Annotated in this window: 65 protein-coding genes and 1 tRNA gene (2 of these 66 running past the window's edge); 36 read left to right on the top strand and 30 right to left on the bottom strand. The window is 60.5% G+C overall.

From position 1 onward, the window contains the following. Positions 1–51: the 5' portion of an excisionase family DNA-binding protein gene (locus tag ABX74_RS27995; protein ID WP_047890192.1), read on the bottom strand. Its footprint begins 153 nt before the window's first position; only the first 51 of its 204 coding nucleotides appear in the window; its start codon is at positions 49–51; the stop codon falls past the left edge of the window. Between the two features lie 131 nt (positions 52–182). Here ABX74_RS27995 and ABX74_RS29750 point away from each other — a divergent pair, with 131 nt between their 5' ends. Continuing rightward, the gene (locus ABX74_RS29750; RefSeq protein ID WP_053062091.1) at positions 183–776 is read left to right on the top strand and encodes a hypothetical protein; all 594 of its coding nucleotides are present in this window, start codon (positions 183–185) and stop codon (positions 774–776) included. Beyond that, on the top strand, positions 769–1,944 hold the full coding sequence (locus ABX74_RS27985; protein WP_047890191.1) for a tyrosine-type recombinase/integrase: 1,176 nt from the start codon (positions 769–771) through the stop codon (positions 1,942–1,944). Before ABX74_RS29750 ends, ABX74_RS27985 begins: the two co-directional genes overlap by 8 nt. 72 nt (positions 1,945–2,016) lie before the next feature. Here ABX74_RS27985 and ABX74_RS27980 read toward each other — a convergent pair. Next, positions 2,017–2,090, bottom strand: a tRNA-Gly gene (locus tag ABX74_RS27980). Positions 2,091–2,396: 306 nt separating this feature from the next. Between ABX74_RS27980 and dcd the strand changes: the two genes are divergently transcribed. The 4 genes from dcd to ABX74_RS27960 all read left to right on the top strand — a co-directional run bounded on the left by dcd (position 2,397) and on the right by ABX74_RS27960 (position 5,128). Further along, complete coding sequence (dcd, locus tag ABX74_RS27975) at positions 2,397–2,966, top strand: dCTP deaminase (RefSeq protein WP_019747488.1); 570 nt, start codon at positions 2,397–2,399, stop codon at positions 2,964–2,966. 25 nt (positions 2,967–2,991) lie between these two features. Then, on the top strand, positions 2,992–3,276 hold the full coding sequence (locus ABX74_RS27970; protein WP_019747487.1) for a hypothetical protein: 285 nt from the start codon (positions 2,992–2,994) through the stop codon (positions 3,274–3,276). Positions 3,277–3,367: 91 nt separating this feature from the next. Next, a complete protein-coding gene (locus ABX74_RS27965; protein ID WP_019747486.1) occupies positions 3,368–3,574 on the top strand; it encodes a hypothetical protein in 207 nt (68 codons plus the stop codon). A gap of 30 nt (positions 3,575–3,604) precedes the next feature. Next, entirely contained in the window at positions 3,605–5,128 is a 1,524-nt protein-coding gene (locus ABX74_RS27960; protein WP_047890206.1) for a hypothetical protein, read from the top strand. A gap of 3 nt (positions 5,129–5,131) precedes the next feature. On the opposite strand, the gene ABX74_RS27955 is transcribed toward ABX74_RS27960, so the two are convergent. After that, positions 5,132–5,884: an IclR family transcriptional regulator gene (locus ABX74_RS27955; RefSeq protein ID WP_029254678.1), complete on the bottom strand. Its 753-nt coding sequence runs from the start codon at positions 5,882–5,884 to the stop codon at positions 5,132–5,134. Continuing rightward, positions 5,884–7,395 (bottom strand): APC family permease, encoded by a 1,512-nt coding sequence (locus ABX74_RS27950; RefSeq protein WP_047890190.1) that lies wholly within the window; start codon positions 7,393–7,395, stop codon positions 5,884–5,886. Before ABX74_RS27950 ends, ABX74_RS27955 begins: the two co-directional genes overlap by 1 nt. A 238-nt stretch (positions 7,396–7,633) precedes the next feature. Between ABX74_RS27950 and ABX74_RS27945 the strand changes: the two genes are divergently transcribed. The 3 genes from ABX74_RS27945 to tatA are packed head-to-tail and all read left to right on the top strand — an operon-like array spanning position 7,634 to position 10,101. Further along, on the top strand, positions 7,634–9,214 hold the full coding sequence (locus ABX74_RS27945; protein WP_041814722.1) for a flavin monoamine oxidase family protein: 1,581 nt from the start codon (positions 7,634–7,636) through the stop codon (positions 9,212–9,214). A 39-nt stretch (positions 9,215–9,253) separates the two neighbouring features. Then, positions 9,254–9,925, top strand: coding sequence for a Rid family hydrolase (locus ABX74_RS27940; RefSeq protein ID WP_020968713.1), 672 nt, complete (start codon positions 9,254–9,256; stop codon positions 9,923–9,925). After that, positions 9,925–10,101, top strand: a complete 177-nt coding sequence (gene tatA / locus ABX74_RS27935; RefSeq protein WP_020906537.1) for a Sec-independent protein translocase subunit TatA — start codon at positions 9,925–9,927, stop codon at positions 10,099–10,101. Before ABX74_RS27940 ends, tatA begins: the two co-directional genes overlap by 1 nt. 52 nt (positions 10,102–10,153) lie before the next feature. On the opposite strand, the gene ABX74_RS27930 is transcribed toward tatA, so the two are convergent. The 5 genes from ABX74_RS27930 to ABX74_RS27910 all read right to left on the bottom strand — a co-directional run bounded on the left by ABX74_RS27930 (position 10,154) and on the right by ABX74_RS27910 (position 14,157). Then, a complete protein-coding gene (locus tag ABX74_RS27930; protein ID WP_019747479.1) occupies positions 10,154–10,768 on the bottom strand; it encodes a class I SAM-dependent methyltransferase in 615 nt (204 codons plus the stop codon). Beyond that, positions 10,765–11,523, bottom strand: coding sequence for a PIG-L deacetylase family protein (locus tag ABX74_RS27925; RefSeq protein WP_041814723.1), 759 nt, complete (start codon positions 11,521–11,523; stop codon positions 10,765–10,767). The genes ABX74_RS27930 and ABX74_RS27925 overlap by 4 nt, the downstream gene beginning before the upstream one ends. Beyond that, complete coding sequence (locus ABX74_RS27920; protein WP_019747477.1) at positions 11,517–12,455, bottom strand: acyl-CoA dehydrogenase; 939 nt, start codon at positions 12,453–12,455, stop codon at positions 11,517–11,519. Before ABX74_RS27920 ends, ABX74_RS27925 begins: the two co-directional genes overlap by 7 nt. After that, positions 12,452–13,156 (bottom strand): glycosyltransferase, encoded by a 705-nt coding sequence (locus tag ABX74_RS27915; RefSeq protein ID WP_019747476.1) that lies wholly within the window; start codon positions 13,154–13,156, stop codon positions 12,452–12,454. Before ABX74_RS27915 ends, ABX74_RS27920 begins: the two co-directional genes overlap by 4 nt. A 233-nt stretch (positions 13,157–13,389) precedes the next feature. Continuing rightward, on the bottom strand, positions 13,390–14,157 hold the full coding sequence (locus ABX74_RS27910) for a GAF and ANTAR domain-containing protein (protein WP_047890189.1): 768 nt from the start codon (positions 14,155–14,157) through the stop codon (positions 13,390–13,392). Between the two features lie 110 nt (positions 14,158–14,267). Between ABX74_RS27910 and ABX74_RS27905 the strand changes: the two genes are divergently transcribed. Then, positions 14,268–14,966: a HemK2/MTQ2 family protein methyltransferase gene (locus ABX74_RS27905; protein ID WP_019747474.1), complete on the top strand. Its 699-nt coding sequence runs from the start codon at positions 14,268–14,270 to the stop codon at positions 14,964–14,966. Here the strand turns inward: ABX74_RS27905 and ABX74_RS27900 are convergent. Next, the gene (locus tag ABX74_RS27900) at positions 14,923–15,972 is read right to left on the bottom strand and encodes an iron-containing redox enzyme family protein (RefSeq protein WP_029254686.1); all 1,050 of its coding nucleotides are present in this window, start codon (positions 15,970–15,972) and stop codon (positions 14,923–14,925) included. The genes ABX74_RS27905 and ABX74_RS27900 overlap by 44 nt on opposite strands. On the opposite strand from ABX74_RS27900, the gene ABX74_RS27895 reads away from it, so the two are divergent. Continuing rightward, on the top strand, positions 15,973–16,212 hold the full coding sequence (locus tag ABX74_RS27895; RefSeq protein WP_019747472.1) for a CDGSH iron-sulfur domain-containing protein: 240 nt from the start codon (positions 15,973–15,975) through the stop codon (positions 16,210–16,212). Positions 16,213–16,340: 128 nt separating this feature from the next. On the opposite strand, the gene ABX74_RS27890 is transcribed toward ABX74_RS27895, so the two are convergent. The 3 genes from ABX74_RS27890 to ABX74_RS27880 form a co-directional block, all read right to left on the bottom strand. After that, complete coding sequence (locus tag ABX74_RS27890; RefSeq protein WP_003943666.1) at positions 16,341–16,544, bottom strand: cold-shock protein; 204 nt, start codon at positions 16,542–16,544, stop codon at positions 16,341–16,343. A 316-nt stretch (positions 16,545–16,860) separates the two neighbouring features. Further along, entirely contained in the window at positions 16,861–17,838 is a 978-nt protein-coding gene (locus tag ABX74_RS27885) for a YihY/virulence factor BrkB family protein (protein ID WP_003943713.1), read from the bottom strand. A gap of 86 nt (positions 17,839–17,924) precedes the next feature. Then, on the bottom strand, positions 17,925–18,362 hold the full coding sequence (locus ABX74_RS27880) for an STAS domain-containing protein (protein WP_019747471.1): 438 nt from the start codon (positions 18,360–18,362) through the stop codon (positions 17,925–17,927). Between the two features lie 317 nt (positions 18,363–18,679). On the opposite strand from ABX74_RS27880, the gene ABX74_RS27875 reads away from it, so the two are divergent. After that, a complete protein-coding gene (locus ABX74_RS27875; RefSeq protein WP_020968722.1) occupies positions 18,680–18,928 on the top strand; it encodes a hypothetical protein in 249 nt (82 codons plus the stop codon). Positions 18,929–18,943: 15 nt separating this feature from the next. Here ABX74_RS27875 and ABX74_RS27870 read toward each other — a convergent pair whose 3' ends face one another. Continuing rightward, positions 18,944–19,663 (bottom strand): SigB/SigF/SigG family RNA polymerase sigma factor, encoded by a 720-nt coding sequence (locus tag ABX74_RS27870; protein ID WP_223258034.1) that lies wholly within the window; start codon positions 19,661–19,663, stop codon positions 18,944–18,946. Positions 19,664–19,758: 95 nt separating this feature from the next. Continuing rightward, positions 19,759–20,193: an ATP-binding protein gene (locus ABX74_RS27865; RefSeq protein ID WP_019747468.1), complete on the bottom strand. Its 435-nt coding sequence runs from the start codon at positions 20,191–20,193 to the stop codon at positions 19,759–19,761. Positions 20,194–20,429: 236 nt separating this feature from the next. Between ABX74_RS27865 and ABX74_RS27860 the strand changes: the two genes are divergently transcribed. After that, positions 20,430–20,867 carry a hypothetical protein gene (locus ABX74_RS27860; protein ID WP_029254688.1) on the top strand — a complete coding sequence of 146 codons (438 nt, stop codon included), beginning with the start codon at positions 20,430–20,432 and terminating at the stop codon, positions 20,865–20,867. A gap of 9 nt (positions 20,868–20,876) precedes the next feature. On the opposite strand, the gene ABX74_RS27855 is transcribed toward ABX74_RS27860, so the two are convergent. From ABX74_RS27855 to ABX74_RS30515, 5 genes are all read right to left on the bottom strand, one after another. Next, on the bottom strand, positions 20,877–21,188 hold the full coding sequence (locus ABX74_RS27855; RefSeq protein ID WP_037120154.1) for a WhiB family transcriptional regulator: 312 nt from the start codon (positions 21,186–21,188) through the stop codon (positions 20,877–20,879). Positions 21,189–21,378: 190 nt separating this feature from the next. Next, positions 21,379–22,050, bottom strand: a complete 672-nt coding sequence (locus ABX74_RS27850) for an ANTAR domain-containing protein (protein ID WP_020906546.1) — start codon at positions 22,048–22,050, stop codon at positions 21,379–21,381. A gap of 48 nt (positions 22,051–22,098) precedes the next feature. Then, on the bottom strand, positions 22,099–22,233 hold the full coding sequence (locus ABX74_RS30805; protein ID WP_020968725.1) for a hypothetical protein: 135 nt from the start codon (positions 22,231–22,233) through the stop codon (positions 22,099–22,101). 73 nt (positions 22,234–22,306) lie between these two features. Continuing rightward, positions 22,307–22,852: a Dps family protein gene (locus ABX74_RS27840; protein ID WP_019747464.1), complete on the bottom strand. Its 546-nt coding sequence runs from the start codon at positions 22,850–22,852 to the stop codon at positions 22,307–22,309. An 84-nt stretch (positions 22,853–22,936) separates the two neighbouring features. After that, positions 22,937–23,095, bottom strand: coding sequence for a hypothetical protein (locus ABX74_RS30515; RefSeq protein ID WP_003943664.1), 159 nt, complete (start codon positions 23,093–23,095; stop codon positions 22,937–22,939). A 358-nt stretch (positions 23,096–23,453) separates the two neighbouring features. Between ABX74_RS30515 and ABX74_RS27835 the strand changes: the two genes are divergently transcribed. Further along, a complete protein-coding gene (locus tag ABX74_RS27835; RefSeq protein ID WP_003943719.1) occupies positions 23,454–23,756 on the top strand; it encodes a MerR family transcriptional regulator in 303 nt (100 codons plus the stop codon). Positions 23,757–23,780: 24 nt separating this feature from the next. Here ABX74_RS27835 and ABX74_RS27830 read toward each other — a convergent pair whose 3' ends face one another. The 4 genes from ABX74_RS27830 to ABX74_RS27815 form a co-directional block, all read right to left on the bottom strand. Then, positions 23,781–24,158: a hypothetical protein gene (locus ABX74_RS27830; RefSeq protein ID WP_019747463.1), complete on the bottom strand. Its 378-nt coding sequence runs from the start codon at positions 24,156–24,158 to the stop codon at positions 23,781–23,783. A 136-nt stretch (positions 24,159–24,294) separates the two neighbouring features. Next, positions 24,295–25,782 carry a trehalose-6-phosphate synthase gene (locus ABX74_RS27825; RefSeq protein ID WP_019747461.1) on the bottom strand — a complete coding sequence of 496 codons (1,488 nt, stop codon included), beginning with the start codon at positions 25,780–25,782 and terminating at the stop codon, positions 24,295–24,297. Continuing rightward, the gene (locus tag ABX74_RS27820) at positions 25,779–26,198 is read right to left on the bottom strand and encodes an STAS domain-containing protein (RefSeq protein ID WP_019747460.1); all 420 of its coding nucleotides are present in this window, start codon (positions 26,196–26,198) and stop codon (positions 25,779–25,781) included. Before ABX74_RS27820 ends, ABX74_RS27825 begins: the two co-directional genes overlap by 4 nt. A 259-nt stretch (positions 26,199–26,457) precedes the next feature. Beyond that, on the bottom strand, positions 26,458–26,646 hold the full coding sequence (locus ABX74_RS27815) for a PI-type proteinase (RefSeq protein WP_223258032.1): 189 nt from the start codon (positions 26,644–26,646) through the stop codon (positions 26,458–26,460). Positions 26,647–26,811: 165 nt separating this feature from the next. Between ABX74_RS27815 and ABX74_RS27810 the strand changes: the two genes are divergently transcribed. Continuing rightward, positions 26,812–27,060: a hypothetical protein gene (locus ABX74_RS27810; protein ID WP_019747457.1), complete on the top strand. Its 249-nt coding sequence runs from the start codon at positions 26,812–26,814 to the stop codon at positions 27,058–27,060. 220 nt (positions 27,061–27,280) lie between these two features. Here the strand turns inward: ABX74_RS27810 and ABX74_RS27805 are convergent, their stop codons facing one another. Then, positions 27,281–27,772: a hypothetical protein gene (locus ABX74_RS27805; protein WP_202023085.1), complete on the bottom strand. Its 492-nt coding sequence runs from the start codon at positions 27,770–27,772 to the stop codon at positions 27,281–27,283. Beyond that, the gene (locus ABX74_RS27800) at positions 27,769–28,347 is read right to left on the bottom strand and encodes an RNA polymerase sigma factor (protein WP_020968728.1); all 579 of its coding nucleotides are present in this window, start codon (positions 28,345–28,347) and stop codon (positions 27,769–27,771) included. Before ABX74_RS27800 ends, ABX74_RS27805 begins: the two co-directional genes overlap by 4 nt. Before the next feature lie 186 nt (positions 28,348–28,533). Between ABX74_RS27800 and ABX74_RS27795 the strand changes: the two genes are divergently transcribed. The 9 genes from ABX74_RS27795 to ABX74_RS27755 all read left to right on the top strand — a co-directional run bounded on the left by ABX74_RS27795 (position 28,534) and on the right by ABX74_RS27755 (position 32,268). Beyond that, on the top strand, positions 28,534–28,998 hold the full coding sequence (locus ABX74_RS27795) for an Asp23/Gls24 family envelope stress response protein (RefSeq protein WP_003943699.1): 465 nt from the start codon (positions 28,534–28,536) through the stop codon (positions 28,996–28,998). Then, positions 28,995–29,279 carry a hypothetical protein gene (locus ABX74_RS27790; RefSeq protein WP_020906553.1) on the top strand — a complete coding sequence of 95 codons (285 nt, stop codon included), beginning with the start codon at positions 28,995–28,997 and terminating at the stop codon, positions 29,277–29,279. Before ABX74_RS27795 ends, ABX74_RS27790 begins: the two co-directional genes overlap by 4 nt. A gap of 70 nt (positions 29,280–29,349) precedes the next feature. Then, complete coding sequence (locus ABX74_RS27785; protein ID WP_223258031.1) at positions 29,350–29,538, top strand: hypothetical protein; 189 nt, start codon at positions 29,350–29,352, stop codon at positions 29,536–29,538. Between the two features lie 38 nt (positions 29,539–29,576). Further along, a complete protein-coding gene (locus ABX74_RS27780) occupies positions 29,577–29,756 on the top strand; it encodes a hypothetical protein (protein WP_003943629.1) in 180 nt (59 codons plus the stop codon). Continuing rightward, positions 29,749–30,141, top strand: a complete 393-nt coding sequence (locus tag ABX74_RS27775) for an Asp23/Gls24 family envelope stress response protein (RefSeq protein ID WP_019747452.1) — start codon at positions 29,749–29,751, stop codon at positions 30,139–30,141. Before ABX74_RS27780 ends, ABX74_RS27775 begins: the two co-directional genes overlap by 8 nt. Next, complete coding sequence (locus ABX74_RS27770) at positions 30,138–30,707, top strand: DUF6286 domain-containing protein (protein ID WP_020906555.1); 570 nt, start codon at positions 30,138–30,140, stop codon at positions 30,705–30,707. Before ABX74_RS27775 ends, ABX74_RS27770 begins: the two co-directional genes overlap by 4 nt. Then, positions 30,704–31,288, top strand: a complete 585-nt coding sequence (locus ABX74_RS27765; protein ID WP_020906556.1) for a hypothetical protein — start codon at positions 30,704–30,706, stop codon at positions 31,286–31,288. Before ABX74_RS27770 ends, ABX74_RS27765 begins: the two co-directional genes overlap by 4 nt. A 406-nt stretch (positions 31,289–31,694) precedes the next feature. Beyond that, positions 31,695–31,958, top strand: coding sequence for a GlsB/YeaQ/YmgE family stress response membrane protein (locus tag ABX74_RS27760; protein ID WP_047890188.1), 264 nt, complete (start codon positions 31,695–31,697; stop codon positions 31,956–31,958). A 112-nt stretch (positions 31,959–32,070) separates the two neighbouring features. Next, a complete protein-coding gene (locus tag ABX74_RS27755) occupies positions 32,071–32,268 on the top strand; it encodes a CsbD family protein (RefSeq protein ID WP_020906557.1) in 198 nt (65 codons plus the stop codon). 33 nt (positions 32,269–32,301) lie between these two features. Here ABX74_RS27755 and ABX74_RS27750 read toward each other — a convergent pair whose 3' ends face one another. After that, positions 32,302–33,024: a hypothetical protein gene (locus tag ABX74_RS27750; protein WP_020906558.1), complete on the bottom strand. Its 723-nt coding sequence runs from the start codon at positions 33,022–33,024 to the stop codon at positions 32,302–32,304. Between the two features lie 306 nt (positions 33,025–33,330). On the opposite strand from ABX74_RS27750, the gene ABX74_RS27745 reads away from it, so the two are divergent. The 4 genes from ABX74_RS27745 (at position 33,331) to ABX74_RS27730 (ending at position 39,712) form a co-directional block, all read left to right on the top strand. Next, positions 33,331–35,292 carry a hypothetical protein gene (locus ABX74_RS27745; protein WP_047890187.1) on the top strand — a complete coding sequence of 654 codons (1,962 nt, stop codon included), beginning with the start codon at positions 33,331–33,333 and terminating at the stop codon, positions 35,290–35,292. Next, the gene (locus ABX74_RS27740) at positions 35,289–37,022 is read left to right on the top strand and encodes a glycosyltransferase family 39 protein (RefSeq protein ID WP_019747446.1); all 1,734 of its coding nucleotides are present in this window, start codon (positions 35,289–35,291) and stop codon (positions 37,020–37,022) included. The genes ABX74_RS27745 and ABX74_RS27740 overlap by 4 nt, the downstream gene beginning before the upstream one ends. Positions 37,023–37,068: 46 nt before the next feature. Beyond that, a complete protein-coding gene (locus ABX74_RS27735) occupies positions 37,069–38,217 on the top strand; it encodes a beta-mannosidase (protein WP_047890186.1) in 1,149 nt (382 codons plus the stop codon). 571 nt (positions 38,218–38,788) lie between these two features. Further along, positions 38,789–39,712, top strand: a complete 924-nt coding sequence (locus ABX74_RS27730) for a UTP--glucose-1-phosphate uridylyltransferase (RefSeq protein WP_019747444.1) — start codon at positions 38,789–38,791, stop codon at positions 39,710–39,712. On the opposite strand, the gene ABX74_RS27725 is transcribed toward ABX74_RS27730, so the two are convergent. The 3 genes from ABX74_RS27725 to ABX74_RS27715 form a co-directional block, all read right to left on the bottom strand. Next, positions 39,706–40,032, bottom strand: coding sequence for a helix-turn-helix domain-containing protein (locus tag ABX74_RS27725; protein WP_223258030.1), 327 nt, complete (start codon positions 40,030–40,032; stop codon positions 39,706–39,708). The two genes, ABX74_RS27730 and ABX74_RS27725, sit on opposite strands and share 7 nt — an antisense overlap. A 262-nt stretch (positions 40,033–40,294) precedes the next feature. Continuing rightward, positions 40,295–41,767 (bottom strand): glycosyltransferase, encoded by a 1,473-nt coding sequence (locus ABX74_RS27720; RefSeq protein ID WP_082148575.1) that lies wholly within the window; start codon positions 41,765–41,767, stop codon positions 40,295–40,297. Continuing rightward, positions 41,761–43,230: a hypothetical protein gene (locus tag ABX74_RS27715; RefSeq protein ID WP_223258029.1), complete on the bottom strand. Its 1,470-nt coding sequence runs from the start codon at positions 43,228–43,230 to the stop codon at positions 41,761–41,763. The genes ABX74_RS27720 and ABX74_RS27715 overlap by 7 nt, the downstream gene beginning before the upstream one ends. An 872-nt stretch (positions 43,231–44,102) precedes the next feature. On the opposite strand from ABX74_RS27715, the gene ABX74_RS27710 reads away from it, so the two are divergent. The 8 genes from ABX74_RS27710 to ABX74_RS27675 all read left to right on the top strand — a co-directional run. Then, positions 44,103–45,623 carry a sugar transferase gene (locus ABX74_RS27710; RefSeq protein ID WP_020906564.1) on the top strand — a complete coding sequence of 507 codons (1,521 nt, stop codon included), beginning with the start codon at positions 44,103–44,105 and terminating at the stop codon, positions 45,621–45,623. Continuing rightward, entirely contained in the window at positions 45,607–47,004 is a 1,398-nt protein-coding gene (locus ABX74_RS27705; protein ID WP_144419603.1) for an O-antigen ligase family protein, read from the top strand. The genes ABX74_RS27710 and ABX74_RS27705 overlap by 17 nt, the downstream gene beginning before the upstream one ends. Continuing rightward, positions 47,005–47,760 (top strand): WecB/TagA/CpsF family glycosyltransferase, encoded by a 756-nt coding sequence (locus ABX74_RS27700; protein ID WP_020906566.1) that lies wholly within the window; start codon positions 47,005–47,007, stop codon positions 47,758–47,760. Beyond that, entirely contained in the window at positions 47,757–48,653 is an 897-nt protein-coding gene (locus ABX74_RS27695) for a glycosyltransferase family 2 protein (protein WP_020906567.1), read from the top strand. Before ABX74_RS27700 ends, ABX74_RS27695 begins: the two co-directional genes overlap by 4 nt. Next, on the top strand, positions 48,650–49,741 hold the full coding sequence (locus ABX74_RS27690; protein ID WP_020906568.1) for a glycosyltransferase: 1,092 nt from the start codon (positions 48,650–48,652) through the stop codon (positions 49,739–49,741). The genes ABX74_RS27695 and ABX74_RS27690 overlap by 4 nt, the downstream gene beginning before the upstream one ends. A gap of 37 nt (positions 49,742–49,778) precedes the next feature. Continuing rightward, positions 49,779–50,522: a polysaccharide pyruvyl transferase family protein gene (locus tag ABX74_RS27685; RefSeq protein ID WP_047890205.1), complete on the top strand. Its 744-nt coding sequence runs from the start codon at positions 49,779–49,781 to the stop codon at positions 50,520–50,522. A 9-nt stretch (positions 50,523–50,531) separates the two neighbouring features. Beyond that, positions 50,532–51,974 carry a lipopolysaccharide biosynthesis protein gene (locus ABX74_RS27680; protein WP_020906570.1) on the top strand — a complete coding sequence of 481 codons (1,443 nt, stop codon included), beginning with the start codon at positions 50,532–50,534 and terminating at the stop codon, positions 51,972–51,974. Between the two features lie 99 nt (positions 51,975–52,073). Next, a protein-coding gene (locus tag ABX74_RS27675) for a UDP-glucose dehydrogenase family protein (RefSeq protein WP_020906571.1) crosses the window boundary here: on the top strand, positions 52,074–52,914 show its 5' portion. It continues 512 nt past the right edge of the window; only the first 841 of its 1,353 coding nucleotides appear in the window; the start codon lies at positions 52,074–52,076; its stop codon lies off the right edge, out of view.

Below are 52,914 nucleotides of genomic sequence, written 5' to 3'. Positions count from 1 at the left end.
ATCTTCCATGACGCCAGGGATTGCACGGAGACGAGTTTGCTGCGTAGACATTGCGTCCCTTTCTGTTGACCGAACAATCAATTTGCGTTGTTTTCGCGCAAATAATGTGAAGTTTGCGCGAGAACGATGTAAGTAAACCTGACCGTTGGAATCCGCGCAAGTATTCCGTAAGCTGCGTCGTTATGGCGCAAAGCGAATGGGCGGAACAGACAGTGAGTCGGATTGCTCGGACAATCCGTGAAGTGCGAGGTGGGCGGTCCACTCAATGGCTCGCTGACCGCACGAAGGAACTTGGCCACCCGATCAGTCGCGTAGCAATCTCAAACCTCGAGGTCGGACGGAAATCTGGCGTCGACGTCGCGGACCTCGTGATCCTTGCGCGGGCATTGGAGGTGCCACCGATGATGCTTATCTATCCGGATTTGATGGATGGCCCCGTGGAAGTGTTTCCCGAACAGGTAGTTTCATCGTTCGAAGCTCAGAAGTGGTTTGCTGGCGAGTGGATACCCAACCCGAGGGTGCCACTCGATGAAGAATCTGACCCGGATGCCTGGCAAGAGCACATGCGACTGCTCGACGCCATGCAGAAGGTAGATATGGCGCGCGGGTACAGCGATGCGAAGATTCGACTGCAATCGCTCGAACGGCGCATTTCTGCTCCTGATGTGCCACGCGACGAGGCTCGTGAACTTGAAGGTATCGCAATGGATTATCGGAACCAGATCGCAGCTCTAGCAGCGAGAATGCGTAGCCTGGGCATGGTTCTCGATGACTAGGCGTAAACGCCTTCCGCCTGGCATGAAGAAAGTCACCTTGGCGAGCGGAGCAATCCGCTACGAGGTAATCCTCGACGCCGGACTCGATCCTGCCACTGGCAAGCGGCGGCAGACGCGCAAGCGCTATGTCACGCTCGATGAAGCGAACGACGCCTACGCGAAGATTTCCACTCAGGTGAATGAAGGAACGTATGTAGCTAGATCGTCGGTGACGGTCGAAAAGGCCTGTGCGGATTACGTTGCGGGACGGCACAAGTTGAGGCCGACATCGCTGTCGAAGCTCGAATACGACCTGGCGCCATTGCGCGAACGACACGGCGAAGTGCTTCTGCAGTCGCTCACTAAACGTCACATCGACGACCTTGTGAAGGATTTGGTGGCAGGAGGGACCAAGACGGCAAAGGGGCGCACCCGTAAACCGTGGTCGCCATCGGCCGTGAACAAGGTGGCCGCGACAGTCGCTCAGATGCTTGAGGATTCCCTCGCTCAGGGGCTCGTCGCACGCAACGTCGCGGCGAAGGTGGATCGCATTCCGAGTGTGCATAAGGAGATGGACACTTATTCGCCAGAGGAGGTGAATCAGCTCCTCGCTCGGGCGGCCGTGGACCGCAATGGCCATGGATGGCACCTCGCGCTCTCCGGGCTGCGGCGCGGCGAAATTGCAGGTTTGCGATGGACTGATATCGATTTCGTCAACAACACTCTTTCCGTCGCCAACAATCGGACGAGCGCCGGCGGGAAGACTGTCGAGGGTGATCCGAAGTCCAACAGTTCGCGTAGGACGCTTCCACTGACGGGCACGCTGAAGGTTGCCCTAGAAGCTGCGAAGCTGCGCCAGAAGCGTGAACGGCTAGCACTGGGGCCCGACTACGGCTCAGGTGGTTACGTCATGAGCAACGAGGTGGTGGGGGAGCCATACAACCCGGCTGTGCTCTCGCGGTACTGGGCTCGGGCTGCGAGGGAGGCCGGTGTTCGGCATATCAGACTGCACGATGCACGGCACACCGCGGCGACGACGCTGCACCTTCAGGGTGTCCCGGTCGCCGTAATCGCCGCTTGGATCGGACACTCTGATGCGAGCTTCACGATGAAGGTTTACGCACACTCACAGAACGACGCATTGAAGGATGCAGCGAAGGTTCTCGGAGGGGCAGTGACATCGCTGTGACATCTCGCGGTGATCGAACAACTGTGTGACATGAAGAAAGCGGCTCCGACGCTGGTCGGAACCGCTTTTCAATGGAGCCGATGACGGGAATCGAACCCGCGTATTCAGCTTGGGAAGCTGATGTTCTACCATTGAACTACATCGGCGTCGCAGCCGACCGGACGTGTTTTCACCGCCGATCAACGTGCTTTCCGAACATTATCAGACGAGCATTCGAGCAGACGTATCACTGGCCGTCGTTGAAGAGAAGGCGCGTGTCGAAGTCGGCAAAATTGGCGGATGTTTCGTCTAAAAATTTTGCGCGGGAACGCCTTTCGGGGTGGAGAACTCAAGACAGGTGGGGCTGGGCTCTGCCGTGGGAGTCCAGAACCCGCGCATCGTGTTCGGTAACCACAGTGTGATCGCACCCATCGATGGGTCGGCACTGCCCGCAGAACCGGTAACCTCTACCTGTGCTGCTCTCCGATCGTGACATCCGTGCCGAAATCTCCGTTGGACGTCTGGGTATCGACCCTTTCGACGATTCCATGGTGCAACCGTCGAGCGTCGACGTGCGCCTGGATGGTCTGTTTCGGGTGTTCAACAACACGCGGTACACGCACATCGACCCGGCACTGCGCCAGGACGAGCTGACCAGCCTGGTTGAACCGGCAGAGGGCGAGCCGTTTGTGCTTCATCCCGGCGAGTTCGTTCTCGGTTCGACTCTCGAAGTGTGCTCACTGCCGAACGACCTGGCCGGCCGCCTCGAAGGTAAGTCGAGCCTCGGGCGCCTGGGCCTTTTGACGCACTCCACTGCCGGCTTCATCGACCCGGGTTTCAGCGGCCACATCACACTGGAGCTGTCCAACGTCGCAAACCTGCCGATCACGCTGTGGCCGGGAATGAAGATCGGGCAGCTCTGCCTGCTCAAGCTGTCGAGCGCTGCAGAGTTCCCCTACGGAAGCTCCGAGGCCGGATCCAAGTACCAGGGCCAGCGCGGCCCGACTCCGTCGAAGGCGTACCTGAACTTCAACCGCAGCTGAACGAACCAACTTCGGGGGGAGTGGCATGATCGGAATTTTCTACGGTCTGGTGTTCATGAACTTGTTGTTCGTGACCAGCACCGTGTGCTTGATGAAGCCGTCGAAGGCCAGTGTTGTTGCGACCGTCTGCGCAGGAGTGGCGTGGCTCTTCTTCAACGGCCCGCTGGAAGGTCAGGTCTTGTGGTCGTTGAATCGAGAACACGGTCTGACGGTCTCGGATCTGATGTCGCTTGTTGCCTTCGGCATCGCCGCTCGTGGTTGGAATCAGGTCCGTAAGGTCCGCGAAACCGTCGACGCCGATCGTTACTGACCTGCGAGCTCACCTCAATTGAACGCCACGATTCGGACAGAAGTTTCGACCTGGAGCACAATGGTCGGCGAATCGGGCACAATTACTGAGTATGTGGTGGATTGTCGGAGGCGTACTACTCGTATGGGTCGTGTGTTCCATTCCGATTGCCATCCTGGTCGGACGCGGTATCGCGCGCCGGGACCGCGCAGAATTCGACGGCCGAAATCAACAGTGGGCCGACGAGGTTGTCAGGTCGATAGAGAAGCAATCGGATCAGGACAATGCCGATCGGCGTAAGCCACCACTGATCAGCTGACCAGCTGAACTTTTCCGGAGGTGAGTGGGCGTGGAACTTCCATCCGATACTCCCGACGACGTCGTGGCCGCAGCCGCCGGAGGACCCAGGATTCCGCAGTTCGATCCCACAGTCGGGATTCCGGTAGTTCCGCCTGCGGGAGATGCTCCACACCGGTTGGTGGTCATCGGCGACTCGCTGTCGCAGGGATTTCAGAGCGGGGCGGTCTTCAATACCGATCTGTCGTATCCGTCGATCATTGCTCACCAGTTGGGCTGGCTCGATCGGTTCCGCTTTCCCCGATACGGCGGTCCGGGCGGGCTCCCACTCAACATCGAACTGCTGCTCCGCACCCTCGAAGAGCGCTTCGGCCCACGGCTCGACCTCTGGGAGGTTCCGCTCGCACTCTTTGCTGCACGCGGGTTCATGGATCAGGTGGAGGACTACTGGGAGCGTGGGCCGGGCAGCGTGGCGCCGATGTTCTCGGCGATCAATCACAACCTTTCGGTCTACGGGTGGGATCTTCGTGACGCTCTGACCAAGACCGCGCATGGGTGTGAGGCAGCCCTGCACGAACCGCACGACGACCTGATCAGCCAGATCGTCGAGAACAACGGCGAACGCGCCGCACTGAGAGTTCTGCCGCGAGGCTCCGAGGCAGAGAAGCGCATGACGGCGTTCGACGCGGCAGCGGAACTGGGCAAGGAAGGCATCGAAACTCTGATCGTCTTTCTCGGGGCCAACAATGCGCTCCGCACCGTCACCGAACTCCGAGTCGAGTGGAGCGGCAACAACTTCCGTGACCCGGACGGCAAGCGCGAATACACGGTGTGGCAGCCCGAGCACTTCGCGTCGGAGTACGCCGAGGTGCTGGCCGCGATCCGCAAGATCAACGCCCAGCACGTCATCCTCTGCACCGTCCCACACGTGACCATCGCACCGATCGCCCACGGGCTCGGCGGCAAGATCGAAATCGGATCCCGCTATTTCCCGTACTACGCGCGACCGTGGGTGCGCGACACAGACTTCGACCCACAGCGCGATCAACACATCACCGGCGCGCAGGCGTGGGCCGTCGATACCGCAATCGACATGTACAACGACGGAATCGAGCAAGCCGTCGCGAATGCCCGTCGGGTGGGGAAGGACTGGTACCTCTGCGATATTGCCGGGTTGCTCGAGCGCGTGGCCTCACGGCGCTACGTCACCGACGTCAATGCGCGGCCGTCATGGTGGACGCCCTACCCCCTCCCCAAAGCACTGACCGACTTGCAACCCGTGCCGGACTCGCTGTTCCTCTCTGCCGACGGTCGCGGCGGCCGCGCTTCGGGCGGCCTCTTCTCGCTCGACGGCGTTCATCCCACGACAGTCGCGTACGGGGTGATGGCGCAAGAACTGGCGAACATCATGGTCACGGCCGGGGTCCAGTTCGACCGCGCTCAGGTCGATTTCGACCGACTCGTCCGACGCGACACCTTGGTGCGCACTCCGCCGCAGAATCTCGATTCCACGCTCGGCGTCATCGGCTGGGCTGACGAGCATCTCGGCTTTGCCAAACGTGTGTTCGGCCTCTGATTTTCAGCTTGCCTTCGACATCGTCGGTGCAACGATGCGTTCCGCGTACTCCCGCAACAGCACGACCAGGTCTACGTCGTCGACGGAAAGTCTGCCGGTCGGACCTATCGCAGCCAAGGCACCGACGACACACCTTTCCGCGTCGTGGATCGGGACGGCGACGGCGGAGCGTCCGACACGAATCTCGTCGACCTCACGGGCGGGCTCGCCGCGCCGGATCCGAGAGAGTTCGAGTTCCAACTGGTCGCCGTCGGTGATGGTGTGTGCGGTGACCTTTCGCAATGGGGCCTCGGCCAATTCGGGTCGGCTGGCGAGGAGCAGCTTCCCGACAGCCGACGCGTGAACGGCTGTGACCAGCGTCCGTTCGCCGCTGAGCTCGTGGTCTGGATCGCGATCGACCAGTCGAATTCTGTTCTCTGCAAACGACGCGAGGTAGACGCCGAACCGTAGCTGTTCGCGGAGTTCTTCGAGGAGCACCGAATTGTCGACGGGGGTGGGTTCGGCGGCAGCCCCGGCCAATTCACGGGTGCGTCGGCCCAGTGCGAAGCCGGAGAGGTCGGCGATCCGAACCAGGTAACCGTCGGCGACAAGGATGTTGAGCAACCGATACGCAGTGGCAGGTGGGATGTCGGCCAGGGCAGCAATGTCTTTGGCGGTGGCTCCCGATCCGAGCCTGGCCGCCGACTCGAGGAGGGCAAGGGCGCGCTGAACCGCTCGGGGTTCGTGCCCACCGAGGTCGCGTGGTCGGCCCACCATCAGCGGGCGCCGGCAGTCGGCTCGCCCACCAGCACGATGTTTCCGGCTGCGTCGGTGGCGAACACCCCAGCTCCTGGTAGTACGTCCTCGGTTTCGGGACTGTCGAACGCGCCGACGTGCAGCAGGCTCTTGGGGCTTCTGCGTTGCAGGTAGAACTGCCAGAGCGTGCCCGAGGTCAGGATCACGAGCACAGCGATCGGTGCAACGTACGCATGGTCGATCGTGTTGGCGTAAACGAGGTAACCGAGAACTATCGCACCGGCACCACTTCCACATGACGCGGCTGCGAGAACGCCGGGAGTGTGCTCTCCGATACGCGTCAGGAAGACAACCGATGCGATCGCCACCAGTGCATAGGCAACGATGACGGCACCGCGAACCGTCAGTCGAACGTCGTCGAAAATCTCTCCGCGTCCAAGGATGGCAAAGGCTCCGCCGCCCACCAGAACTGTGCAGACGACGACGGTCAGCGCGAAGTAGGGCGTGCGAAATGCGCTGTGAACCGAGGCGAACCGGCGGGGGAGTAGGCGTTCGACGCCGAACGAGTAGACCAGTCGCGACGCAGCATTGGACGACGCCATCGACGACGCCAGCCACGAGCACCCCAGACCGACGTTGAGCGCGATGACGACACCTGGACTCACACCCGTCGCTGTTCCGTGGAGATAGGCGTTGACGAGGGTGTCGCTACGTCCCGACCAAGCGGCCCAGCCCGCAAAGATGAAGAGCGATCCACAGATGATCGGGGTGAGAAGGACTGTGCGGGTGACGGTTACCAGCGGTCGACGAGATTCGGGGCCGAAGAAGGCCGCGCTCTCGAATCCGGCGAGAGCGAACACGGCAGCCAGGGCGGTGAGTAACAGCCCGTGGCCGGAGGTGGGCGGAACGATCTGTGCTTGTTGGCTTCCGGAACCGCCCAGAATCATGAGCCCGACGATGAACAGAAGTGAACAGCTTTCGACGACGAGGATCGCGAGAGCAGCAAATCTGACACTTCGAACGAGGGCACCGAGAATCAGCAGGGCTATCCCCAGATAGAGCGCGATGACGTGAAAAGTCTTGTCCACGTGCACACCCGCGAAGCCGAGCAATGCGATTGCGACCTGTCCTCCGTGATAGAGCGTCATCACCGCGCTGCCGACGTACTTGACCAGCATGGCGATGCCGGTGGTCAATGCTGCCCGGGTGCCCAGGCCACGAAAGACGAAGCTGTGCAGCCCGCCCGATGCTGCCATTCGGCGCGTGAACTGCGAAACGCAGAAAGCGATGAGCGTCACCAGCACGGTGGCCGCGATGATGGTGATCATCCCGCTCAACAATCGGCCGTGTGTCAGCATGGTGACGGGCAGAACGACCATCGACACAGCAGGGGCGGTGGTTGCCACCGACTGGGCCAGCACTTCGGCGCCCGAGAGTTGCCGACGGCCCAACGCGCGCAGCGGTGATCGCGCCGGGGGCTGCTTCTCGCGCGTGGTGAAGGACCGCGCGATAGCTTCGGTGAGAGCGGACATGTCGCGTCACGCTAGTCCGGTTCTGTAACGCGGATATTGCGGACATGCTTCCGCTGATCGCACTCGGGTGAGAGAGCCCGATGCTGATGCTCGCAGGTTTCTCACTCGGTCCCCACTGACTGTTTCCTGCGCGTCAAGTTCCGGACCCAACGCTCCTGAAGTCTGTGTTCAACACCAACCACCCGGGTCACCGGGAGCACACTGGGGAGCTCGAATGCCATACACACGTAGATCTTTCATGCGCAGTCTGGGAATCACCGGCGGTGCCGGCCTGGCACTCGGTGCTATGTCGTCCATCGGCCTGGCACCGGCGGTGGCGTCGACGCCGAGGCGATTTCAGGCACCTGCCGCGGGTGACCTGATCGGAAAGGTCAAGGGAAATCACTCCGTCGTGATCCTCGGCGGTGGACCGTCCGGTCTGTGCTCCGCCTACGAACTGCAGAAGGCCGGATACAAGGTCACTGTCCTCGAAGCGCGCAACCGGCCGGGTGGTCGGGTGTGGTCGATCCGCAACGGCACCGAAGAAACCGACCTGAACGGTGAGACACAGACCTGTACGTTCTCCGAGGGGCACTTCTACAACCTCGGTGCGACGCGTATTCCGCAAAATCACAACACCATCGACTACTGCCGCGAACTGGGCGTCGAACTGCAGATGTTCGGAAACCAGAATGCGAACACCTTCGTCAACTACACCGGCAACAAGCCGCTGGCGAATCAGTCGATCACCTACCGAGCAGCCAAAGCCGACACCTACGGATACATGTCCGAGCTGCTGCAGAAGGCCACCAATCAGGGCGCTCTCGACCAGGTCTTGAGCAAGGAAGACAAAGAAGCACTCTCGTCCTTCCTCACCGACTTCGGTGATCTCTCCAGCGACGGCCGCTACGTCGGATCCTCGCGTCGAGGACACTCCGCCGAGCCGGGCGCCGGCCTCAACTTCGGAACCGAGATCGAACCATTCGGGATGAGCGATGTCATCCAGGGCGGCATCGGACGTGCATTCTCCTTCGAGTTCGGTTACGACCAGGCCATGACGATGATGACCCCCGTCGGCGGCATGGACCGGATCTACTACAAGTTCCAGGACGCGATCGGGATGGACAACATCGAGTTCGGCGCCGAGGTCAGCGGCATGAAGAACGTGCCGGAAGGCGTCACCGTCGACTACGTCGTCGACGGCAAAACCAAGTCGATCACCGCCGACTACGCAATCTGCACGATCCCACCGCACCTGATCAAGCGGCTGAACAACAACCTGCCCTCCGACATCCTGCTCGCGTTGGATGCAGCCAAGCCGTCGTCGTCGGGCAAGCTCGGTATCGAATACTCGCGTCGGTGGTGGGAGACGGAGGACCGCATCTACGGCGGCGCGTCGAACACCGACCGCGACATCTCCCAGATCATGTTCCCCTACGACCACTACAACTCCGACCGCGGCGTCGTGGTCGCGTACTACAGCTCGGGTAAGCGTCAACAGGCTTTCGAATCGCTCACCCACCGTCAGCGGCTGGCAAAGGCCATCGCCGAAGGCGCAGAAATCCACGGCGACAAATACACTCGCGACATCTCGTCGTCCTTCTCCGGAAGCTGGCGTCGCACCAAGTATTCGGAATCCGCCTGGGCATCATGGGCCGGCGCGGGAGATTCCCACGGCGGCATGGCAACTCCCGAGTACACCAAGCTGCTCGAACCCGTCGACCGGATCTACTTCGCCGGCGATCACCTCTCCAACGCCATCGCCTGGCAGCACGGGGCCTTCACGTCCGCGCAGGACGTCGTCACCCATCTGCATCAGCGTGTTGCGCAAACTGCCTGACGTGCTTCGTTTTCCATCACTTTCTCTGGAGGTCACATCATGAAATCTCGCAGCACCAAGGTCCTTGCAGCGGCATTCGCCGCCACCGCGCTACTGGGCTTCGCCACGGCCTGCTCGTCTGATGAGGCGGACGCCGAAACCACGTCGAGTTCGTTCGTCTCCAAATCGATTCTCGAAGCGGGGCAGGCAAACCCGATGATCGCTCAGGGTGTCGCGATCGGCGGCGACACCGCGATCTACAAGACCAGCGGCATCGGCCCGTCGGCAGGAAACAAGGCGGCGCCGGAAGGTTCGCCGGAGTCGTACATCGACGGCCAGTTCTCCGGCGGAGTTCTGCCTGCCGGGGTCACCGTCACCGAGGCGCAGGGCATCAACGTACTCAAGAAGATCCGCGACAACCTCGAAGCCCAGGGATTGAGTCTCGAAGACGTCGTGACGATGCGCGTCTTCCTGGACAACGCGCCGGGGTCGGACAAGGCCGACTACACAGGATGGAATCGCGCGTACCGCCAGTTCTTCGCCAATACCAATCTCGACACCGGTGATACGGAGCTGGTGCCGATGGGCACTGCCGAGCCGATCGCTCCGATCGAGCGCAACAGCGCTCGGCCCACCCGCTTCGCCCTCGAGGTTGCCGGACTGCCCGTTGCCGGTTGGCTCGTCGAGGTAGAGGTCGACGCGGTGTACCCCGATGGCAAGGAACCCGCCTGATGGGCGCGCTCAGCCCGACCCACTGGGCAATCGTCGCAGTAGTGCTCGTGGTGCTGTTCGGTTCGAAGAAGCTGCCCGACGCGGCCCGCGGCCTTGGCAGGTCGATGCGGATCCTCAAGACCGAAGTCGGTGAACTGCAATCGGATACGGACCTCGCGTTGGAGAAGCGAGACTGACCCCTGTGCGCGGTTGAGGAGTCCCCACACTCCTCAACCGCGCACAGGTCTTCTAGATCAGACCTTCGGAACGCGCTACCGATGGTGGTGACGGCGGACCCTTCACGAAGACATCGATCAGCACGTCCTCGTCCTGGTACGACGCGAACTGCGCCAACCCCGGTGTCTGGCGCACAGCCGAATGAACGGCGTCACCGTTCTGCGGATACTCCGGTACGACGTGACGCCAATGGGCGCACAGCAGCGTTCCACCAGGCTCGAGATGCTCGACGACGTGCAGCATTGCCTCGATCAGCTTTTCGAAGGTCAGGTAGTAGCCGACCTCGCTGATGACGACGAGGTCGAAAGTCTCGTCGGGCCAGTCGTCACCCAACGCCCACAGACGAAATTCGGCATCACGTCCGGTAAGCCGCGCACGGGCGCTCTCGAGTGCGGCCGGGACGATGTCGGTGGCGAGAACGCTGTCGCAGCGCTCTGCCAACTTCTCGGTGAGAACCCCGATCGAGCATCCCGGTTCGAATGCGCGACGGTATCGAGGTTTGGGGAGCATCGCGGCGCTGAGCGCGTACTTTCGCTGCTCGTACCACCGGGATTCGAAGTCCCACGGATCGGATTGCGCCGCATACATCTTGGCGAAGTAGTCCGCGGGAAGCTCACGATCGGTCATACGAACACCGTTTCGTACGGTCGCAGTAGTCGTTCCATCGCATGTCGGGGGAGGATGGGGGCATCCGCGGGATGGTCGGAAAGCGGGGCGATCTGTGAAGTGAACTCATCGGCAGCAGCGGATTTTGCAGCCTGAACGTCGGAGGGCAAGGCCACTCTTCTGGCCCTTTCCCACGGGACTGCTGCATGATCCGGCTCAGCCCAATGCCACGCCCAGATGGGGTACTCGATCAATCGTGATCCAGTGTCCGCGCAGGCCTTCGCCGCTGCCTCCCCGGTGGCTTCATGGTCGGGGTGGCCGTCCCCGCGCCATGTCGAGGCGCACCAGGTACCCGTCGAGGAATCACCGAGAATCGAGCTGAGACGGTCGGTCAACTCCTGTCGGTTCTCCCTGATCTTCCCGTCTGGAAGGCTCAATCGAACCGGTGCGGGAATTCCGAGTACACGCGCTGCTCGATCCGACTCGGACCGCCTGAGATGTTCCATCTCAGGCTGAGTCACTGTTGGTGAATCGGGATGTGAGGCTCCACCGTCGGTGACAGACACCACGTGAACGTCGATGCCGGAAAGCGTTGCGAGAAGAGCAGTTCCACCCAGTCCGAGTATTTCGTCGTCGGGATGGGGAGCGACGACGATCAATCGCGAGCACCCGGTGAGATCCAGTTCCGGAAAGCTGCGTCCCCACTCCTGCCATGTCGATTCGGGAGTGCCGCCATCGTCGACAGGCTTCTGCGCGAACAGTTTCGAGTTCACCACGGCCGTTTCCCCTTGGCCGCAATCCGGCCCAGTTCGGCGAGATCCTTCTCGGCGTGGCTCTGCCGCAGGTAGACGGTGAGGTCGGCTACCCGCGCGGCATGCTCGGCGTCCATGCAGAGCGGTGCGGCGCCGAGAGCGCGTCCCACCCGATCCAGGGTCTCGGTGGCGGCGCGCTCGACAATTGCCCGCACACGGAGTGCCCGTTGCATGGCCTCGGCATTTTCATCGAAAGGATCGGCGTCGATCTCCGCCGCCGCGACTGCGAGCGCGTTGCGCGCTGCGGCCAGCGCTGCATCGACCGCGCCGAGGTGGGCGAGTAGGTAGGGATCGTCGCTGCTTGCAGCCTTGTCGTACAACGGATCTGCAACGCCGCAGGCACCGCCGTACCAACATGCAGCCACGCCTATCGCGCCGTGCCAGAACCCCGGCCTGCTCAGGTAGTCGCCTGCCGTCCCGACCGGTATCGCCGGAACCATGTCGAAGTCGACCGCGCTGGAGTCGCTTTCGGCCATACCGACGGCCTTCCACGAATCGGGAACGGGATGCACCCCAGGTAGTCCGAGCTCAACTGCGAAGAGTGAGGGTACTCCGTCGACCAAGGCGGTGATCAGTGCATGCGTGCAGGTGTTGGCGCCGGAACACCACAATTTGCGGCCGGTGAGCGTCCAGATCCCTACGTGCTCAGACGCATTCACCACAGGTTCGGGTGGCTCGGCCGCCCACACTCCCCACAGCTGCCCGGGTTCGGGATCCGGCCCGTCGAGTTCGGTGAGTATCGCGACGGCATCGGTGTGAGCCTCAGCCATCCGCCCGAGAACCACATTCTCGCGCGTGAGCTCTGCCAGGGAGGTCCACCGCGCGGCTGTCGCGCCGCCGCCGGGAAGCGGCAAGTACAGTCCACCTGCGTCCAGGAGTGTGTGTAGTCGTTTCATCGTGCCAGCTCCGCTTCTTCGTTATCGGCGGTCGTACAACCCAGGTTACGGATATGTCCGGCAAAGCCGCCCGGAGTTCGGCCGTCGAGACGCGCAGACGTGGTGACCGCAATGTCTTCTGCCCACGCGATACAGGCACCAGCCTCGCTCAACCGCCGGACGAGATCGACGTCCTCGTCTTCTTCGAGATCGGAGAATCCTCCGACGCTCCAGTACATATCCGCGCGGACACCGAGGTTGGCCCCGTGGACGTGACCGTGTCGGCCATATGGATGTGCGTGGTACATACGTTCGTATCGTTCACGAACGGAGTGTGGATGGCCTTCCCAATCCGCGATGCGTACGGTTCCCGCGACGACGTCCGCAGTACGCGCATACTCCAATTGGCGCGCAATCCAGGTGGGGCCGACCACCGAATCTGCATCGGTGGTGGTGAACCACGCCGAAGCTCCCAACTCTCGGCCGAACTCGGAAAAGCCCGTCGCTCGCGAACGTCCGACGTTCTGGTGCTCGACGCGAAGTACTTCGACCCCGTCGGGGATGACACCGGCGGTTCCGTCCGAACAGTTGTCGAGGACGGCAACCAGTCGGACGGGGACAACGCAAGCCGACGCCGCTGTTGCGAGTGCGCGAAGGCAACTGGGGAGGTCTTCGGCTTCGTTGTGGGCGGGAACTACGACAAGAACCTGGTCGATTGGCACAGTGACGATCCTTTCCTCACCCTGGTACGGTCGGGTCTTCTTTCGTCCCGGTTCTCAACAGATAACCACATTTCGGACGAGTGCCGCCGCTCGACCGCCAGCAGTCACGCAGGTCGAAAACTGTTTCGGTGAAACATCTCTGGATGCGTTTGGGAACTGTGACTTCGGGGTACAAGACGGGGTTTTGCGACTGTGCTTTCGGGTGCAAAACGGGGTTTTGCACCGAAGAATCTTCAGAGCCGGCGGTGGCGCACCGAATCGATGAGCATCCGGGCAACCTCGTGCAGTTTCACGTTGGTGTTCTGCGATTGCTGCACAAGACGGCTGAATGCTTCCTCGGCGTCGATGCCGTGGACGGCGATCAGGACACCTTTGGCTTGTTCGATCTCGGCCCGAGATTCCATGGCGCAGTGCAACTGTGCGATGTGCTCGTGTGCTTGACGCCAGCGTCGTGAATCTGCGATCGCCGCGCCCGCACCGGCGGTGAACAATTTCATCAACTCTTCGTCGAAGGCCTTGAACTCTGTCGAGGCGAATCCGTAGACGTTGAAAGCGCCGAGCAGCTCGGTGTTCCCTTCGCCCATGGTGATCGGCACGGACAAGTAGGACCGGACGCCTTGTTTGCGGGCTTCGTCGGTGAATTCCGGCCATTCGTCGACGTGATCACCCACCTTTGCCCGAACCGAGGACACCGTGCGCGCGGCGTCAACGCACGGACCACGATCAGCGGAGTGCTGGGCGTCATCTATCTCGGAAAGGTAGTCCGCGGTGGACGCAGCAGTTCGTGGGCCATCGGTGGACAACACCGTCACGCTGACAGCATCGGCGTCAGGCAGTGCTTTGACCGCGGTCTCGGCCAGACGTTGGAGCATGGAGTCGAGATGCTCGTCCGTGTTCAGACTGGACCGGAGTCCGGCAATCGCTTCGGCGAGTGTGTCGAGCGAATCTGCTGCGGAAGCAAACGCCGCGGCTACCTGAGGAGCGTCCGCATTGCCTGTCATGACTCAGGTCTACTCCGCAAACTGCGACGATGTAACCGTTCCGGGCAGTCGATGCTGCGATGTTCGCATGAAATCCGAGGTTCCTGGGTAGCCGCACGCAGCGATGTGCGATGTCGCCTGAAAAAGAGGAGCCGATGATGATCCTGCGACTACCTGGTGTGTATCGACCGCAACATGACACGTCGTTACTGGCGGATGCGCTGCTGTTCGAGCACCTCACCGCTCGCAGCCGGGTCCTGGATCTGTGCACGGGGACCGGCGCCCTCGCCGTCGCGGCATCGGCGGCTGGTGCAGGCCACGTCGTCGCGGTCGACATATCTCGCCGAGCATGTGCCAATGCTCGTCTCAACGGAATCCTCAACGGAACCTTGATCGATTCCCGTCGCGGCGACCTCACCGAGGCGGTACACGGCGAACTCTTCGATCTGGTGATCTCCAACCCGCCGTACGTCCCTGCACTGGCAGACGATCTACCTACCGCTGGAATCGAACGGGCTTGGGACGCAGGCAAGGACGGACGCGCCCTCATCGACAGAATCGCGGCCACCGTTCACGAGGTACTCGTCCCCGGCGGCACACTACTTCTTCTGCAGTCGGTACTGTGTGGGGTCGACAAGACCGAGGCGATACTCGAGGAACACGGTATGGCCGTGGAGATCTCGGCCCGGAAGTACATTCCCTTCGGGCCCGTGATGCGCGAGAGGCGCACCATGCTCGAGGCACGAGGGTTGATCACCACCGGTCAGGAAATCGAACAACTCGTGATCATTCGCGCAACGAAGTCTCGCCCTTCTCCCAACTCGATGTGAGGTGATCGCCGAGAAGGTCGTCGAACGCGAGGCACGTTGCAGCGCCGAACAAGATGTCATCAGTGCGGTGCGGGTGCGAAGAAGCAAGACCGCCGGCAAGTTCCCGAACGGCGATCTGTTCGTGAACGGAATCCGCTTCCACGTGCTCGTCGTAGAACAGTGTCGCGTCCGAACCGAATCCGAGTCGGCGCAAGCCGGCACTGTACCGTTTGCTCGGCAGCGCCGACGTGGTCTCGACGGCGCACAGGTGCCCGACCAGCGCTCCGAGATGTCGGCGATGAAAGCCGAAGAGCGAGAGAGCATTCAACGACGCCAAGGTTACCGCGGGAACAGCATCGATGTAGTGGCCGTAGCGGTCCGAAAGGCCGACAGCCCGCATGGTGTCGGCAAAAAGACGCGAATGCATTCGCTCTGCGCTGCCCCCTCCGTACTCGTCGCTCTGCACTTCGACGAGGGCTGCTTTGACGGCACCGGAGAGGCGCGAAATTCCAAGGGTGTGCACATCCGCTTCACGCAGCTGATTGAGCGAACGGTGAATCAGCACCTCCGCGAACTGATCGATTGTGGCGTCCTTCGCCATAAAGGACGCCAGACCGGGGCCTGCACTGGGAGCCGTCATCGCCCACAAATCGGCTACGACGTCACCGGACGACGGAACCTTTCCCACGAGTTCCACGATGGCGGCCTCGAAATGCGTCTCGAGACGCGACCTCGCCGCGAGCAGGTCCAGATTCCACTCCCACGCGTCCGAGACGTTCTCGATTCCCTGCAAATGAAGCTCGTAGAGGAGCGTCAGAGTCAACTGAGCGTCGTCGTCTCGAAGAATGTCGTAGGTGGGGTCGATGGACCGTGCAACCTCGTACGCGTCAGCGGCAGCCGTAAGCTCCCTCGGATCGGCCGAGGAGCGCAGAATGGAAACGAGAGTGGCGCTCAATGGGCCGCGAGCCTGTGGAACAGGCATGGAAGTGGGCACGCCAGTGGCCGAATCGAGAAGTGAAGAGGACATATGACCGCGTTTCCCGAATCGTCATCTGCCGAAACACCGAGTGTTGCCGGTAACAACACCACCATAACCGCCTGCTCGGACGGCCCGCTGCTGGTGCGTGGTGACTTCGAGTTGCTCCGTGACGACGGCACTCCGATAGAGAACAAGCGCTCTACGGTTGCTTTGTGTCGATGCGGGCGGACCGGCATCGCGCCGTTCTGCGACAGCTCCCACAAGAAGAAGCGGGCGCGAGCGACGTAACCGGGGCCAACTCGGAACGAGCCGGACCCGTAAACCAAGACGGCCCTGAAACCAAGAAAAGGCTGGATGCCGGCACCGTGCGGTGCAGCGTCCAGCCTTTTCAGTCTGAAGTCAGACTGGGATCGAACTCAGATGGCGCGAACGTTCTGAGCCTGGGGGCCCTTCTGGCCCTGTCCGATCTCGAACTCGACCTTCTGGCCCTCGTCGAGGGACTTGTAGCCGCTGCCCTGGATCTCCGAGTAGTGAACGAACACATCCGGTCCGCCACCTTCCTGCTCGATGAATCCGAAGCCCTTTTCACCGTTGAACCACTTGACACTGCCCTGAGCCATAACCAAATTCTCCTGGATCCATCGAGCCGAGCCCTCCCATCGAGAGTCCGGTCTCACACCTGATCCTGCCATGCTCTTCTTTTTCTGTCTCCAATTACATGCATGGCGAGTTGCAGTATTTGACGGGTTTGTCCCGTTCCTGGACCCCGTCGGAAGCAGGTGATTGTTCAACTATGCACGTTTACCTGCTGTGATGTATTCGTCGCTTCGATGTAGCGCGAAATGACAACACCTGTGTTAAATCTGGATTCGCGGCGCAGAATGCCACCCCGATACCCAGGAGGGGACCAAATACCCAACTCGATCGGGGTCGAGATCAGTCCGAATCGTCGGGTTTGGTGTGCCCGTCGAACGTCACATGGATGTTCTCGTGGGGAACCGCGCGTTGGGCTTTTGCTTGATCGGCGAAGGTACGCCGATCGCCTTCGATGAGTTCGGTGTTGTCGGTGAACGGAGCCAACAACGCCCGCGGATGGAGTTTGTCGACTCGCACGACGTTGATTTCCGCGCACATGACGATCGAGGCGGCAGCGAGGAACAAGAAGGCCAACAAACCCAGAACGATGGCAAAGACGCCATTGGTGGTGGAGGCACCCCGCACCACGGAGGTCACGTAGAGGGCACCGAAGGACTGAAGTGCTTGCCAGAGAACAGCAGCGGCGATCGCTCCAGGCGCCACATCGGCTACCGAGAGCGGGCGGGCGCAGGTGAGCCGGAAAGCGACGATGAAGATGCCTGCATTCAAGACGACTACCGCAAGGGTCAACAGGAAGCTGAACGAACCGCCCAGATGAAGCGCACCGCCGATGTTGGAGACAGCGGTGGTCCCCAAGATCGCGAGACCGATGGTGCCCAGGAGCAGTAACCCTTGAAGACGCCCGCGGATGGGATCCGGTCGCATGTTTCGGGGCACCGACCACACCGTGTTCATCGCATTCTGGCAAGCCAGAGCGACACCGAGGCCACCGTAGAGACCACCGACGATTCCGATCACCAGCCCTGTGACACCGCCGCCGATCTGTTGCGCATTGCCCAGATCGTCACCGATCACCGGAAACTGATGCAGAGCGGAGTCCAAGATTTGTTGCTGAAGCTCGGGGTTGCCAGAGAGCACGAAGCCGAGAATGGTCGAGAGCAACAGAAGAAGAGGGAAGAGTGAGACGAAGCCGTAGTACGCGATCAGCGCGGCGAGATAAACACCTTGATCGTCGAGGAACTTGTAGAGGACCGCTATCGGGAACCCCAGGGCCGGATGCTTCTGTTGCAAGGCATCGAGGCGCTTGGCGATTGTCATTCTCGGTCTCTCTCAGCTCGTCGGACAGCCCGACGAACCTTAGTCGCTGCGAGCGCGCGGCGCTCGACGCCGGTGCAGGCTTGGCGTCAGGAGGCTTCGAGTGACTTTTCTGCTTCGGCGAGCGCGCGCATTGCTCCCTCGACAGAGTTGGTGACCGGAAATTCCTCTTCCGCCCGTGCGGCCCGAAGCAAGCGTCGAAGCGGGTGTGACCCGATGACGGACCACTGGAAGTCGTGCGCTCGTGAACGGGAGTTCAGTTCGGCGAACAGTTCGAGGCAGACCGCACCGACGAACAGTGAGTTGGACAGGTCGAGAATGACGCGGGACCACTCCGCAGCGTACGAGTTGAGAAGTTCTCTCAGTTCTGGGGCGGACAGTTTATCGAGGTCGACGTCGACCTGGATCAGGACTGTCGAGGGCGTTATCCGCCAGGCTGCGAAGCCTTGTGTGTCCACGATCGGACCCAATTGTGTTGAGGGATCGACGAAATCGATCGCTGTGTGGTCGAGTTCATTCAGATTCATGGCAGATCCGGTCTGTGTGCTTTTCGTCGAAAGGCTGACGACCGACCTGGCGGCACGGAAAGTGGAAGAGTCCAGGTGTGGAAAGCATTGAGCCCAATGGATGTACGCAGGAAGTTGTGACCTGAATCCAGAGTCCTGATGCGAACCGAGCGCCAGCGGCTTCAGCCCCGGCTGTATTCTCAACCTCGGTATCGCTCAGTGTAGCTCGAGGGCTTGGATCGGTCCAGGCTTGTAGTCGAACATTAAGCGGTGCAATGTTTTTGGCTCGACACTTCGGTATGGTTGGGGATCAGCGCCACCTGACGAAGGGATTTCAGATGAACGACCGCGATGCACTCACGGCCATCTCGACCAAGCTCGACACACTGATCGGCGCGGAGACCAACGGTCTGCAGGACGAGGTTCCGCCCGGTTCCAGTGTTCAGCGCACCGAGCAGGACGGCGAGCACGGCCGGTGGGGGCACGATTACCGTCTCGCCAACAAGTATCTCGAGGCTCTCGACATCGGCCAGCCCGGGCTCATTGACCGAGACGAGATGGAACGTCTTGCGCAGGAATACATCTGATCCTGGGGACCTACTTCAGAAGATTTCACCCATCTCGGTGCGCAGCTGCTTCAGTGTCTGAGTGAGGATTCTGGATACATGCATCTGAGAGATGCCGATCTTTTCGGCAATCTGGGACTGGGTGAGATGACCGAAGAATCTGAGAACCACGATCGTGCGCTCGCGCTCCGGTAGTGCAAGGAGCGCGGGTCGCAGGGTTTCGTGATTGTCGATCCGACTGATCGCTTCGTCGTACTGTCCCAAAGTATCGATCAGAGTCAGTCCGCTCCCGTCGCCGGCTGACGCGGTGTCGAGCGGTGTGGTTCGATACGAATTTCCGGCGGTCAACCCCTGTTCGACCTCGTCCGGCTCGATGTCGAGCTCCGTGGCAAGTTCCGCTACCGTCGGTGCACGGCCGAGCGTCTGCGACAACGACGTGAGCGCCCGGTTGAGGGCAAGGTGTCGTTCCTGAAGGCTGCGAGGTACGCGTACGGACCAGCCGTGATCGCGAAAATGCTTGCGTACCTCACCCATTACGGTGGGGACTGCGAACGACAGGAAATCCGATCCTTTGTCTACGTCGAATCGCTGCACAGCCTGTACCAACCCCACGCGCGCAACTTGTTCCAAGTCCTCGAAAGGCTGGCCGCGACCCTGGTAGCGACGTGCAACGTGGGTGGCGAGCGGTAGGCACAGTTCGATGATCGAGTTGGTGATCTTTTCTCGGGTCGGATCATCCGGCGGAAGCGAGGCCATCGAGACGAACAATTCGACAGCTAGTTCGTACTGGTCCTTCTTGTCCGGTGGTTCAGCCTTGCCCGGTGGGACAGTATCGTCCGGTGGGACAGCGGTCACGCACGCTCCTGGAGCAAGCCCTTTTCAAGCGTCATCGTCAGGGTGATGTGACCGTCCGCGTCGATTTCCGATTGCTCCAAACGGACCGAGTCGACCAGTGCTTCGAGAACGAACCATCCGAAGCTGTGGGACTTGTCGGGTATTTCGGAGTGCGCGATCACCGACACGACGATCCGAAGAGTGCGACCGTAGGTCTCGAATCGGCAGGTCAAGTCGCTGGACGGTATCGCATGGCCGATGAGGATGCTCGCGACTTCGTCCATCGCCAGAGCAAGGTCGGCTGTCCCGTCGACGTCCAATCCGGTGTTGTTGGCAACCGTGCGGGTGATTCCGCGCAGAGTCGGCAGTTGGGAGTACGACGCTCGGACGCGGAGCGAGGCAATGGAGTCGTGAGTAAGTTCGGCTTCGGTCGGACTCGACAGAGGAATCAAGGGGCTTCCTGTAGGTAGATGTGGCGTAATTCCGGCGGACCGAGGCAAGGAACGGTACCGGCCATGCGTGCCAGCCATCTCTACCCCGGAAGTATTCATGGCCTTCGATTACCCTTCGCCCGGCGAAGTAATCCTCTTTACCCGAACTAGAGGATGAATTGTGAGACACATCACCTGTGGTGCGCTCGTACCGATTCCCATCTTTCATTTGTGACCCGTTCGGGTACGTCCATTTCATGGGCACTCAGGCGGACAGGCAGATCCCTGTACACGCACGACCGGAAGGCGTCACGGACGACGAGGTGAAGGCAGCGGGGGTGTTGTCGAACGCCCTCGAAACGGTGGAGCGGGCGCGAGGCGCTCTGTACGACTTCCATCAGCTGATCGGACATGCAGATCTGATGCTCGACGAGGTCGTAGAGCTACTGCGAACCAGCGGTAACGACGAGCTGGCCGATCAGGTCGAGAAAGAGTTGATGGGCCGGAACGTGGTCGAAGGGCGCTGGACCTTCCAGCTGGTCGAGGAGTTCGACGAGAACTACTGGTCCTTCTTTCGCGAATGCGAACAGGTGGTGCGTGACAAGCTGGCCGGTGGAGTGCCGCACCTCTTCGAAGCCGAGATGAAGGAGCGACGCCGCACGCACGGTTTACGGCATCACGAGGCCAGGCCTTGAGGTTGCCACCTACTCCGGTGAGTTCGCAGCGGCACTGATCAGTGGTTCAGTTCGACCTTTACGCAACGATTCTCGTTCGGTCGCGGTCATGCCGCCCCAGATACCGTGGGGTTCCCCGGTCTGGATGGCGTGCACGAGGCATCTCTGAACGACAGGACACCTGGCGCACACCAGCTTCGCCGAACTCTCGCGTTTCGCTCGCCTGGAGCCGCGCTCGTTCGTGTCGTCGTAGAACAGGGCGGGGTCGGTGTCGCGGCAGGTGCCGGACAGCTGCCAATCCCACTCGTCGGCAAGGGGCCTGGGAGATGTGTAGGAGCGCATGAACATGGACGTTCCCTTCGCTGCGTGACGAACTCGACTCGGATCGGGGATCCGGGTCGGGTGTTAAGGCAAAGCTCGGTCCCGCCGGCCTGAACCGGCGGGACCTTCGAGGCTCCTCCCTCGAGGGGAAGATTTCGGGGGTACCTCTGGTCGGTCATTACCCAGCCGTACAACCTTTGAATCCCGGTCGTCAGGAATTCTTTTGATCGACGGCACGTCTCTCTGCTGCGGCGACAAGACCACCGGCGATGTCGCGCAACTTGACGTTCCATTCCTGCGACATCTCGACCAGAAGGTCGAAGGCTTGGTCGGCCGAGCACTCGCGCTCGGCCATCAGCAATCCCTTGGCCTGCTCGATCACGGGCCGAGAATCCAAAGCTCTTCTCAGTTCGTCGTTTTCCGCGCGAAGGCGGGTGAGGACGTCTGACGCTGAACTGGACTGCTGAGCCTGGGGTCGTTGAACCTCGTACACACGATGAAGCACTCCGATCACCCTGCCGTCATCATCGGTGACGGCGGAATTGACCGTATTCCAATAGCGCGTGACAAACAGCCCACTACCTCGCTCATCGCGCACGTCGTAACGCTGAGTCGGCAGTGCGTCCCGAGTTCTGGAGTGCATCGTGCGCTCGAATGACGCTGTCAACGAGAAGATTCCGTCGGCAAACGAGTCGTCGGGATTGTCGGGGAAGGCTTCGAACACTTCCACTCCGTGCAACTGATCGAGGCTGCGGCCGGACACGGCAAGGTATTCGTCGTTTGCGCCCTGGATACGGAAATCGCTGTCCACGAGCAGAAGAGAAGAAGTGCTTGCCGCAAATCGATCGCTTCGAACGATCGAGCGGAGAGTGCTCGAACTCATGATTGTGTCGTTTCTGTCCTGTCTTCGACGGCTGCGGCCCCTGATATTTCAGAAGTAATTGATCGCGAGAACTCCAAGGGCGGTGCCTGCCACGATCGATCCGAACAACAAACGCTGTTGCAACACGAACATCTGATACTCGCGACGCGTTTGTGCCGACGTGCCGCGCGAGTCCGCAGACATGCTCTTGCCCTTTCCTGTTGTGGGGATCGCGATTTCGGCCGACCCCCGATCGGCCGAAATCGCGGACGGAGCGTCAGTTCTGACGCGCCTCGTTTGCGGCATCCTGCTCGGTGGACGCGCCTTCGTGTACGAGGCTGCCGCCGGAGTTCTCGAGGTGCGCACGAACGAACCACTGGAACTTCTCCAACTGTGCCGTTTGGCCGATCAGCATGTCTTCTGTGATCGGATCGATCTTGCCGACGTTGTCGATTGCAGTGCGGCTGTCGGTGATGACCCCGGTGTAGACGAGGTCGAGCGCAGCCAGATGGGCGCGAGCGTCGTCGCGGCCGACGGAGTAGTCGTCCCAAGTCCGATCGCGCTCGATCGCTCCCGCTGTGCCCTTGGGGGAGTTGCCCAGTGCCGCGATACGTTCCGCCACATCATCGGCGTAGCCGCGAACCAGCTCCACCTGTGGGTCGATCATCTCGTGCACGCCAATGAAGTTGGGTCCGACGACGTTCCAGTGGACGTGCTTGAGCGTCAGATGAAGGTCGTTGTAGGCGCTGAGGCGTTCCTGCAGAATATCGGCGACGGACGAACCGTCTGCGCTGCTCAGTCCCGGTACGGTGAACTCGGACATATGTTTTCCTCTCGTCTTGATGGGGATCGCCCGCGAACGGGGCGGTCTCGCGCCATCGTCAATCGGATCGCGTGTCGGTCAGGTTCAGTGCGCGAGTGCTACTGGCTCCTCTGTCACCGGGTCGCCGTACATCATCGCGATTCGGCGCTTGACCTCTTCGGTTGTCAAAGTCGCGCTTGCAACAGTGATTCCGATGCCGGTGGTGCTCTCGCCCTGTGTGGGCGGGATGTCGATCGTCGTCATCTTGCTCCCGGTGAAGAGTGTGCCGTGAGGGAGTCGGCTGAACCACCGACTCCGACGTCTGGGTGTTCTACACCTTCGAGTGCCGGTTATGGCGCTTTCAAGTGCTACAAAATCTATATCAGCCGATGTAGATAATTGGCAAGGCTACTTCGATTCGACGGCTAAGGGAAGCTCCCTGTGCGATCTTGCCGAAATCGGCTTTGATCTGCCATTACATGCCTTCTCGGCTCGACGATTTTTGTCATGAGTGGCCCTGGACACGCTTGAATCTATGTCCTGGGCGTCAGATTCACTGCGTGATGATGCTAAGGTCGGATGACGCCGATTGAGACAGCCGACACCGAACTAGGAGGTTCCAGTGACGTCGGAATCCCAGACCCGGGCGCTGCGCGGCGTATACGGGATCTCAGTGATGTCAGAACTGTCCGGCGTAGGACCTCAGACGCTGCGCCTTTACGAGCGAAGGGGCCTGCTCACACCAACCCGCACGGATGGCGGTACGCGCCGTTACAGCGAGGCCGACCTGGATACGCTCGGACGAATCACCGCGCTGATCGACGACGGAGTCAATCTGGTCGGTATCCGTCTGATTCTGTCCCTGGAGGCCGAGAATGCAGTCTTAGCGGCTCGAATCAGCCAGTTGACCGCCGAGGGTGACTAGTAGCGTTGCTCCATACGATGCCGTTCAGGATGGAGTTTCGGTGCGGGTAGGGTCGCCGAAGTCCGCGTCGGCGGAGATCTTGTTGCCTGCCGCTTCGATCTGTTCGAGCGCGGCGTCCAAAGCATCGACCAACCATTGATGCGACGCTTCCGCGAGGAGGCGATCCGGTGTGTCGGTGTTTTCGGATTGGAAGAACCGCACCAGCCACGATTCTCCGTTGTCGGGTCGATCGGAGAGTCCGGCCGCGGTATTGGTCGCCAGAAGATAACGGTTGTATTCGAGATCGACACGAATGGCGTACTCGCCGAACAGGTTCACCACATTGGCCGGCCGATGAGTAGCAGCAGCGAGCGCGATGAGAGCGTCGTTGTAGGTTTCGGAGTACTTCACCGTGAGGGGCATGGTCGGCCTGTCTTTCTGGGCCGATGCAGCATTGCACGGCTATGTTGAGGAGATCAGTTCGCAGCCGCTGCTTGACGATGAACTGAAACCAATCCTAGCTCGAGTCTCCGCTCACCCTTGACGCAAGCCCACGGGGTCAGTTGTTGCGTGCAAAGTCAGACTCGCGCTCCGTGACGAACTGATTGTCCGGGCGCGGTTCGGGCGGCGAAAGTGCAGTCAGGAACGACTCGGCCCACTGATGCACATCATGCGTCATGACCTGGCGATGCAGCGCAGCCATACGGCGACGGCCCTCTTTCGGATCCTGATGAACTGCGGTCAGGATTGTATTCTTCACGCCGTCCAAATCGTGCGGGTTGACCAGGTATGACTGTCGTAATTCCATTGCAGCACCGGTGAACTCGCTGAGAACGAGAGCGCCTCCGAGGTCGCCTCGGCAGGCCACGTACTCCTTGGCCACCAGATTCATCCCGTCACGCATCGGCGTCACGAGCATGACGTCGGCGGCGACGAACAGTGCGATCAGTTCTTCGCGGTCGACCGGCTGATACAGGTAGTGAACTACGGGGCGGCCGATCTGACTGTGGTCGCCGTTGATGCGGCCCACCTGTTCCTCGATGACACTGCGAAGGTCGATATAGTGTTGCACGCGTTCGCGACTGGGCGTGGCGAGCTGCACCATCGTGTACTTCTCCGGATCCAAGCGGCCCTCGTCGAGGAGTTCCTTGAGGGCTTGCAGTCGCAGGTCGATGCCCTTGGTGTAGTCCAGGCGGTCGACTCCCAGCAGGATTTTTTCGGGATTTCCGAGCTCTTCCTTCAATTCGCGTGCGCGGCGCAGGACCGATTCGCTCTTCGACTGGCGCTCCAGCTCGGCCGAATCGACGGAGATGGGAAATGCCCCCACCTTGACGACGCGAGAGTCGAAATCCACATGCCCGAGCGCACTTCGAACACCGACGCCCGCGGTCGTTGTCTTGAGTCCGAGTAGTTTTCGGGCCAAAAACAGGAAATTGTTTGCGCCACCAGGCAAGTGGAAGCCGATCAGATCGGCGCCCAGCATTCCCTTGACGATCTCCTTGCGCCACGGAAGCTGCATGAAGAGCTCGACCGGAGGAAACGGAATGTGAAGGAAGAACCCGATCGTCAGGTCCGGGCGCAGTTCGCGCAGCATTGCCGGCACGAGTTGCAATTGATAGTCCTGCACCCAGACGGTGGCTCCGTCCGCGGCGCAACGGGCGGTTTCCTCGGCGAACCGCTGGTTGACCGCGACGTACGTGTGCCACCACGACCGTTCGAACGTCGGTGCCACCAGAACGTCGTGGTAGAGCGGCCACAGCGTGTCGTTGGAGAACCCCTCGTAGTACTCGGCGAGGTCCTGAGAGGTCAGCTCGACGGGAAACAGACGAAGGCCGTCAACCACTATGGGATCTACCTTCTCGTCCGCGACCCCCGGCCAGCCGACCCAAGCGCCGTCTCGCTGTCGCAGGATGGGTTCGAGAGCAGTGACGAGTCCACCCGGACTTCGCTTCCAGTTCTTGCCACCGTCCTCGTCGGTTTCGAGATCGACGGGTAGTCGGTTTGCGACGACGACGAATTCGGAGAGCTTTTCGAGATCGGTACTCACGCCGACATCGGCTCCGCCAGGGTCTCGTCCAGCACGGTGGTCGAGGACAGGTATGTGACCGCCTCGGCTGTCGAGTCGGTGAACACGATGTCTGCGTCCATCTTCAGAAGAGACAGCGGGCGCCTGACGGGGTGCGCTGCGACGAGCGTCCAAGGAACGCCGAGCCTTCGTGCCTTGGCCGACAGAGTCTCGATGATGGAAAGACCTCCGACGGAGATGAACTGGACGTCCGAGCAGTCGAGTACGAACGGGTGACGCTCACCGATCAGGTCGTCGACGCAGGCAGCGAAATCAGCTCGGGACCGGACGTCGATCTCGCCGCTGACCACGAGCGATTGAATGTTTTCCGCACACGTCGTGGTGAATGTGGGGGGACTGTCCGTACGCTCATCTGTAGTTCTCGAAAACTCGTTCATCGAAACTCCTGACGGATTGCTCGAAACGGTTCGTTCGAACGGTCTGGTTCGAAACGGTTTCGTTCGAAACCGGGAAACGGCACGGGAAGCAACGCACGAACCGTGCTCGTCTTCAACGGCTGGGTACTCAACCGTGCTGAGTGCCTACCTTACCGCATCGCGAAAACCCAGGTGAAAAGCGTTAGATCCGTAAGGATTTCAAGGACCCGTGAGCGTCGGCCCACGGGACCTTGGTCCCGATGACTGAGCTCTTGCGCGATCAGTCGGTGTCGGTTGCCGGGCCGTTACTCGAGGCTCCACCCTCGTCGGCCCACGTACGCTCGCCCGACGGATCGGTCTGAACGTCCTTGTGTGCGGCATCGGCCCCGGTTCCGGGACCGTGGTCGGTGCCGGTGGTCTGCGGCTCGTCCGTCTGATCAGTGCGGTCGGTGGAATTTCGTTCACTCATGGTGGCTGCGTCTCTCTGAAGGTTGGTGTTCATGTACTTGTCGTTTCTTGCTCACCCGCGAGGGGTACTCAATAGGGGTAGTACGTCACGTCGAGTCAGTACGTCACGTCGAGCCATACCGGCAAAGTCAGCTGTCACCGAAGCAGGAGATTTCACGTGAACCATATGACCGTGACGACCGAACACCTGCGTGCACTGCTGGGCAGCGGGCCCCATTCGGAATTGGTAGCGGTTGGGGGTGAGATCGAGATCTACGTCCCCGATGAAGAAGGGTTCGGCCTCGATGGTATCTCGCTTGTCACTCGCGAGCAGTTGGCCGAGCGCCTACCGTCCTCGCCCGACAACCCCGACGAAGGTGAACTACGTATCGCCGCAGAATCGTTGAGCGAGATGATCGCCGAACTCGGCGGCTGAAGTCTGAAGTTCGGGGCAGCTGACTTCAGATCTGCGGGATCGGATCCGGGGGATACGGGTTCGGTGGCGTCGGAGTCGGTGGCACGGGCGGGGGATTCAGCGGATCGGGTGGTGCCGGCGCGGGTGGAGTCGGCGACCCCGGGTCGGGGACGGGGCCCGGATCCGGTGGTGGGGGAGTGGTCATGAGTGCCGGGTTCCCAAACACTTGCCGAACAAACACCTAGTGCTCGGAGTGGCTTTTGGTGTTCTCCTCGGCAGGTAGATCATCCACGATGTCGACTACGGCGATGTGGACGTTCTCTGCAGAGACGGGTGGGTCCATGTCGCCGAGGATCAGGTGAACGACATCGACGACGGTGAATCGAACCCGGTCCGACAGTTCGGCCAGATCCACTCCGTATGGCGCTGCCAGTTCGATACGTAGTGAACGTATTTCGTGGCCGTCGACGAAGAACTCGATACTGCTCGGCGAGCAGTGGTGTCGAGAACGTATCTCGGCGGCCAAATGGGTGCGGAGTACGTGATCGCTCACCGACACCGTGCCTAGACGTGGACCTTCGGACGCGTGTGCGTCGAGCGGCCAACCGGACGCCGAGGTCGACCGTAGCGCCCGGATCACCTTGTCGCTGATTCGATCCCAGCCTGGCTCGGGAGCGTTCCGCAGGACGTCGGATGCGTGCGCCATCAATGCGTCGGTTCGTGATTCAGTCATCGCCACCTCGTCATTCGTTCACTCAGGTTAGCCCGTGCACGATGGTGATGCCCTCGCACTGCATCCGGAGTGAGTCTCAGAATCTTGCCGATTTGAACGAACGTGAGCATCTCAACCTCTCGCAGCGTCCAGGCCGCACGCTGGCGATAAGGCAATTCACCCAACGCTTCTTCCAGTGCCTCCAGGAACGCGGCGTTCGAGGTCGTGTCGAACGGGCCGGCCTCGGGAGACGGCACGAGAGGATCCAGCAGCTTGTCGTCGATCGGTTGCGCTCTCTTGATTCGATAGCTGTCCACGATCTTTCGGGAACAGATCGCGAAAAGCCATGTTCGCATCGACGATTCGCCACGAAATGAATCGAGTCGGCGCCACGCGGCCACGAAGGTGTCCTGGACTACCTCTAGAATGTCGCCTTCATCTGCGAGCATTCGACGCGCATAGCGGTGAAGTGCAGGTCCGTAGTAGTGCACCAGTGACTCGAATGCTTCTCGGTCGCCGAGTATCGCAGCGTCCACCGTTGCGGTGTCCAAGCCGTCAGGTGCTTCGGTGAGCCCCTGTGTGTGCGGTAACGCCACAGTCGCTCCTCTCGCGGAAATGCGGAAAACTCGGCTGCGTTCGAAGATTGTTCGCCCGGCCGGGGCGTTGAATGTTACGGACAGTAACTAACAAGTGTCAGTGATGCACGTCACCTGACTGGGGCATTCGGTTTTGCCTTCGAGTGACGACTACACAGGTAGATCGATCAACAGGAGGAGATGACAATGGTCAGCACACAGGTTGCGACAGCATCTACGAAGGATGTTGCATCATCGAACGACTCGGCTCTCGTGAGCTCTCAAGGAAAGACGTCGATCGCCGACACCGTTGTCTCGAAGATTGCCGGCATCGCCACGCGAGAGGTGAGCGGTGTGTACGACGTCGGCGGCGGAGCGTCCCGGGTTGTCGGGGCACTGCGCGAGCGGATCCCCGGCGCGAGTGTCAACCACTCCCAGGGAGTATCGGTCGAGGTCGGCGAAAAGCAGGCAGCGGTCGACATCGACATCGTGGCCGAGTACGGCGTATCGCTCGCCGATCTGGCCACCGGCATTCGCCGCAACGTCATTGCGGCGCTCGAACGGATGACCGGTCTCGAGGTGACCGAGGTGAACATCACAGTTCACGACGTCCACCTCGACGAGGGCAGCGACGACGAAACCGGCGAGCCCAAGACTGCACGGGTGCAGTGAGTTCCGAAATCGCTGACACCATCGCGGCGGCTGTGACGGGGTTACCTGGGGTCGCCTCGCTTCATGCCGGAATGTTCGGCGAGGTTGGCACGTACCTCCCCGGTCGTCGCGTCGTCGGCGTGCGGGTGACGGAGTCGTCGACAGACATCCATGTGTGCATCTTCGCCGACGCCGCCGTTCGAGACACGGCTTTACGTATCCGCCAAGCGGTTTCAGGACTCGTTACAGGCCCCGTGAACGTGACAGTGGAAGACGTAGTCGGTCGTGGACGCGATGCCTGAGCACTCTCGGGGTTCAGGTCCTGATCGACGATCCGCACGCCGAGAGGCGATCAGGAACTACCACCCCGACGTGGGCGGATCTGCCGACGCGCTCAATCGAGCACTCGAACGCGTCGACCGGGACTTCGCATCCCCGATCGGTGTGGTTGTGCGCACGTCGCTGCGCGGCACGATGCGACAGATAGCCAAACCCGTTCGGGCCCAGTACACGCGGGTGCGCGCTCGGTTTCCGGGTGCAAAGACCTACACCGAGATCTGACAGGCACCATCGAACATCATCCACAACGGAGGATTCACATGACCACCTCGACTGTCGGCCTACTGGCAGGACTACTTCTCGGAGTCGCAGCTGCTGCAGGCGGTTTCACCGGATTCCTCATCGCTCTGGTTCTCGGTGTGATCGGATACCTCGTCGGTGGTCAGCGTGACGGCGAGTTCGATCTCGGTGTGATGCTGAAGGGTCGCGGACGTGGCTGAGACAGCTCGACCGGAGTCGTCTGTGCTTGGTGAGCCGGGCGATCGCGGAACGCTGACGATTCGAGACAGAGTCGCGCAGAAGTTGGTTCTCGAGGCGACGCGCGGAACCCCGGGGGTGCGCCATCACGCCGCCGGCATGGACAAACTGACCGGGCGCGAATTGCCGAGGGCGCGAGTGCTGGTATCCGGCAAGCGGGTACGGGCCAAGGTGGACATCGCGATCGAGTGGCCCGGATCCTTGTCGGTCATCGGTACCGCGGTGCGAGAGAACGTGACAACCCAGTTGCAGTCTGTATCGGGCCTGGACGTAGACGGCGTGGACGTGGCGATCGTGAGCGTTCTCCCGGCATCGACCAAGCGTGACGCGGGAAGGAAAGTGCGATGACCGCCGACAAGGTCGCACCACCCACTGCCTCGAGGGCTGCTGCTCCTGTTCCCCTTGCGGCGCCCGGATCGGCCGTCTCGGGATTCCTCATCGCCGCGGCGCTACTTGCGCTCGGCGTGGTCGGCGTCCGCGACGCGCTGGTAGATATCGGCGTGATCACCGGGTCGCAGTGGATACCAAGTGCTGCCGCATATGTGGACGGGCTCGCGTACCAGGGTTGGATGTTGCCGGCGGGGATCGCAGCCGTCGTTCTCGGCCTGTGGTTCGTCATCCTCGGACTCAAACCGCGACGAAAGACTGCCAATGCCTTGGTCGGAGTCGCGAATACATGGATCGATCCCGCCGATGTAGCGGCGATAGCGTCTGTTCGCGTCGAGTCACTGGCCCAGGTTCGATCCGCTTCGTCACACGCGACCCGGCGCAAGCTGGAAGTGAAGGCCTCGGTCACGCCCGATGGAGCCGCCACCGCTGAATCGGAAATCCGTGCGGTGCTGGGGGACTTGGCCGGGTCGCTGTCACCATCGCCGCGAATCAAGGTTCGTATCCAGACGGGATCACTGTCATGACTCGGACGGCGACGGCGATGGATCGCGTGGCGACATGCGTCGTGGGGATGCTCGCGGTAGCGCTGGGAGTTGCAGCGATCCTGTGGAATCTCGACGCGATCAAGGATTTCCCGGCGCGTATCGAGATCCCGTGGGCTGAAGATCTTGTCGATCACTCGTGGTGGCCATGGGCTGTCGGAACTGGGGGAGTATTGCTAGTCCTCCTCGCGTTGCGGTGGTTGATCGCGCATGTGCCGCTGCGTCGGGTGAAGGAGATCACGGTCCCTGGGTCGAACTCGCACAATTCCATCACCGCGGATCTGGGTGCGGTGGCGGAAGGGGCGAGCGCATCACTGGAGGACTTCGACGAAGTGTCGCGTGTCCGAGGAAAAGCGTTGCTCGATCGTGGAGTTCGCACGATCGATTTGCGAGTGACATTGAGACGTAGCGTCGTATCCGGATCGGAAACGTTGTCCGAGTTGATTTCTCGCGTCACTGACACGGGGGATCAAGTCGAGTCGATGGTCGGTGATCCATCCGTCGCGACCAGAACTCACATCGCCGTGGAAAGCGCGAAACGCGATGAGCCGAGAACTCTCTGATCAATCGAGGTTTGAGCCTCCCGGTGACCGGGTATTGGTAGACCTCCCGATCGTGCACAGAGTCATGGATGTTGCTGTGGCACTGTGTGTCACGGTGCTCCTTGCGACCGTCACTTCGATGGCGATCGCGATCGTAGTGACGCTGATCATGTGCGCGTCGGTGAGTGTCGTTTCTCGTATGTGGTGAATCGCCAGTCATTTTGGTTCTGTCGTGAACACCTGATAGAAAGGTAAGCAGACAATGTGGCTGCTACTGAGTGCACGATCCCCCGCGTCGTGCGGCGGAGAGTCCGGTTGTGTGCAAACACAACCCGCGATCACGGTCTAGTTGCGCGGGCCGATCGCTCGGAACTCTCCCTTCACCGGCAGTCTCTCATTGCGCCGTCCCTTACCTCAAGGAGTCACAATGCTCTCACTCGGAATCATCGCCTGGATCATCATCGGTGGACTAGCGGGTTGGATCGGCAGCAAGATCATGAAAACCGATGCGCAGCAGGGGATCTTCCTCAACATCGTTGTCGGTGTGATCGGCGGCCTGATCGGTGGTTTCCTGCTTCGAGTTTTCGGCGTCGATGTCGAGGGTGCAGGCTGGATCTTCAGCTTCCTCACTTGCCTCCTCGGCGCCGTCATCTTGCTGTTCCTGGTCAAGGCAGTCACCGGAAAACGCTGACACATTTGTCCACGCAGTTCGAGTTCGACTGAATCCCACGGCCGAATCCCACGGCCGAACGCACGGCCGAACGCACGACCGAATCCACACCGAATTCAAGAAGGAGAAACACATGTCTGACTTCATCGACAAGGCAAAGCACCGCGCTGAGGATCTCATCGGCGAAGCCAAGGAAAAGATCGGAAATGCCACGGGCAATGACGATCTGGCTGCCGAAGGTGTTGCCGATCAGAGCGAGGCAAAGGTCAAGAAGGCCGGAGACACTGTCAGTGACAAGGTCTCGGATATCAAGGACAAGTTCACAAGCTGAATGAGTTTCGGCGCGGTTGACCGGCATGTCCGGTCAACCGCGCTTTTGTGTGTCTCCTCGGCCGTCGCGGCTACCGCGATACGCTAGCTTCCGCGTTTCCGCGAGCCACTCCGGAAGCATGCGCATGTGTGCCGGCCTGTTCAGGATCGGATCGAAGGACGGCTGGAGGCAATCCGGGTGGTCCTCGACTTCGTCGAGACAGAGATGTCCGATCGGTATCAACTGAAGTTGAATTCTCGCGAGGTACACGGAGAAGTGCAGCGGGGAATGATCGACCGCAGCTTTTAATGCAGACAAAGAAGTGCCGGCCGGGTGGACGCCGCGCGGTGTCACGATCAGCCACGCCGCGGCCCCGCCCGCGCGTGAGTAAGGAACCAGTGTGCTGTATCTCGCGCCGTTCCACGAGAAAGCCGGAGCTGGAAACATTTTCGAGAAGGTAGAAAGTCCTGATGTTGCGAGAAGAATGTCCCACGGGTTTTCATCTGCGCCGACATCGTGCAACCGAAGCGCCAGGCCAAGTATGTCGGGTAGGTCTCCCGGAATTCCGAGTGCTTTCGACATTCGAGCGGTGACGGTAATCGTCGACGACTCCGTTACCGGCCACCACGGGGTGGCCGGCTTCAATGTTCCCTTCAGTTCGATCCCGTGCGGGTGAAAAACCCTGGCCATGCGCAGCGATGATGCGAAGTAGAACGGTGCGCCGACCAGCTTTCCGATGGCGCTCTTGCCGGCGGGGATGATCGAATTGAGCGTCACAGCTTCCTTGTCTGAGAATTCTCCGCCCCCCGAAGCGCCCAGACTGGACGGACGTTCAGGCGTGTTGACGGGCTTGCCGACGGTTTCTTTCGGCTTGCCAGCGGCAGCGATTGCTAATCATGTGACGCGCCGTAACAAAAGTCTCGCCGGTCGGGATAATTAGCCAAACGCACAAATTGGTCGTTATGGTTCGTTTGTCCGTAACGGTGCGATCGGACCTGCGACCGTCGCGAACTGGCGAGATTGCTACTCGTGATTTGTGTTTGGTGATTGCGCGGAAACAAGAAATGTCGAGGAGACACGCTGATGGGCCACTCTCGAACCTGGCTGACGCGCGCGCTGGCAATGCCGGTGGCTGTCGCGGTGACTTTGTTGCTTCCTCTCGGCAGTGTCGCCTCGGCCCAGGATTTCGAGGACGACGCAGATACTTCGGTGGTTGCCGCAGCCACAACTCCGATCTCCTTCACCGAACTCGGCCGAGGAACGGACATCGTGTTCTCTTCCGATGACGCACCAGTGTTGGTGACCGTGCCGGTGCCGGACGGACTCACTGCAACAGCCGTGACCGGAATCCTGACCGCCCCGACCGACTTCAGTAGGGGCTGGCTCGAAGTGACTTCGGACGGCAGATTGGTGAGCCGCGTCGACTTCGACGCCGGGCAGGCCGGGACCGGGTTACCGATTTCGGTTCCCTTGCAAGGTCTCGAAGTGGTCGACCGTAGCGTCACCGTGTCGATGATCGCTCACCTCGTTCCCGTCGACGACCGCTGCTACGACCGAACGAGATACCAGCCCCTCGCGCTCCGGGATGCCTTTGTCGCCTACGACGGTGCAGAGCGGCAGCCCACAACTGTTGCAACCTTCTTCCCGCCGATTTTGAGGAAGGCAACCATTTACGTCACGGATGGTTCGTCAGGGGCGCAGCAGAGTGCGGCTTTGCAACTGAGTGCAGCGATTGTCAACAAGTACGGAAGTCAGCCTGACGCCGTGGTGGTGGAGCAGCTGCCGAACGGTCAGAGTCTGCCCTCCGCTGAGCCGGGACTGTTCGAGAGAGCTGTAGTGCTCGGTAACAGTGGGGACGCCGGCATCGATCTCGCGACGGCGCCGAATGGTTCACCCGTGCTGCGGATTTCAGGGGATGACAAGACTCTCGTTCCTCAGGTCAGTCTCTTGGCGGCGAACTTCGACGGCTACTGGGCGGCGAGCAGAGCGCTGGCGTCACCGGACAACGCGGTTGCCCAGATTTCCCAGGACGCCATCACCGTCGGTGAGCTGAAGCTCGGAACGCTGACGGCTTCCGGTCTCAATCACATCGAGGTCGACGTCCCGTTCAGTCAGTCGCAACTGGGGCGTCCGATGAAGGATGTCTCGGTGCGAATGATTGGTTCCTATGTCCCGCTACCGAATTCGCGTAACGGAGAACTGTCGATCTCACTCGGGGATAGACGACTCGCCTCGCAGACGGTTAACGAGACAGGGCGCTTCGACATCGGCGTCGATGTTCCGAACGAACTCCTGCGTCGCGACTTGACGTTCGAGGTCTCGATGGATGTGACCGGCGACTTCCAGTGCGGCACCAGTAGCCCTTCTTCGCTCACTGTGGATCCGGCCAGCACCATCACGTCCACTACCGGATTCCCGCCGACGCCTGGAGGATTCCAGTCCTTGCCTCAGTCGATGCTGCCCACACTCGATGTCGGTTTGAGTCACGGTGATTTCGCAGATCTCGTTCGAGCCCAGCGCCTCGTTGTCGCGATGCAGCGGTTGAGCTATCTGCCGCTGCAACCGCGCGTGCTCCCGTTCGGCGACGCGGCGACCAGTTCGCTGCCGGCGTTGTTGATCGCGGCGGACGGGACGCTGCCCACTCCGGTGGCTCTACCCATGGACACGGCAGATCAAGGTCTCCTGCGCTTGCAGGGTCTGGAATTCGGTGGACAATACGGTGCCTTGCAGGTGGTTTCGGGTTCGCACAACGAAGTAGTGGCGCTGACGTCTGAGGGTGATGCGGCCGATGCCGACGGTCTGCTCAACTGGTTGGAAGGTGGGAAAGACCGGTTCGCAGAACTGACCGGCGATCTACTGGTCGCACCTCGCGGAGGTGAGCCGTTCGACGTCGGAGTCGACGTCGCCCCGTTGGGCACTGCGACCTCGGCCGAAGAAGAGACCGGACTGAGCGCGGTCACGATCGGCTGGATCGGATTCGGGACCGTGGTTCTGATCGCTGTTGCCGTCGGTGGTGTGCTCGTGGCTCGGCGTCGCGGACAGTGACCGTCACCGATCGCCCGGCCCTGTCCGTCGCGGTCCACGATCTACCGGGCCGGAAGCCATGGCGGATGTTCGTCGTGCTCTTCGCGATCTACACCGCGTTGGGCGTATGGATGAACGCGGGTATCGGGTTCATCTTCACCGATTCGCTCAGTCGTGTCGCCGCGGTGTCGGCGATGCTGCTCAGCCGTGATCCGCACTTCGCGGCGATCGGATTCGTGTTCACCCCGTTGACGGCGGCAGTCCAGATTCCGATGGGCCTGATGGGTCATTGGTGGCCGGATCTGCTGCGGTGGAACATCACTGCGGTCGTGATGTCCGCGGCCTTCATGGCTGGCGCGGTGATTCAGATACGCGGGATCAGCCGCGACCGTGGGTGTCCGCGATGGGTCACCGTCGTCCTTACCGTGCTGTTCGCTGTCAATCCGATGATCGTCATGTACGCGGCGAGCGGAATGAGCGAAGCTCCGTTCCTTTTCTTCGTTCTGTGGGCGACACGTCGACTGATTCGGTGGATGCGCAGCGACGACGTACACGACCTCATCGGTGCGGGCCTCGCGTTCGCTCTGGCGTACCTCACTCGATACGACGCATTGGCACCCCTGTTTGTCGCGGTGGTGCTGGTGACCGTGGTGAGTTGGCTTCGTTTTCAACCGACAGCGGAGGAGCGGGGCGAGGGCGCAGGACCTGGCTTGCGGCTCTGGGCAGCGGCGCTCGACGGCGCCGTCGTGCTGATGCCGGGTTTCCTGGCCTTCGCCTTGTGGTCGTTTGCCAGTTGGCTCATCACGGGTCAAGCGTTCCAACAGTTCTCGTCGGTGTACGGGAACAGTTCCATCCTGGAACAGGCTGGTGCCGGAACCGACTCACCGGTTGCCCGCCTTGCGTTCTCGATCACCGAAATGGCGGTACTCGGGCCGGCGCTCCCGGTGTTCGTGGTCCTGGCAGTCATCTACGCACTTCGGCGGCGCGACACCGAAGTGGTGGTGCCTCTTGTGCTGTTCGGCGCCATCCTCGGAGCGCAGACGTTGCTCTACCTGATGGGATCGACGTTTCCTCTTCTGCGCTTCTACATTTCGATCATTCCGCTGTGTTTCGTATTGGTCGTCCTGATCGCTCCTCGCGGAGCGCCGGTCATCACGCGTCGACCAGGGGCTGCTGCGTCGCGCTCGGTGTCGACGTACCCCGAGCAGGCGGGACCGTCTCTACCTCTTGTGATCTCCCTGTGCTTGCTGGTCGGGTCGACGCTGGTCACGTTTGTCGCGATGGGTAGTGCGCGGATCGCAGTGCTCGAGCATTCCATTGCCAGCGCGATCATTCCGGGCCGCCAGAACCTGGAGGAGCAGACGAATCTACGCACGTTTGCGGCCGAGCGTCGCATCGCCAGGTACCTGGACGACTTGGCTCTGCCGGAGGGGTCGGTTCTGCTCGACACCGTGCAGAGCTATGCCGTCGTGGCGTCGTCGAACAACCCTCGGCAATTCGTCGTGCCTTCCGATGCGGACTTCGTGCGCGTACTGAACAACCCGGCCGAACATCACGTCGAGTACATCCTGTCGGTTCCGAACACCGGTCGCGGTGTGTCGGACGCGGTCAATCGGCGTTATCCGACGATGTACGACACCGGTGCCGGCGGTGTGGGAGCACTGGTGCTCGAGGTGCCCAACGACGGCGGCATGGACCCTTCGGCCTGGCGTTTGTATCGCGTGACCGGTGAACGTCAAACGGGTCGATGAGGGAATTCGTGTGGGAGGATTGTCCGTATGACGTGGATGGTTGTAGATGTCTTCTGAAGAAGCGCGTCCGCGTGTGCGTGGCACAGTGCGTCGCCGTATCGCTGCCGCTGTAGTCAGCTTTGCAACCGTCGCGGTCGTGACAGGAATGTTCACGACGCCGGTGGTTGCCGATTCGCCCAAGACGGTTCGGGTCGGAGCGTCGTCGAGCGGACTGACACTCGACGGACAGCCGTGGTGGCCCACCGGGCTCAATGCTTATCAACTGGCCACTGATTGGTCGGTGAACTTCGGCTGTGGCGCGATGGTCGATCTCGATGCCTACTTCGGTTCTCTGCCACCGAATTCCGTCACGCGTTTCAACGCCTTCCAAGCGCTCGCGGTGAACAAGGTGTCCGGGCAGATGGATTTCGGACCGATGGACGCGGTGTTCGACGCTGCGGCGCGACACAACCAGTTGACGATTCCGGTGCTCTCACCACAGGACAGCGGGTGTGATGACGGGCTGTTCAAATCCAGGGACTGGTACACCGACGACTGGAAGGTTGCGAACCTGATCCCAGGTCGAGCCACCATGAGCTTTCAGGACTGGATGCACACCGCCGTCGACCGTTGGAAGAACGAGCCTTCCGTCGCGGCGTGGGAATTGGTGGGGGAGCCGGAACCGAGCCTGTGTACCGACGCCGCCTGCAATTGGTGGACAAGAACGTGCCCGTCTGATTCCGCGCAGGTGTTGCGGGAGTTCTTCGACACGGCAGGCGCCGAACTTCGGGCGATCGATCCGAACACCCTGATCACGGCCGGATACGTCGGGGGCGGTCAGTGCGGCACTGCTGGTGACGACTACCAATACGTGAGCGAGTCCGACTTCGTCGACATTCTGCAGTATCACGACTACGGAGCAGACGGGGTTCCGCTTCCGGGCGACCAGTGGAACGGACTGGCGCGTCGCATCGAACAGGCCACGAACGTCTCGAAGCCGTTGTTGGTCGCTGAGACAGGCGAATTGGCGGGCAGTTGTGAATCACTGGCGACCCGAGCCACGAATATCGAGACGAAGCTGACGGGGCAGAAGGCGGCCCGCACGGCCGGAGCTCTCCTGTGGGCCTTCGTACCGGATCCGCGGCCGAACGAGTGCACAATGGACATCGGGCCCGACGATCCACTCTTCGACGTGATCGCTTCACTGGCAAGTTAGGACACTGCTGGTAGTCCACTAGGAGTTCCGCCCAGTGGGAGTATGGTCACGATCTGATAACAACCTGAACCTGGTGTTGTGACGTGATGACCGTATTTCGTTTGCATCCAATGGTATTCAGTGGCATTCACTTGTGGATAACCGAACTTGAAGGCTTGTGGAGTCGCTCGGGACCATCGATGCGACGCCTCCAGGACCTACGTCCGGGTCGGCTGGGGACGGTCCGGTTGAGGCGCTGAGTTCGGAAGTTGTGTCGTACCTGTCTCTTTGGCCAGTTACTACGTCCCGCCGTGGTCAACGTCGAAAAAGGATCTCAACCGTTCGCTGCGGTAACGGGCAGTGCGCGGAGTGCCGTGTGCCCTTCGTGGAAGTGACATCGAGGGGTGCTGTGTAGCTCTCGCGCGCAACGAATTCCGAGTTCGGGTCAACTTGCGACGGCATCGGTCGCCCGGTAGACCTTGTGCGCAGGCTGTACATGCGGTGTGAGCTTCGGTCGTCGGAATGAGGGGACGATCGCTGCATGCGCGTAACGGTAATTGTGTAAAACATCGCGTGAGCGGAGAGGTGAACGATGACTGGGTGCGCTGAACGGGCTTTCAAGACTGCTGTGGTGCCGGCTGCCGGGATGGGGACTCGCTTCCTCCCGGCCACCAAGACGGTTCCGAAAGAGCTGCTCCCCGTGGTCGATACACCCGGGATCGAGCTGGTCGCAAGCGAAGCGGCGCAAGCAGGCGCGGAACGTCTGGTGATCGTCACTGCGCCGGGCAAGGCATCGGTCGTCGGGCATTTCGTCGAGGATCTGGTGCTCGAGGGCAAGCTCGCCGCCAGCGGGAAGCATCATCTACTCGAGCGTGTGCGTCGGGCTCCAGGCCTGATCTCGGTGGAGCCGGTTGTGCAGGAGTCTCCGCTGGGATTGGGACACGCTGTCGGTCTTGTCGAATCGGTGCTGGATGCGGACGAGGACTCGTTCGCGGTGCTGCTTCCGGACGATCTGGTCCACCCCTGCGGTGTTCTCGACGCGATGGCGAAGGTGCGTGCCGAGCGAGGCGGTTCCGTGTTGTGCGCGTTCGACGTCGCGCCGGATCGTGTTGGTGCTTACGGGGTATTCGACGTCCAAGCGCCTGTGGAGGGCGGTGATCCCGATGTGCTTGCCGTCGTCGGCATGGTCGAGAAGCCCGCACCAGCGGATGCTCCATCCACTCTCGCTGCGGCCGGACGCTACCTTCTCGATCGCGCCGTGTTCGACGCGCTCAGACGAATCTCGCCAGGGCAGGGTGGCGAGCTGCAACTGACGGATGCGATAGCGCTGCTGATTGCAGAGGGGCATCCGGTTCATGTCGTCGTCCATCACGGAACGCGTCACGATCTGGGAAACCCGGGCGGATTTTTGCGGGCCTCTCTCGACCATGCGCTCAGTCGCACCGAGTACGGACCGGAATTGAGAGTCTGGCTCAAGGAACGACTGGATCAGCCGGATCCGCAGCTGACCTACTGACTTGCGAGGCTATGCGACGCGGAGCGTCTCGCCAGTTCATCGAGGAGATCTCGGGTGCTGAGTGACGACAGTGAAATCGGCTTGTCGTCCAGACCCGACTCGTCGGGTGTCATGTAGCCCGCCGCGACAAGAATTTCCTGTACGTGGACGTCGAAGACGCGGCAAGCAGTTCTGATCGTGTCCTGCGTGGGAGGGCGTTTCGCGGACAGCCACCGACCGAGCTCGGAGGGGCGTATTCCCAGCGCACGCGCAGCATCGGCTACGTCTGTTTCTTGGCGAAGTTCCAGTTGATGCTTCACCCATTCCGAAAAACCGCTCATACCGGTCATAGTGCCTGAGTGCTGCGCGGTAAGCCAGTGCCGTCTCGACACTTAAGGCGCTCGACGGCCGATCTGTGATCATTCGGCAACCAATCACCGCGGTTCTCGCGTACCGGTAGTTAAGTTTTGTGACTGGATTGTGTGTTTACCGCGACCATCTAGCTGTGTGTTTTCCGTTGAAACCCGAAATCGGGTGAAATTGTGGGTGAGGCGGACCAGTAGACATAACTCACACCTGTGTAGAACGTGAAGGATTGCGTTGTCACGTGTTCAGACCGTGGAAGGTTTTTTCCCAGTAGGACGGGTTGCGAATCAATTGGTAGGTCCCCTTGATCGCCGCGATGCTCATCAGCACCCAGTACAACGGAGCAGTCAGGCAGGCGAGGAGGAGCATCGCGTTTCGCGTTTCTCGGCACGCCACGAGGTTCATGTAGAGAACAGCGGCGTTACCGAATGCCAGAGAGATCAACGCGGGGAAATAGACGTAGTTGGGGAAGACCTGGTGGATCACTTCAGGTTGTCCGAGAATCCAGTCCAGACTGATGAGCCAGAACACCATGTTCAAAGTGGCGACCAAAGGTGTGCCGGCCATGAGAATCGTGAAGCGGAGAAAGCCGATCGGGCCCAATCCTCGCCATAATTTCACGGGTTGGCGCATATGGACGAGCCACGTCTGCAAATAGCCCTTGTACCAACGCGAGCGCTGTCTGATCCAGTTGATCGTGTCACTGTTGGCTTCTTCGAGCGTGGTGGAATTCAACACCGCGGTGCGGTATCCGCTCTCGGCAATCCGTACCCCGAGGTCCGCATCCTCCGTGACATTGAAGGGATCCCACGCACCGATCTCGTCGAGGACGCTACGTCGTAGGTGATTCGAGGTACCGCCGAGAGGAATCGGTGAATTGCTCCGCATCAATCCAGGGAGGATGAAGTTGAACCACAGCGCGTAATCGGCGGTGAACCACGCGGTCAACAGGTTCTGAGTTCCGTTGTGGAATGCAAGTTTGGCCTGAACACAAGCAGTGTTCTCGGGAAGTTTCGCGAAAGTTGCAACTACTCGCCGTAATTGGAGTGGGTCGGGGGAATCCTCGGCGTCGTAGATCGTGACGATCTCGCCCGTCGAGAAATGCAGACCGTAGTTGCATGCTTTCGGTTTGGTTCGTGGATCGGCCGCGGGCACCTTCAGAATGCTGACGACCTCGTCCACGCCGGCGGCAAGAGCGGCTTCGATAGTGACGGCGTCATCTTCCTCCAATAGGAGAAGGACTTGCATCTTGTCTTCCGGATAATCGATCGCTCGCATGGCTGCGATGAGGTCGCCGACGACTTCAGGCTCGTTGTATGCGGGGACCAGAATGGTGTACGTGGGAAGGTCGTCGTATGAAAGAGCCAGTGCCTCTTCGTCACTGATCGTCATGATCGAGGACGCATCGAGACCCCTCGTGAACAAGATCAGACGGTCGACCATCGCCCAGATGTATCCAATGGTGCAGATCAGTGTCAGCGCGATGAGAGTTGGGACGAGGAAGAGCACGAGGCTGATGACGACTAGTGCGAAGCCTGCCAACAACGTATTTCGTTGCCACGGATAGAAGGCCACGGAGGCGGACGAGATCGGATGGCGCTCGCGTAGACCGTTCACTGCATCGTGCAGGGCGGCCTCGCGGTACTCCGCTGTATCCGGGTCGCCGCTGACCACAACACTGTTGGACTGGCTTCGGTTTTCGTTCACCACGTCTGAGCCTCCACGAGTAGTCGAGCGAGTGCTTCGAGCATGTCCAGGTCCTTGTACTCGGATTCGGTGTCTTCGGTCGAGGTTTCACCACGCAGTAGAACGGCGAGGGTATTGCTACCGTTGGACGCCATCGACGGCTTCGGTTCGGGGAAGTAGGCGTCGGGATCGTGATTGTCGACGCTGATCAGGCTGACTCGCTGCGCGGCTCCGTCGCCCCGCGTCCAGACGAAATTGAGATTGCTCCATGTGAGAAGGAGAGCGTCGTCGACGATCGTGTACATCTCGGCGACGATCCCGTGCGGCAACTCCACCGTGACCGTCGGGCTGACTCTCGCGTTCTCCAGGTCGTAGGTGGTCTTGCTGGGGTACACGGCGAGCGTGGAGGGCCGCCGGACCTGGACGACGTCAAGCTGTACCGTGCGAGGCCGCATCTGCGCGTCCCAAGCGGGATTCGGAGTGTCGGCCCGAATTGTCTGACGGCTCAGTTCGGAGGTGCTGCCGAAGTACCGACGGGGCCAGTCGTATTCGGATGCTGCAATCTGATGCCAGCCCAGTGGAACGACCAGTCGAGGATCGGCCGTAGCCGGAGGCGGACCGACGTTGACGGTCAAACTTGTCGGTGGCAGCGGTGTGAAGAACATCAGCACTGCGGCGGCAAACACCGCAAGGATGGTCCAGTTGCTCGTGGCTGTCGAAGGCTTTCGGAGTGGTCGATCGAACGGTTTGAGCGACTTTCCCCGGCGTTCGTACAGATAGAAGGCGCCACCGACGACGATTGCGGTTCCGAGCGCCGGAAACAACTGCACGGCGAAAAGCGGAGCAGTGGGATACTTCTGAATCGTGACGTAGAGAACCACCACACCGAGCACCGTTGCGGCGACAAAGGCGATCGCCCCTCGCCTCCACGTTCTACTGACGGCGATCGTGGTCGCGGCAGACGCGACCAGCACCATGAGGACGCTGTAGTCGAAACGGGTCCCGCCCATTTCGGTCGCGATGGCGCGGTAATGTAGCGGCGCCAAGATGACCGGGACCACCCAGATTGCCCAATACCGATTGACCGGACGGAGGCCGAACATCAGAACCGCTGCGCTCCAGACGAATACCCACGCCGCGATCACGTCGATATGCATCAATTCGTAGGTCTCGGCAAAACGCGGCAGCAGGAGCGCTTGGAGTCCCAATGCGACGAAGAGGCCGATGCAGCCGACTATCTTGTCGGTCTCGCGATCGTGAATAGGAAGCTCCGGGCCGCGCCTCAAGTCTGTTCCGACGGCGGCAACCAAACACAAGAGCGGTAGAGCGAAGACGTAGCCGATGGCAGTTCCGCTGGCCGTGCTCTGCCAAAGCTTGGTCCAGGTGGGCCAGAATGCAAAGATCGTGGCGAGCGCGATCATCAACCACCGCACTGCGAGTCGAGGAATGATCCCGGACTCGGAGCGGATCTCACGAATCTTCAACATTTCCAGTTCCATTCGCTTGCTACCCGACATCTGCGTGCGATTCGAGGCTGCGCACCGCTAGGGACTGCCGACCATCGCCGTCGGTCCGGCGCCACATGCAGACATTACTTGATCAAGACATATCGCCCTCGCCACGTCGAGGCGCCGGTCTCTGAGCAGTCCGGCCGGAGGTCTCACGCGCTCGAATCTCACATAGTGGGAAGTTTGAAATCTTTTTTTCGCTTCCCAGTGCGGGCCTTGGCCGGCCGGATGGCATGACAAGATTTTCGGTCTGCCGAATTACTCCGTATCGAAGGGTAATTCACTTTCGGATTGCAGAAAGTTCAATCAAGTTCCGCGGATTCGACCTACGGGGACATAGGTCCCCAGCGTGCAGGGACGGTTCTCGGTTGCGTGGATGTGGGTCCAGTTACCCATGCGAAAGAACTGTGGTCAGCAGTGAGAGGCAATGTCCGCTTTGTGAGCTATTGCGGTCGTCGGGACCTAAGCCCTGGAGGTTTCCGTGCATTTGCTGAATAGCTGAATTATAGCTACCAATTGGTAACTACATCGCAAATGGCACCGTGGCTTTACGGCGATCGAACGTGAACGATCGTCCAACATTCTTCGGGTGTCTGCTGGGAAGAAGAATTGCCGGTTAGAGTCTTGACCTGCAACATTATTCGAATTGAACTCCGGCCTTCGAGATGTTCTCATAGTACTCACGCGGCACGTGCAATGCCTCCGGATTATCGAGTTGCAACGTTGCCGACACCTAAGCGGAACATTTGCTCTTCTCCATCTTTTTAGTTGCGCCTGGGGCTTTCGGGTGCAAACCGGAATTCCGAAGAACGGTCGGGGCCTGGCGGCTCGCAAACGGGAAGGTTGGTCAGATGTCGGCATTGGACATGTCCATGGCGCCGTCGCTCGGGTATCGGCGTCCGCGCATCGTGCCGGACTCCCGTGCGGAGTTTTCCTCGCGTGCAGCGTGGCAGCATCGATACATACGTGCTCTGACAGTGACGGATTCGCTGATTGTCGTTGGTGCGGTTTCGGCCGCTCAGTGGCTTCGATTCGGCGCCGCGCCGACCGCCGTCGACGCTCGTGAGCTCGGGCAGTTCAGCTACACCGGTTTGTCCATCGGTGTGGTGGTCGCGTGGCTGGCGACGTTGCAGATATTCAGGACGAGATCTGCGAGTGTGATCGGAAGCGGTCCGGAGGAGTATCGACGAATCCTGGTGTCCGCGATGAGATTGTTCGGCGTCATTGCGATCGTAAGCCTTCTGCTCCGTCTCGATATCGCCCGGCTTTACCTTGCATTCGCGTTTCCTGTCGGCCTTCTCGCGCTGCTATTGAGCCGTTGGCTCTGGCGCGGGGTGATCGTGCGGAGGCGTACTCGTGGTGAGTGCCTCACATCTGTACTGGTGGTGGGCAGCAAGGATGCCGGCGCTGAACTCGCACGAAACTTCGAGCGAGGTAGCGCAGACGGTTTCCGTGTGGTCGGAGTGTGTGTGCCGGGGTTCCTTCGGCGCGCGGACGAGTCCATCGCGGTCGACGGGCGTGACATACCGCTCCTCGGCGGTGAGACATCGGTAGTCGAAGCGCTGGAACTTGTCGGCGCAGACACCGTTGCCGTGACGGCAACCGAGCATCTCGGCTCGGATGGCATCCGTGCGCTCGCCTGGGATCTGGAATCGCGGGACGTAGATCTGGTCGTTGCGCCCAGCATCGTCGATGTGTCGGGGCCGCGCCTGTCGATGCGGCCGGTGGCCGGTCAGCCTCTGATACGCGTCGAGCGTCCGAAATATCATGGTGCGCAACGCTTTGCGAAATCATCGTTCGATGTGATTTTTGCTTCGCTTATCTTGGTCGCCATCGCACCTGTTCTCCTGGTGGCAGCTGTGGCGGTCAAGATCTCGAGCCCGGGCCCGGTGTTGTACCGAGCAGAGCGAATGGGGCTGGACGGCAAACCGTTCCCGATGCTCAAGTTCCGTTCGATGGTTCAGAACGCAGACTCGCAGGTGGCGTCCTTGATGGCCCAGAACGACGGCGCCGGTGTGCTCTTCAAGATGCGCGACGACCCGCGCGTTACACCGGTCGGGCGCTTCTTGCGCCGTTACTCGATTGACGAGCTGCCCCAGTTCGTCAATGTTCTTCGGCGCGAGATGAGCGTTGTCGGCCCCAGGCCGCCGCTGCGTCGCGAGGTCGAGGCCTACGACGGAACAGTCAGTCGCCGACTCCTCGTCAAGCCGGGAATCACAGGGCTGTGGCAGGTCAGCGGACGCTCGGATCTTTCCTGGGAAGAGACTGTACGACTGGATCTCTCGTACGTCGACAACTGGTCGCTCATGGGGGATGTCTTGATCGTCGGCAAAACGTTGAAAGCGGTATTGGCCAGTGACGGCGCCTACTAGTTTCCCGCTTACCGATGCCCGCAACGAAATGACTGGCGCGTCGGCGCTTCGCGCTCCGAGCGAATCGACGAACGATCACAGCCGGAAGATGTCGAGCGCCTCCTGGGTAGGCATCGTTGCCGGTGCTGCCGCGGCTCTTACCGGAGTTTCTCTGCCTGGCCTGCCCTCGACGGTCAATGCATCACTGCCAGTCGCAGCACTGGCTCTGGTCATTGCATGCCTGGCATCGCCGCGGGGAAGCATGGTTCGGTTTCGCTTGCGGGCGTTGGATGCATTCCTCCTGCTGTACGTGACGGCCATCGCGTTGGTCGAGTATTTCGACGTAACCTATTCGGACGCCGCCTTTTCGCTGTCGACGATCCTGAACCTGGTCGGTGTGCTTGCTGTGTACTTCGCGTGCCGACTGGTCGTGACGAGCGCAAACGACGGTCTCCGTGTGCTCCAGGGCGTGTTCATTGCAGCGATTCCGGTTGCAGTGCTGGGAATCTCCCAGATGCTCGGCGGCCGTCAGGTCAGCGAACTTCTGGTGAGATTCACCATTGCACCGGGATTGCAGGGCAGGCTTGATCTCGGATGGCCATTGCGCGCCACGAGCACCCTTGGCCACTGGACGGCGCTGGGTGGATACCTGGCCATCGCAATCGCCATCGGCTGTTATCTGATTGTAGAGAAATCGGGTTCGCAGCTGATCCCCAAGCCTTTGGTTCTCGGCGTTGGCATCCTCTTCGTCGCTCAAGTGTCGACATTCACGTTTGCGCCGATCTTGGTCGCGATCGTGACGATGCTCTACACGGCAGTGCAGGTCAAGATTCGATTCATCGGCCTTCTCTCTCTGGTCAGTATCGGGGGCGCGGCATATTTGCTGTTCGACGAGCAAGTTGGCGATCGACTGACCTCGCAACTGAGCAGCCCGTCCAAAGATGGTCTCCCTCCCTGGATTCCAGAGACCATCAGATACCGCGTCGGGATCTGGAATAACGAGACCGTCCCGGCCATCCTGGACAGTCCGCTGTTCGGGCACGGGGCGAATGTCTACAACCGCATTTCCACAGGGACGGCACCTTCGACGTTGCGATGGCCGTCTCCTGAATCCGAGTGGATGAGAACGGCTGTTGCCAGTGGTGTTGTGTTGGCTGTGCTGGAGGTGGCACTTCTCGTCTACGCCGTCCGTAAGGTATGGACGGCCTCGGACCTACTGGGCGTCACCAGTTTTCGCACAATCGGAATCGCACTCGTCGGGATTCTCGTCATTTCTTCCTTTCATTCGCATTTCAGTAGCGGGTCGGTGGCGATGATGTTCTGGATGGTCGTCGCCGTTGTTCTGAGTACGCAGGATTCTTTGACTATGTCGGGCAAGAACAACTATGGGCGGGTCAGTTGAATGGATACCATCGATCTGTGGGGAATACGCGTGAAACCCTGTGCGCCCGATGATGTCATCGAATGGATCAGGAACAATCAGGGTGAAAAGAAGGTCTTGCTGAACCATAATCTGCACAGCACGTATCTCCACCTCACGAATGAAAAGTTTCGCAGTCTCTATTCCAGTTCGGATCTGACTCTGATCGACGGGATGCCGATACTGGCGGCCTTGGCAATTCGCAGATTTCGGAGACAACAACCGTCGCTGAGCGTGTCGCAACGCTGTGGTTCGACGGACTGGATTCCGCTGGTCGGTGACATCGACGATGGGATTCGTATCGCGGTCATCGGTGCCAGCCCGAGTTCCAATTCATCTGCTGTGGATGCGATTTCAAGAATGGCGGAGCATGGCGAAGTTCGAGGGTGGAGCGGATACGCGGGCAAGGAAGCGCTGATTTCCGAAGGCTTCGAGTCCCTGCGCACATTTCGACCAGATCTCGTATTGATCGGATTGGGTATGCCGATCCAAGAAGAGTTCTTGCTCGATCACTGGGATGCATTGCCCACCGCCGTTTTTGCAACTGTAGGCGGGGCCATAGATCAACTGTCCGGACAGCAGCGCCTGGCTCCTCGGTGGACAGGCAAGTTGGGTATCGAATGGCTGTGGAGGCTGGCTTCGGACCCGAAGAGGCTTGCGTCGAGGTATCTGGTGGAGCCTTTCAAGCTGATGCGTGTGACTGTCGAGTTTCAGTTCGAGAGACGAGGAATTCTGTGACCGATGGAGTAAACGACCAACTGGTCACCGTCGTAATTCCGTCGCTGGGGCGGAGTGAACTGGTTCGCACGATCGAGAGTGTTCGGAACCAGACGCACCGCGATATCGAAATCATCGTCGTGCTGGATACCGCCATGGACGAGGGTGGCACTGCAACCGGTGCGGACATCGTGCTGACCACCGGGGGCGGTCGAGGTGCAGCAGTGGGAAGAAACATGGGAGTCGCAGCGGCTTCCGGACGCTTCGTCGCGTTTCTCGACGACGACGACTGGTGGGAAGCAACCAAGATCGAGAAGCAGATCGCCAGTATGACTCGACAATCAACCGAGTTCTCCTACACCGCAACCTACTTCCACTCAGGAAACACAGTGCGTACTCTTCCGATCACTCGGTACGGTGCGGGCTCGTCGATGGGCGACTACCTGGTCTTGCGGCCTGGGTTGCGGCACGGGCACGGATACGTGCAGTCGAGTTCGATCATGCTGACTCGTCGACTCGCCCAGCACGTCGCCTGGGACGAATCACTTTCCAAGCATCAGGATTGGGACCTGGTGGTTCGGCTCGAAGAAGAAGTAGGCGAGAAGGTGTCGTATGTGGACGAGCCTCTCGTTCACGTCCAGCAGGCCAGCAAGAGTTCAATTTCGACTGTGCGGAATTGGAGGCGAAGCGTCCCGTTCTACGACAAGCACGCATCGTCGTTGGGGAAGACGGCGAGGGGCGACTTCATCGCCACGCAAATACTGAGATCTGCACTGGCTGCCGGCGACGGACAGGGAATCGTGTACGCAGCATCCGGGCTTTCGAAGGCCCGTGTTCATCCGGCGGCACTGATCGTCTCGCTCTACGGTGCGGTCGAGTTCGGGAAGCGACTTCGTCAGCGGGTGGCGTCGTGAGTCGGCAAATCGTGGTGTGGGATCCCAATCCCTTCAATCCCTACGGGGTGGAAGTCGCCCGAGTGATTGCGGATACGCATGAGTCGGTGCTTCGCTTCGGCCGGCGCGGTCAGGGGATCACTCACGATCTGGTCAGATCCGTCGGTCTGCTCCCTCCGCCTGCAGCAGGCTCTCGCAACATCTGGGTGCTGGTGCAGTACCTGGCGGGGCTTGCGGCATTTGTCGTCTACGGAATCGTTCGACGGCCACTCGTTGTGGTCTGTTGGATGAATTCCGAATTGGAACGACGAATCATTCGTGGACTTCAGTTTTCGGGATGCCGGACGCTCGTCGTAGTGCACAATCCCGTCAAGAGTCGGGACGATGCGGACGATCACCCGATCATCCGTTCCATTCGTTCGGGCGCGAGCGGCTTGTTGGTTCACGACTCTTCGCTCCGTGCGGGAGTCGGAGAGTATGCGAACGTCCTGGTCGCCGCGCACCCCGCCTACCTTGCGTGGTCGGAGTCCACGGAAGGAGCGATGCGCCTTCCTCGAGATAGTTCGTCGGCAGCCCTCTATCTCGGAAGTGCTCGCGCAGACAAGGGATTCGACGTGTTGCCGAAGCTGGCGGAGGATCTGGCGCATCTGAACATCAGGCTGCAGTGTGCAATCGGAAGGCTGACATCTGGGGAGAACGACCTTCTCCGTCGATCCGAGAACATCGATGTTCTGGCCGAACCGTCTACACATATGTCGGATGTGGACGTACGCCGATACATGGAGTCCTCATCCGTGTTGGTGGCGCCATACCGGGATGTCACTGCATCCGGAACCATCTTGATGGCACTCACAGTGGGATTGCCCGTGGCCGCCTTCACATCGGACGTTCTCCTGGAAACTCTTTCCACCGACAGCCTCGCAGATACCGGAGACACGAAGATGCTCGCTGATTGTGCTGTCCGCGCAAGCGAGGCGGACCGCGCTGTTGTTGCAGAAAGCGCTCGCAATCATGACATCCGCGCGACGAGGGAGTGGGCGCTTGCTGTCCGCACGGTGCTCGACGAGACGATTCCTCATGTTCCCTCGACTAGGGTCGCGAATGTCTGAGGTCGAGGTTGTCAACTGGAATCCCAGGAACCAAGTCGTGATCCCAGGTATTTCGCGAAAGCTGCGAATCGGGCGACGAATCAACAACTTCGGCGACCTTCTAGGTCCGGTCGTGGTCGCATGGATGTCGAAGCAGAGTGCCAGACGGGCGCGCAGCAAACGCGACCAGCGGCTGCTGGCGGTCGGGTCCATCATGCACATGGCGAGAACTGGAGACTGCATCTGGGGAACGGGGGTCAACGGCAAGATAACTCCGGACGAGTATCGCTTCGATGCGCTCGACGTCCGGGCAGTTCGTGGACCGCTTTCGCGTGAGTTCCTGGAAATGCGCGGAATTCACACTCCGCCTACGTACGGCGACCCGGGATTGCTCATTCCTTCCGTCTTTCCTGATCTTGTCGAACTCACGAAGAACCCTTCGCGCGACGTCGTAGTCGTTCCGAATCTGAACGACCTGCCGCGGTGGTTCGACACACCGTCGGTTCTCGACCCAACCGAGGATTTGCAGACTTGCCTCCGAACTATTGCGAGCAGTCGACTCGTCGTCGGCAGTTCGCTTCACGCCGTGATCGTTGCCGACGCGCTGGGCGTTCCAGCGCGATTGATTCCCTCAGGTTCGGAAGCGGAATTCAAGTATGCGGACTACTACCTCGGCACCGGCCGCGAATTGTCCACCGCACCAACTGTGAAAGCTGCTATTTCAATGGGTGGCGCGCCGGGCCTGGCGTGGAATGACGGACCGCTTCGCGAAGCGTTTCCCCACGATCTCTTCGGAAAGTAGGCGCACGCGGTGGGATTGGGTACAACCGCTGCGCGCGGCTCCGCAATCACGTTGGGGGGACAATGGGTCAAGTTTCTCATTCAGTTCACCTCGATCGCCGTACTTGCGAGGGTCCTGAGCCCGGACGACTTCGGCAAGATGGCGATGGTCATGGCGGTGGTCGGAGCTGCAACGGTGATCGGCGATTTCGGGCTTTCCCTTGCCTCCGTACAAGCGTCGGAGATATCGGAGAATCAGCGTTCGAATCTCTTCTGGATCAACACGGCAATAGGATTGCTGCTGACGCTCCTGGTCTTCGCCGCAGCGCCATTGTTCGACCGGTTCTACGACGTCGACGGGCTTTCCGACATTGTCAGGGCGGTATCGGTGATCTTCGTGCTGAACGGTCTCACCGTACAGTTGCGAGCGGATCTGACCCGGAATTTGAAGTTCGTGAAACTGACGGTGACCGAAATTGCCGCGCAGGGGATCGCGTTGGCCGTAACGATTCCGCTTGCCCTGTTGCACTACGGAGTTTGGTCACTCGTTGCTCAGCAAATCATCGTTTCGACGGTACTCCTGGGCAGTTCCGCGTTGCTGCTGCGCTGGATTCCGAATCGCCCGACACGCAATGCAGACATGCGGTCCTTGCTGTCGTTCGGGACCAACACCATGCTGACGCAACTGGTCACATACTCGAGTGCGAACGCGGATTCCGTTGCACTCGGAAAACTGCACGGCAGCACCGAAGTCGGTGTTTACGATCGGGCATATCAGCTCTTCAAGATACCGATTGCGCAATTGGCCACGCCGATGACACGTGTTGCGTTGCCGGTGCTTTCGCGAATTACCGATCCTGCTGTCTATATGGCATATCTGGTCCGAGCTCAGACCGTACTGTGTTACGTCATGCTCGGTGCGTTTGCCTACGCGGCAGCCGTGGCGTACCCGTTGATGGATCTCGTGCTCGGAAGTGGTTGGGATGCTGCGGCACCGATCTTCCGGATCCTCGCTGTAGGTGGTGCATTTCAAGCTTTGTCATACATCTATTACTGGGTGTTCCTTTCCACTGGCCGAGTCGATGTGCACCTTCGGTACAGCCTTGTGGGGCGCGGATTGATGATCGTTGCAGTCTGTGTCGGTGCGATCTTCGGAAGCTTGGGCACGGCGATCGGGAGCAGCGTCGGCTTTGTTGCAGTCTGGCTGATCTACTCGTTTGTCGCCATTCCACGGATCGGAATCGGGACAGGGCCCTTGGTCCGAAGCGCTGTGCGGCCGATGATGCTCTTCGGTGCGATGTTCGGCGTCGCCTCACTTTCTCTCACCCTTTTTCAACAGGTTCCGAGTTTCGTAGCGCTCGCACTTGCGGGAATGGTCTGTGTCGTCTTCGTGGGAGTTGTTGCCCTGACTTCCAAGTCGGTGCGTTCGGACTTGAATGCACTGGTGGACACGTGCAGAAAGGTGGTCGGTTGACAGTGCCGTTCAACGACCTCCGAAAACGGAGTACTCGGCCACACGGGAGTGGATGCCCCGACGACCTCGTCCACATGAACTTCGACCGAAAGGTTTTCAATGACTGAGCTCCGCCCGACTGAATCGATTTCGCGCCGGATGACTGTATTCGGTACCGGTTATCTCGGGGCGACCCATGCGGCGTGCATGGCCGAGTTGGGCCACGAAGTCCTTGGCGTCGACGTCGACCCGAGCAAGCTTGCCATGCTCGAAGCCGGAGAAGTTCCCTTCTACGAACCAGGCCTCGAGGAGGTGCTGCGGCGCAATATCGCGGCAGGTCGTCTCCGATTCACATCGTCGTACGAAGAGGCCGCAGAATTTGCCGACATTCACTTTCTCGGTGTGGGTACTCCTCAGAAGAAGGGGGAATTCGCGGCGGACATGCGGTTCGTCGATTCTGTCGTCGACAGTCTCGCACCGCTACTGACGCGGCCTGCCGTGATTTTCGGAAAATCCACCGTACCGGTCGGCACCGCGGAGAGGCTTGGTGTCCGAGCACGAGAATTGTCACCGGCTGGTCAGGACGTCGAGGTGGCTTGGAACCCGGAATTTCTCCGAGAAGGATTTGCAGTCAAGGACACCCTGCACCCGGACCGATTGGTACTGGGCGTGGACCGCAACCGCCCGGGGCGTGCCGAATCCGTCGCTCGCGAGGTCTACGGGAAGATCCTGGACGAGGGTACGCCCTTTGTCGTCACGGATCTTGCAACGTCGGAGTTGGTGAAAGCGTCAGCCAATGCATTTCTGGCAACCAAGATCTCGTTCATCAATGCGATTTCGGAAGTATGCGAAGCATCGGGTGCCGACGTGACGGTACTGGCGGACGCAATCGGGCACGACGAGAGAATCGGTCGAAAATTCCTCAACGCCGGAATCGGTTTCGGCGGCGGATGCCTACCCA

The sequence above is a fragment of the Rhodococcus sp. ARP2 genome (assembly GCF_001029585.1).
GTDB classification, from domain to species: domain Bacteria; phylum Actinomycetota; class Actinomycetes; order Mycobacteriales; family Mycobacteriaceae; genus Rhodococcus_F; species Rhodococcus_F erythropolis.
The sequence above is the reverse complement of the archived record's forward strand: the minus strand, read 5'-3'. Positions and strand labels throughout refer to the sequence as shown.

Excerpts from the sequence above, each read along its gene's own strand:
- ABX74_RS27840 (WP_019747464.1), bottom strand. The coding sequence starts at position 22,852 with ATGTCCGAGTTCACCGTACCGGGACTGAGCAGCGCAGACGGTTCGTCC.
- ABX74_RS27945 (WP_041814722.1), top strand. The coding sequence starts at position 7,634 with ATGCGCAGTCTGGGAATCACCGGCGGTGCCGGCCTGGCACTCGGTGCT.
- ABX74_RS27985 (WP_047890191.1), top strand. The coding sequence starts at position 769 with ATGACTAGGCGTAAACGCCTTCCGCCTGGCATGAAGAAAGTCACCTTG.
- ABX74_RS27890 (WP_003943666.1), bottom strand. The coding sequence starts at position 16,544 with ATGGCTCAGGGCAGTGTCAAGTGGTTCAACGGTGAAAAGGGCTTCGGA.
- ABX74_RS27710 (WP_020906564.1), top strand. The coding sequence starts at position 44,103 with ATGTCGGCATTGGACATGTCCATGGCGCCGTCGCTCGGGTATCGGCGT.
- tatA (WP_020906537.1), top strand. The coding sequence starts at position 9,925 with ATGGGCGCGCTCAGCCCGACCCACTGGGCAATCGTCGCAGTAGTGCTC.
- ABX74_RS27965 (WP_019747486.1), top strand. The coding sequence starts at position 3,368 with ATGTGGTGGATTGTCGGAGGCGTACTACTCGTATGGGTCGTGTGTTCC.
- ABX74_RS27795 (WP_003943699.1), top strand. The coding sequence starts at position 28,534 with ATGGTCAGCACACAGGTTGCGACAGCATCTACGAAGGATGTTGCATCA.
- ABX74_RS27930 (WP_019747479.1), bottom strand. The coding sequence starts at position 10,768 with ATGACCGATCGTGAGCTTCCCGCGGACTACTTCGCCAAGATGTATGCG.
- ABX74_RS27730 (WP_019747444.1), top strand. The coding sequence starts at position 38,789 with ATGACTGGGTGCGCTGAACGGGCTTTCAAGACTGCTGTGGTGCCGGCT.
- ABX74_RS27725 (WP_223258030.1), bottom strand. The coding sequence starts at position 40,032 with ATGAGCGGTTTTTCGGAATGGGTGAAGCATCAACTGGAACTTCGCCAA.
- ABX74_RS27900 (WP_029254686.1), bottom strand. The coding sequence starts at position 15,972 with ATGTCCTCTTCACTTCTCGATTCGGCCACTGGCGTGCCCACTTCCATG.
- ABX74_RS27755 (WP_020906557.1), top strand. The coding sequence starts at position 32,071 with ATGTCTGACTTCATCGACAAGGCAAAGCACCGCGCTGAGGATCTCATC.
- ABX74_RS27970 (WP_019747487.1), top strand. The coding sequence starts at position 2,992 with ATGATCGGAATTTTCTACGGTCTGGTGTTCATGAACTTGTTGTTCGTG.
- ABX74_RS27810 (WP_019747457.1), top strand. The coding sequence starts at position 26,812 with ATGACCGTGACGACCGAACACCTGCGTGCACTGCTGGGCAGCGGGCCC.
- ABX74_RS27715 (WP_223258029.1), bottom strand. The coding sequence starts at position 43,230 with ATGTTGAAGATTCGTGAGATCCGCTCCGAGTCCGGGATCATTCCTCGA.
- ABX74_RS27875 (WP_020968722.1), top strand. The coding sequence starts at position 18,680 with ATGAACGACCGCGATGCACTCACGGCCATCTCGACCAAGCTCGACACA.
- ABX74_RS29750 (WP_053062091.1), top strand. The coding sequence starts at position 183 with ATGGCGCAAAGCGAATGGGCGGAACAGACAGTGAGTCGGATTGCTCGG.
- ABX74_RS30515 (WP_003943664.1), bottom strand. The coding sequence starts at position 23,095 with ATGACGACGATCGACATCCCGCCCACACAGGGCGAGAGCACCACCGGC.
- ABX74_RS27745 (WP_047890187.1), top strand. The coding sequence starts at position 33,331 with ATGGGCCACTCTCGAACCTGGCTGACGCGCGCGCTGGCAATGCCGGTG.
- ABX74_RS27815 (WP_223258032.1), bottom strand. The coding sequence starts at position 26,646 with ATGAGTGAACGAAATTCCACCGACCGCACTGATCAGACGGACGAGCCG.
- ABX74_RS27870 (WP_223258034.1), bottom strand. The coding sequence starts at position 19,663 with ATGGCCTCGCTTCCGCCGGATGATCCGACCCGAGAAAAGATCACCAAC.
- ABX74_RS27955 (WP_029254678.1), bottom strand. The coding sequence starts at position 5,884 with ATGGTGGGCCGACCACGCGACCTCGGTGGGCACGAACCCCGAGCGGTT.
- ABX74_RS27770 (WP_020906555.1), top strand. The coding sequence starts at position 30,138 with ATGACCGCCGACAAGGTCGCACCACCCACTGCCTCGAGGGCTGCTGCT.
- ABX74_RS27855 (WP_037120154.1), bottom strand. The coding sequence starts at position 21,188 with ATGCGCTCCTACACATCTCCCAGGCCCCTTGCCGACGAGTGGGATTGG.
- ABX74_RS27885 (WP_003943713.1), bottom strand. The coding sequence starts at position 17,838 with ATGACAATCGCCAAGCGCCTCGATGCCTTGCAACAGAAGCATCCGGCC.
- ABX74_RS27850 (WP_020906546.1), bottom strand. The coding sequence starts at position 22,050 with ATGAGTTCGAGCACTCTCCGCTCGATCGTTCGAAGCGATCGATTTGCG.
- ABX74_RS27895 (WP_019747472.1), top strand. The coding sequence starts at position 15,973 with ATGACCGCGTTTCCCGAATCGTCATCTGCCGAAACACCGAGTGTTGCC.
- ABX74_RS30805 (WP_020968725.1), bottom strand. The coding sequence starts at position 22,233 with ATGTCTGCGGACTCGCGCGGCACGTCGGCACAAACGCGTCGCGAGTAT.
- ABX74_RS27820 (WP_019747460.1), bottom strand. The coding sequence starts at position 26,198 with ATGAACGAGTTTTCGAGAACTACAGATGAGCGTACGGACAGTCCCCCC.
- ABX74_RS27860 (WP_029254688.1), top strand. The coding sequence starts at position 20,430 with ATGGGCACTCAGGCGGACAGGCAGATCCCTGTACACGCACGACCGGAA.
- ABX74_RS27920 (WP_019747477.1), bottom strand. The coding sequence starts at position 12,455 with ATGAAACGACTACACACACTCCTGGACGCAGGTGGACTGTACTTGCCG.
- ABX74_RS27760 (WP_047890188.1), top strand. The coding sequence starts at position 31,695 with ATGCTCTCACTCGGAATCATCGCCTGGATCATCATCGGTGGACTAGCG.
- ABX74_RS27830 (WP_019747463.1), bottom strand. The coding sequence starts at position 24,158 with ATGCCCCTCACGGTGAAGTACTCCGAAACCTACAACGACGCTCTCATC.
- ABX74_RS27765 (WP_020906556.1), top strand. The coding sequence starts at position 30,704 with ATGACTCGGACGGCGACGGCGATGGATCGCGTGGCGACATGCGTCGTG.
- ABX74_RS27735 (WP_047890186.1), top strand. The coding sequence starts at position 37,069 with ATGTCTTCTGAAGAAGCGCGTCCGCGTGTGCGTGGCACAGTGCGTCGC.
- ABX74_RS27880 (WP_019747471.1), bottom strand. The coding sequence starts at position 18,362 with ATGAATCTGAATGAACTCGACCACACAGCGATCGATTTCGTCGATCCC.
- ABX74_RS27780 (WP_003943629.1), top strand. The coding sequence starts at position 29,577 with ATGACCACCTCGACTGTCGGCCTACTGGCAGGACTACTTCTCGGAGTC.
- ABX74_RS27950 (WP_047890190.1), bottom strand. The coding sequence starts at position 7,395 with ATGTCCGCTCTCACCGAAGCTATCGCGCGGTCCTTCACCACGCGCGAG.
- ABX74_RS27700 (WP_020906566.1), top strand. The coding sequence starts at position 47,005 with ATGGATACCATCGATCTGTGGGGAATACGCGTGAAACCCTGTGCGCCC.
- ABX74_RS27805 (WP_202023085.1), bottom strand. The coding sequence starts at position 27,772 with ATGACTGAATCACGAACCGACGCATTGATGGCGCACGCATCCGACGTC.
- ABX74_RS27905 (WP_019747474.1), top strand. The coding sequence starts at position 14,268 with ATGTCGCCTGAAAAAGAGGAGCCGATGATGATCCTGCGACTACCTGGT.
- ABX74_RS27940 (WP_020968713.1), top strand. The coding sequence starts at position 9,254 with ATGAAATCTCGCAGCACCAAGGTCCTTGCAGCGGCATTCGCCGCCACC.
- ABX74_RS27910 (WP_047890189.1), bottom strand. The coding sequence starts at position 14,157 with ATGACAGGCAATGCGGACGCTCCTCAGGTAGCCGCGGCGTTTGCTTCC.